Genomic DNA, 54378 nt, shown 5'->3' on the forward strand with positions numbered 1-54378 from the left:
GTCCCGGGAGATGCAGGTCGGCCTCGGCCCGTGCAAGGGCAAGGACACGGCCACCACCCTCGGCCCCTGGCTGGTCACCGCCGACGAGCTCGAACCGTACCGGGACGCCGACGGTTTCCTGCGCCTGGCGCTCACCGTCACGGTCAACGGCAAGGAGGTCGGCCGCGACCTGCTGTCCAACATGGGCTGGCCGTTCGAGGAGCTGGTCGCCTACGCCTCGCGTGGCACCCGGGTCCGTCCCGGTGACGTGCTCGGCTCCGGCACCTGCGGCAACGGCGGCTGCCTCGCCGAACTCTGGGGTCTGCGCGGCAGGCAGGACCCGCCCCCGCTGAAACCCGGCGACGTGGTCGAGATCACCGTCGAAGGCATCGGCTCCACCCGGAACACCGTCGTCGCGGGCGCGCAGCCGGTGCCGCTGCCCAAGGCCCGCCCCAGGTCCCGGCATCGTCCTTAGGAGACACACGGACCGCGTGCGCGGCAAGATCGTCGTGGTCACCGGCGCGGCGGGCGGCCAGGGCGCGGCAGCGGCCGCTGCCCTGGCCCGTGAAGGCGCCCACGCCATCGCCACCGACCTCACCGAACCCGCCCGCGACGGCGGCATCACCGGTCACCGCCTCGACGTCACCGACGCCGCCTCGTGGGCCGGCCTCGCCGCCCGGCCGCGCGAGACGTCGTCGCGGCGAACGGCTTGCCGGCGCGGTGGCTGCCGGACCCGCCACCCGGCATGGCGACGCAGTCCCAGCAGGATGCGCAGCTCCCGCTCACCGTGGATGCCGATGCCTGGCGGTCATCGGGGCCGGGTGCGCGTGATCAGGGCTGGTCGGTGCCCAGGCAGGTTCCGTTGGTCGTGGCCACCCGTCCCAGATAGCGCAGGCTCGGCTTCGGGGCGCGTTCGAAGGTTTCGCGGTCCACGGCGACCAGGCCGAACGTCATGGCGTGGCCCGCGTGCCATTCCCAGTTGTCCAGCAGCGTCCAGTGCAGGTAGCCCAGCACGTCGGTGCCGTCGGCGATGGCGTCGCGCAGGCTGGTGAGCGCCTCACGGATGTAGGTGACGCGGAGTTCGTCGTCGGCGGTGGCGATGCCGTTCTCGGTGACCAGGACGGGCACGCCGGTGAAGCCGGCCGCCAGGCGGACGGCCGCTCCCAGGGCCTGCGGGTAGTACTCCCAGCCGGTCTGGAAGGTGCGCTCGGTGCGGGCGGCCCTGAGGGGACCGTTCGGGCCGAAGACGATCCGGGTGTACGTTTGCACGCCGACGAAGTCGTCGTCTTTGGACAGCTCCAGGAACGGCTCCTGCAGCACGCGCAGCATCCCGGCGGTTTTCTGCTCGCCGCCCTCGCCTGCCTGGAAGTCCTGGATGGTGAGGGACCAGCCCACGCGGGCCCTCGGCTGGAGCTCCTTGACGGCGGTGCGGGCGCGGCGGTGCGCCTCGCAGAGGTTCGCGATGCCGTCCGGGGTGACGACCGGCAGGGCGACGGTGGCGGTGCCGGGCTCGCCGCCGACGCGGCGGGCGAACGCCTCGGCCGGGTCTTCCCGCACGTCTCCGACGGCCTCCTGCGGTCCGCCGTAGGCGAGGATGCCACTCGCGGCCAGCAGCGCGCCCACGTTGGGCTCGTTGAGGGTGACCCACCAGGTGACTTCGCCGGCGAAGTGGGCGACGACCCGGCGGCAGTAGCGTTCGAACAGCTCGGGCGCCTCGGGCTGGTTCCAGGCTCCGTCGCGGGCGAACCAGGCGGGCACGGTGAAGTGGTTGAGGGTGACGACCGGAGTGAGGCCGCGTTCGTGGCACGCGGCGGCCATGCGCAGGTAGTGGTCCAGCTCGGCGCGGGAGAAGCAGCCTTTCTCGGGCTCGACGCGCGACCATTCCACGCTGAAGCGGTAGGCGGTGAGCCCCGCGTCGGCCAGCAGGTCGATGTCCTCGTGATAACGGTGGTAGCTGTCGCAGGCGTCGCCGGACGGTTCGGCGAAGGTGCCGTTCGGTACGTGTTCCATCGCCCAGATGTCGCTGCCGGTGTTGTTGCCTTCGACCTGGTGTCCCGAGGTCGCGGCTCCCCACAGGAAGGAGTCGGGGAAGGCGGGCATGCGGTTCTCCATTCACTTGACCTTCTTGGCCGGGACGATCGCCACGGTCGCCACCAGCGCGACCAGGACCGCCATCACCCAGACCATGCTGTAACCGCCGGTCAGGCCGACGACCTGGCCGGCGAGGACGGGACCGATGGCCCCGCCGAGGCTGAAGCCCATGCCGCCCAGGCCGAGGTCACGCCCGGCGGCGCCGTGCCGGTCGGGCAGCACGTCGATCAGCAGGGCCCGGTCCACCGCCAGGTGGCAGCCGATAACCGGTCCAGGCCCAGCGGGTCGAGGACCCGGGCGCGCAGCGCCTGCCGGTAGTCCTGGCCGGTCACCCGGTGGGCCACCTCCGTCAGCACCCAGTGGGCCGAGGCGGCGTGGTATTCGCAGCGACTTCCGGGCGGCCATTCCAGCCGCCACCCCGCCATCTCGGCGGCCCGCTTGCCGCGGGAGGCGATGGCGGCGCCTCACCGCTGTGCGGCGGAGAACGACTGACGAAGCAGGCTTCAGATCAGACGTCGGGACGGATGCCGCACCAGAGATCACGGAACGTTACTTATACGTCTCAGTTGCCATGGAAGAGCAACCTAGCCGCTGGTGGGCCGGAGGGCAAGAGGTTGTTGAAACGTTTTTAAGCACATTGCGGAAACAGCCTCGATACATGCGTCCCGCGGGCATGACGCTCCGCCGATCTGATTCCGGCGGTCGCGCCGGCCGCGGCCGGCATGGCGGGGCCCGGTGCCGGCCTACCGGGCGCCAGGCGTGGAGTTCGTCATGCCGTGGAGGCGCAGCAGCGGATCATCGACGGTCGGGGCGCCCTCGCCGCGGGTGCCGTCGTGCCCGAACGAGGCTGGGCTGAGCCGGGTCAGCGCCTCGGAGGCGAGCCGCACGTCGGCGCCCCACCGGTGGAACGGGCCGTCGGCCTCCGTGCCGGCAGCGCCGGAGCCCTCGCTGCGCGGCGCGGTGGGCCGGCACGTCCGTGACGGGGATGCGGTCCTCGCCGTGAGCGGCGAACTTCGGCCGGACGGAGGCGACGGGGACGTCCAGGTCCAGCAGCAGCTCGCCGTCTCCTCGCCGTCTCCTCGTCGTCTCCTCGCCGTCGCGCCGCACCGAGAGCGCGGCGCCTCCGGCGACGGGATCCGCGATGTTCGCCGCGAACGCCCCGACGACCGGTGCCATGTCCTTCGTGAACCGGTCCCCGGCGAAGTCGAGGCGGTGCTCGGCGGACCGCGTCATCCCGGCTCTCCCTGAGCGTCGGAACCGCGGCGCGGCGAGGCCCGGCTCCGTCCCGGCCCCGCCGCGCGGATGACGGATCAGCCGGTGACCGAGTTGAGCGCGGCCAGGTAACCGAGCCGGTAGCCGTTGGCGTTGGGGTGGAGCGGAGTGGGGTTGAGAACGGGGTGGATCCACGACTGGCTGGAGCAGACGGCGTGCCCGGCGAAGAACGACTGGGCGTCGACGAACTGGAAGCCGGACTTCGCCGCGCTCTGAGCGAGACTCTGGTTGAGCGCTTGGCCGAACCGGTTGAGCTGCTTGCGCTGGTACTGGTTGGGGACGACCCAGGCGCTGCAGCCGGCGGTCTCCTCGAACAGGAGCGGGTAGCCGAGCACGTAGACCGTCGCGTTCGGGGCCGCCCGGCGGATCGCGGCATAGGTCGTGTCGACCTTGGCCGCGATGGCGGGCAGACCGGCCACGGCCTCGTTGACCGCGTTGGTGCAGGCCGTGTCGCCGGACTGCATGCAGGCCAACACCTGGCCTCCCCAGCCGGCGTCGTTCCCGCCGATGGTGATGGTGACCACGTCGGTCTCCGCGTTCAGCCCCGAGATCTGCTCGGCCAGCACGTCATCGGTCACCGCGCCGCCACAGGTGACGTCGGTGAACGCGGTGATGCCGTGGGCCTGGGCCCACAGCGTGGGGTACCCCTGCGGGCTGCGGCCGCAGTCGAGGCCGGCGCCCGGCGCGCCGAGACCGGAGGAGAAGGAGTCCCCCATCGCCACGTACTGGGTGGTCGAGTCGTAGGCGGGGGCCGCGGCGTGGGCGGGCGCGGCGAGCAGGCCGATGGCGGCCGGCAGGGGAAGTGCGGTGGTGAGTAAGCGGACGAATCTCCGCATGGTGCCTCCAAGGGGGGGACGAGGGCGTGCGCGTTCGCGTCATGCGACCGCGACGACGGAGGTTGACGCGGAGTAAAACTAGACCGACCTTTACTTGAGGTCAAGGTCCGGTTCGCCGTCCACCGCTGATCCTCGGTGGTGGTCCTCGATCCGCCACTCGTCATGCCAGTCGAGGACCGGCATGTCGCCCTCGAACCGGATCGGCGGCCGGCGCCGGGGGAAGTGGGGGAGTAGTACCCCGTCACGTCGGTGTGGTCCTCGGTGAGGTCCGCGCAGACGAGCTCACTGTGGACCCGCTCGAAGTAGGAGTAGCCCTTGCCGTCGCCGGGCGCGACGACGAGGTCGAAGTCGCCGGCGCTCATCCCGGGCGGGCGCCAGCCCGGTTGACGTTCCGTGAATTCGCTATGCCTTTATCCTGGGTAAAGCTCCGTTCTTCGTAGACTTGCACGGTGTCCGCACGCACACACACCAGTCTCAGCGGCCGCCGCTTCGAGGAGGACGACCTCCTCGACGCGGCGCGAGCCGTCTTCCATGTCGAGGGATACGCCGCCGCGCAGATCGCGGACATCGCCAAGCGAGCCGGAACGACCAAGCCGACCCTCTACGCCCGGCTCGGCAACAAGGAGCAGATCTACCTGCACGTCGTACGACGCGAGGCAGAGGTCTTCCGGGGATGGGTCGCCGATGCCTACGAGAGAGGCAGCCGCCTGCCCCTCGCGGAACTGGCCGAGGTCGGCATGGAGCCGCTCTTCCGCTTCGCGGCCGAGCGCACCGAAGGCTTCAACCTGCTTTTCCGGGGCGAGAAGACCGGCGACCGGCCGGCGGCCCTGAGGCAGGAGGTCGTCAACAGCGTGATCGAGCAGCTCACCAGCCTCATCAAGCGCCGCCAGGAGGCGTTCGGGCCCGACCTCGGATCCGTCGCCGACGCCCTCGCCGCCGCGTGCGTCGGCGTCGCCCTCCAGGTCTGCGAGCACACCATCGACCGCGGCGGCGACCTGAACGCCGCCCAACACCTCGCGGCCCGTTTCGTCGAGAACGCCTTCCACAACCTCGACCTCGAGACCCTGACGCCGTGACGGGTCTGTACGGTCAATAATGGTGGATCTTGAAGTTGGAGTGACACCTGCTGGCAGGTGTGACCGTGTCGGCTGAGACCGTGGACGTATCCGGGCGCGGGGGGATGAGTTTCCTCCCGTTGCATGGACATTCCGGGTGAGGTCACTCGGCGGGTGTCCGAGGGCCGGTAGAGGCTCTCGAACGTGACGGTTCGTGGGGTGTGATCGGCAGCGAGCGCACGTACTGCCGGCTGAGGGAGATGCCGATCGGGCAGGTGCCGGTGTCCAGTTCTTCTGCCTCGTGCTGCCCCTGAGGAGCACTGTTCACCCAGCTCTCCCGCGCGCCGTGGCTGGCCGCGATGCCGCAGATCTTCGAAGGCATCGGCGGCCAGCTCCAGACGCTCGGCGTCCCGGAACGAGCGTGGTTCGTCTCCGCGTCCGCGCTCGTGAACTACATCCTCGGCGTCGCCGGGCAGAACGCCGCGAACGTCCGCATGCACCCGCAGGGGACTGATCGGGTAGCCTTCCTGGACGCGGCCGCCGCGCAGTGGGCGCGGCTCGATCCTGTGCGGTATCCGTTCGTGCACCGGACGGCGGCGCAGCTGCCCGAACACGACGACCGGGAGCAGTTTCTCGCCGGCATCGACCTCGTCCTGGCCGGCATCGAAGCCGCCTTGCCGGGCCGGTACCCACACTGCGACTGCCGGGAGTCGGGCGAGCCGTTCGTGAGCGAGGCCGATCCGGCGCCCACCGCGCGTAGCGAGCCGGCTGGGACATCCAGCCGTGCCTGCGCTCCCGGTGGGGCAGCGCCTTCACCCTGTGGCCTCGGCACGTCGTCCGCACCGGACACGGCAGCCGCGCAGGAGCGGACAAGAACCGGGAACGTCTCATAACGCGGTGACGGACGTGATCGCGGCGTGGTGCGGGGTCGTGGGTGCTGGTGGCCGGCCCGATGTATCCGGGGCGCTGCCGAGTCGGCCGAGGTGAAGGCGGGCCGGTCGGCGTGGGAGGAGCACAAGTTCGCCGGCACCACTGCGGACGTCGACGCTGCCTGCGCGAAAGCCGAACCGCCCGCTTCCTGAACCCTCACCGTCTGTCATGAAGCGGTCAGGCCTCGAGCCCACCGCTGCCACATCACCGCGTGTCTCCTCGACGACTTCTTCCTCGGCCGTGTACCTACCGCCGATGAGCGTTGAGGCGACGCGCACGAACCAAGGACGAAGGCAAGATACAGCCGTGCCGACTAATGTCGCGTCGCTACGCGGAATCAGGCTCACAGGCGATTCGCACCGGACGACCCGTACTCACCAGGTCCGCCGGCCAAGCTCCGCCGGGTTCGGCCCGGGGAGTCCGTCCGTGTCGCGCAGCGCGTACAGGTTGCCGTTCGAGCTGCCGACGTAGACGAGGCCGCCGGCCACGACCGGCAGGGTCTGGAACCTGCCACCGGTCTGGAAGCGCCAGCGGGGCGCGCCGGTGGCCGTGTCCAGCGCGTGCAGCGTGCCGCCCTCGTCTTGGGCGAAGACGGTGTCCTCGTGGACCGACACCCTGGCGGTGAGCGGCCTGCTCCACCGTTCTGCCCCGGAGACGGGGTCGAGGGCGTGCAGGTGCCGGCCGCCGACGTAGACCACCCCTCGTGACTCGGTGACGTGCCAGAGGCCGCTGTCGCCCGCGGTGGTGAGTCTCCAGCGCTCCTCGCCGGAGGCGATGTTCAACGCGTACGTGCGCCCGGCGAGGTCGCCGAGGTATACGGTGCCGCCGATCACGATGGGGGCGTACCGGACGCCGTCGCCGAAGCGGGTGCGCCACCGCGTCTTCCCGGTGGCGGGGTCGAGCGCGGACACCTTCGTGCCGGCCGCCACGAAGAGGGCCTCGTCGGTCGCGGTGAGGTAACCGGCCGGGGTGAGGTGACCGGTGCCCAGACGGGAGCGCCAGCGAAGGGCGCCTGTCTTGGCGTCGAGGGTGGACAGCAGGCCTTCCTGGCTGCTCACGTAAACGGTGCCGGCGGCCACGGCTACGCGGCCCAGGCTGCCGGGGACGCGGAAGCGCCACCGCTGCTCGCCGGTGGCGGCGTCCAGCGCGACGACGTGGGTGAAGCCGATGCCCGCGTACACGCTGCCGGCCTCGATGACGATGTCACTGGTGTCGAACCGGCGGTTCCACCGCATCCGGCCGGTGGCGGCGTCGACGGCTGCCACCCCGTCGCTTCTCGCGGCGTAGAGTACGCCGTCCACCAGCATGGGCGCGGCGGGCCAGGATCTCCATCGCACACGACCGGTGGCGGCGTCCAGCGCATACAGCCCGTCGTCGGCGCCGGCGTACACGACACCGCCGTCCACCACCGGGTCGGCACGGACACCCCCGTCGGCGAGATGGGTCCAGCCGCCCGTCCGCTCCGGAGGACGGACGCGCTCCCCCGGCCGGTAGCGGGCCATCAGGTTGTCGCGCACCCGGACCGCGGCCAGGCACTGGAGCAGCCGGGACGACGACGTCAGCCGGACGATGACCGGCCCCACGTTGACGAGCGTCGCGCCGAAGGTCCCGCCGGGGCCGTGGGCCGTGTAGGAGAAGATGCCGTCGCCCTCGATCGTAGGGTCGTAGTCGAAGCTCTCGTGACGCCTGATCTGCCCGGCCGCGGCGGCGAAGAGGGCGCCGGCGTCCGACGAGGACACCCAGCTCACAGAGAGCGAGATGACTTCGCCGTCGTCCTCGGGCGGTACCCAGTCGCAGGTCACGGGCCTGGGCAGCGTGAGGTCGCCCAGTGACTTGCTGCCGGGGACCGGGCGGACGCCTTGGCCGAGGTCGCGCGGGGTGAGCAGGGAGCATGCGTCCGGCCAGGCGTGCGGCGGGACGCCGCCGAGCGCGACGGGGCCGGTGGGACGTCCGTAGACCGGACGGAAGGCGGTGACCTGGGCGTCACTGTGGATGAAGGCCAGGTGCGATGTCACTCCCACGAGATTGGTGACGTGGGGGAGCGGCCTGTCGAGGGGGAACGCGCCGAGACGGCCGGTATCCCGGTCACGCGAGATGAGGTACCCGGGCAGCGGCCACGCGTTGTTCCAGTCGAACCCGGCGTGGTCCTCAGCGTCGGGATGATGGCCGACCTCCAGCGGCGGGCTCCAGCGGCCGTCGCCGCCGGCCGGCCCCCAAGCGGCGGCCCTGTCATGGCGGGAGACGGGCAGCGGCGTGCCGTCCTGGGTGAAGAGGAACTCGTCGTCGTCCACCCCCGCGATGACGAAGCCCTCCGACGCCCTGCCGAACCAGAGCCGTATGCCGTCGTCCGCGGTGGTGTGCCGGGTGGTCACCGGACGTGTCCAGTTCCTCCGTAGCGTGCGCGGATCAAAGGAGTCGAGCCGCACGCGGCCTTGCCCGCAGTGGCTCAGGAGCAGCACGGCCCGGGATGTGGAGCCGAGCTGTCCCTCGCAGCCCACCGCGTCGGCGGCCCGCGCGTGGACGCCGCCGGTTCGCACGTCGAGCGAGAGCAGCCCGGACTCCCGCTGGAAGACGACGACGCCGTACTCGGACACCAGGATCCGCGGGAGGTTGTCCGCCCGTGGCCCCGACGGGGGCAGCACGTGCCGCCACAGCAGGCCGCCGGAGGCCAGGTCGTAGCCGTACAAGGTCCGATCCAACGATCCTTTCGGACTCCCGGCCACGACGAGAGTGCCGGTCGTGGCCCACGCGTCGTCGAGGGAAGGGGCGGAGGTGCGAATGGTGCGCCGGATCGCGCCGGTACCGGGATCGCGCACGGTCACGGTCCCCTCCGGCGTCGCCGTGATCAGATTCTCGCCGGACAGGAAGGAGAGCCTGGCTGTCTCCCCGGCGGGGACCGACCACGCCGCCTCCCACCCCATGAGTTCCAGCGAAGGTCGCGGGTCGTCGGCGACCGCGATCGCGGCGGCCGCCGAGAGCACCGTCAGGGCCCGGAGGCAACGGGTGATCAGCACGTCCGGCGTCCCCCGCAGGAGACCGGCCGCCAGCCTCCCTGCGGCGCCTCCCGGTAGTAGGCCCGGTAGCGGGCGGCCTCGCCGCTCAACCGGAACGGCCCCCCATCCGGCCCTTTGATCACGACCTTTTCCGTACGGTCGTCCGCGAGCACCGTGACCAGGAGGTCGAACTCGTAGTATGCCTTCTTGCCGGTGAAGCTCAGGCTGAGCGTGATCCGCTCGTCCCGTTTCAGGTCGATCTGCTTCTTCCGGAAGTACGAAGTCTCGGTATCCTCGCCGGTGGTGAACCGGGGCGCGGGACGGTCGAGATCGGCGGCCATCTCGACGGTGCCCGCCTCGCCGCCGGTGATGGCGATCAGGCGGGCGCCCTCCGACACCGGCATGCGGGCGAGGACCCGCGGCTCGATGTCCACGATGCGCAGGCTGGTGCGGTTCCCGGTCAGCACGACGGTGACGTCCATGCTGCCGATCAGGGCCATCCGGTGGCGCGCCAGCACCGCGTCACGCCGCGTCCCCGAATTGGCGGCCAGCATGACCGCCCGATCCTCGGGGTCGGTCACCGGTTCGCGCAGGACGGTGTCGCGCTCGGAGTAATCGACGGCCACGTGGCCGACGGTGATCGGGGCGGCGCCGCTGACACGGCCGATCGTGTCGGAGCCGTGCGCATTGTACCACTCGGTGAACACGACGCCGAACGCGGCCAGGAGCACGGCGCCGGCGATCCCCGCCAGCCACGCCAGCAGCCCTTTCGGCTGGGCGGGATCGGACGCCTCGGCTCCCTCCTGCTGCTGGGCCGCGACGTCGCGGCCAGCCGATGTGCGCTTCTTCCGGCGCGCTCTGCCCATGGGAACGTATCCCTCCGCGACCGATCGTCGAGACCAGGGTAAGCACGATCTTGAGCGCGTACGAGCGGTTTCCGGTTATTCACGACCGGTGAGCGTGTCCTGCAGATCCGCTGCCCACTCGTGCGGGAGGCGGACCTCATGGTGGGAACCCAGGCGCATGCTCAGCCGGCACCCCCGCCGGGATGATCAATCGCTGGTGCGGGCAAAGTAGTCCGGTGCGTGCCGCCGAACCCGGCCGTTCTCGACCCGGCTCAGCCAGAACGGCTGAGGGGATGCGTTCCCGCCGGTGGTCATCCGCTGGTGATGAACAGGAGCAGGCCGAGGCGTTTCGCCGCGCCCTACCCCCATGGGATCGACCGGACAGCGGACCCGGCCATACCGGTGGTGCCGTCCGACCCGAGAGTGGGTGACCCGCCAGGGGCGACGCCCGGACTCTGGCGGCTCACCCGCTCTCGGTGACGGCAGCGGGCTGATCACCCGGCGGCGCGCGCCACCGGCTGCCTGAGCATCGTCCTGGGCTCAGGATCGGTGAAATCGGTCAGGTAGATCTCGTGGTGCAGCCCGTTGCGTACCAGACCGTGCTCGGCCATGAATGCCTCCATCACGTCGAGCGACGCCTTCTCCTCGCTGTAGGGCCCCTCGTGGAGCAACTCCACGCACTCGCCCTCGGTGAAGGTGACCACCTGGACGCGGTCGACGGCCGCGCCAGACGCGCGTGCCTGCTCACGCGCCGCCTCGACCACCCCCGGCTCGGGTACGTCAGGCAGCGGCAGCAGCAGATGCCACCGCCACTGATCGCGCGGCACTTCCAGCGGCGGCCGAGAGGTGTCCTCCACCCACCAACGGCCCTCCAGCGGGCTGGCCGGGCCGCCCATGACGGCGGCCACGGCGTAAAGGGCACCGATGGCCGAGACGTGCTCGGCGCCGCCGGGCTCGCCCATGCCGGTGACGTTGAGGCAGGTGACGGGGTCGCAGTGGACCAATTGCGGTGTCATGGCTCCTCCAAAGGAATCATCAGGTGGGTGCTCAGCCGATCGGGCGGGGTGGTTGCCGGGTCGGACACGTACACCTCGCGGATCGGACCGCGGACGGGACGGCGACGCTCAGCGCACCAGGACAGCAGCGCATGCGCGGTCAGCCCGATCTGGCCGTACGGGCCGACGTGAGTGGCGCCGGCGAACCGGCCGCCTGGCAGCACGTCGAGCGGGCGCAGCAGCCCGATCGACAGCGCATCGCGCCTGTTCGTGCCGGTAGTAGCGGTACCCGGTGTGCTCGTCCACGTACGCGGGCACCAGCAGTCGGAGCTCGGCGTAGTGCCGCAGCTGTTTGATGCTCAGCCGACCGAGCCTGGCGAACTGCCCGATCGGCAACAGCTCCTCGTCCATGCCCCCAGCATGGAGTCTCCCAGTGTGGGAGAGTCCAGCCGTGTGTCCTTGATCGGTAGGAACAAGGTCTTCGATGGCCTCTGACAGCCATCCAGCCCGATCGGTTCTTTCCGGCCTACTGCCTCTGCCTCCGCCCCAAGAGGATCGGCGCCTCGCTGGAGATCTTCCGCACCCTGCGGAGGGCTGATCAACCTCCAGCCGCAAAGTAGCTGTGAGTGATCGGAGTTACGGCCAGTACAGGGGTGTCGGTAAGACCGACGCCACCAGGCACCCGCGCTTCAGGTCAATGCGGCCTGCTTCTACCGCATTCCGGTCGTACCCCTCGTAGGCGGCCTCTTCAGGCTCGGTGAGCACGACGTCGGCGGCGGGGTCGATGTCGACCAGGCGCAGCGGCACGTGCTCATAGTGTTGGCTGACAGCTTGCACCGGTCGAGATGACGGTGGACGGTGGCCAGCGCGTCGGCGGCGGCCGTGGCGAGGTCGGCGGCAGACCGGATCGGGGTGACGGACGCGCCCATGATCACTTTTTCTCGCTGATGGTCAGCGCGTGGCCGGTCGGCAGGATGCCGCTGCCCCGGTAGGGGTGGGGAACTCCCCAGGCCCTGCGCGAATACACCATGCGGCTGTTCTCCGACGAGCACGCACAGATCGACGACGGCGAGGTCACCGAGCTGATCGAAGCCGGGGTGGCGGTCATCTTCCGGTAGGTCCCGGATCCGGGAATCGGAACCCCTGATCGGCCCGCGGGCATCGCCGGCATTCTCTACGGGCCCCGCCCGAGGTCTACGTCGGCCCTGCCGGACGGCGAAGCGGTGCCGGCGAAGCTCTGTTCAAGCAGCCTCCGACGGGGACTCCGGCTCCAGGATGATCGCCAGGAGCAAGGGCCGGGTTCGTAAGTGGCCGGGGTCGGCTTTTCCTGTCGCCGTCGTTCCAGGGCAAGCCGAGAAGACCGGGGCCGGGGCGCTCCCCGGAGGGTGGGGCGATGGCGACGGGAAGAGCCGACGGGGAGGTGCGTGCGTCCGCACGGGGTTCTCCGGTCGTGCCCGTCAGGATGGTGAGCAAGGAGGAATCACGGGGACTCACGGGCAGGGCGACACTGCCTCTGACCTGGAACGCAGCAGGTCACGAGGTTGCGAACTGAGATCTCGTTCCCTGTGTCGCTGAGGAGTGCCGGGTGGAGCCGTCGATGCGACCGGGAAGTCTTGGTACACCGCTCGACTCGCGTCCTGGATTCCCGCAGGTGATCTTCAGGTCGTATGAAGCGCCGGGGCGGCCAGAGGTTCGGGAGGTTGCCGATCGCGGACCCTGCACGAAACGACTCTTCACCATGAGTTACGGTCGGTTGCACATAGTGATGTTCGTGTCATGCGGAAAGGGCGGCGCACATGTCCAACGGTTTCCCCGACGGGGAGTTCTGCATCGTCAACGAGGAGACCGGCCTGTACCTGGCCTGCCTGCCCGGCGGCACCATCTACGGGGAACAGCAGGGGGTCGACAGGCTGACCGGTGAGACGGAAGGCATCGGCTACTCGCACACCAACGACCAGGTACTGGGGCTGCTCGAAGAGCCGTCGGGCAAGAAGTTCGAACGCTGGTTCCTCGACGACCGCAAGAACAGTCGGGGCCTGGAGTTCTACCACCTGGTCAACTGCGCTAAGGACATCCGCAGCTGGTACACGCTCTGGGCCGTCCTGCCGGCCCATAAGTCCTCGCCCTATGCCGACATCCCCGGAACGATCGCCAAGGTGTCGGTGCAGGGACGCGGACAGAGTGGGCAGACCCAATGGAGGGCCGAGGACGGCATGTTCTTCCCCGGCGACCCCGCCAAGGTCGTGACCTTGGCCAAGACCGGCTTGAGCGGCTACGAGGTCATCGTGGCCGATCGGGGCGCGCCCCGGCAGAAGTGGCGTTTCGTAACCGACAGCTGAGCAGCAGCGCGCCGAAGACGCGCCTCTTGGCACCTGACCCAACGGACGAGACGCACCGTAACGAGATAAACACTCGCACAGCGACGAAACAGATCAGAACGCCAACAATCCGCCGGATCACCCCTTCAAGATCAACTCAATGCGGGTTTTGAGCTTATGTGGGCCGCCTCCCCGACCGCCCGGTGCAGTGGGAGGTCGAAGCGCCGGAACCGGCCGAGCTGCGGCGCCTGGTCCTGGCCGCGGTCGAGTCGTACATGGACCGTCGCGTGCTGGCGGCGGTGGTCGCCGAGGAAGAACGCCAGCGCCACGCGTTGCAGACGTTCATCGGCCGGTGGGGCGGCCGGTAACCGGCGTTAGCGCAGGTCAGCGGAAAGGATCTTCGCCCAGGCGTCGGACCGCCTGGGCGAACTGGCGGACTGCCTCAAAGACGGCCTCGGTCAGGGAACGATGACGTGGAAGCCGGTGTCGCGGGCGCCGGAGGCGGTACCGGTGCCGACGAACACGTCGCGGGAATCCCCGCAGGAGGTGGCGCCGTCGGGGCGGACGAAGATGCTGGAGTTCCAGGGCGCGTCCACCCACCGGACGGTGGCGACCGGGACGGTGGTGGCGGCGTTGACATCGGAGTCGAGCCGGATGCAGTACTGGCCGGTGGCGATCTTGCGGACGATGGTGACGCCCTTGGAGCGGACGACGGAGCCGTCGGCGTTGACGACAGCGGCGGCGCGAACACCCGGGCCGGAGGCACCGCCGAGATCGGCCAGTGCCGGGACGGCGAAGGCGCCGAGCGCGCCAGTACAGGCGGTCAGGGCCACGGCGATGGCCATGGTGGTCTTCTTGATGCGCGGCATACTGACTCTCTTTCGAGCATGGGACAGTACAGGGCCAGGCTTCTCGTCGGGCCGGACGATGATCTCCCCACCCCTCGAAGCCAGCACTTACTGTAGTTATTTAGTGACTGAGAGTGGCTTTGGCGCGCGGTAAAGATGATCTCCTCATGCTGGAAGGCGAGACCCAACGAGAGGGCGGCCCGGGTACGGCGGGAACCCCTCTTCCCGCAAGATCGCGGACCTGCACCTGACCAGGGCCCCGATGTGACGGATACCGGCACGCCTGCACGCGGCTGACCTGCACGGAAGCACCCGTCAAAGTACGCCTGCGCCCGAGCGCCTTGGCGACTGCCGTCTCGCCGACCAGGCCACCCGCGCGTCAATCGGGGTTGAGGAACCCAGGAACAGCGGTTGGCGCTAAGAATGATCATGGTCGAGGTCGACTGCGATGCCGACGATGTGATGCGCGTCGTCACCCTGCCCGAGGAGATCCGGCCCGACCGCGACGACCGTCGTCGTGGTCCTGGTGCTCACGCTCGGCAGGGAATAGCTCCAGCTGCTCGATGGCGGCTGGCTGGGTCGTCAGCTTCAGGCAGCGCCGGCAGGTGACCGTCCCGCAGTCGGGGTGCGCCGCGTCCGGGTCCCAGCCGCTGACGCCGACCATGCACGCCGGGCCGGGCATCCGCTCTCCGCCCAGCCAGCTCGTCATCGCGACCTCGTGGACGATGCCGGAGGAGCGCACCCGCAGATTGGAGCCGTCGGCGTAGGCGGCCCGCACCGCCGCGGCGATCGTCGCCAGCGCCTCGCGCACGCCCGGCATGGCGTGCTCGTCACGGTGGTTCATGCTCCCCCTTCGGCCCCCGTCGACTCGATCGTGATCCTGCCTGTGCCTGTGCCTGTGGCTGCGGTGCGGCTGCTCGGGTCTGTCGTCGATTTTCAGCCTCGGCTCCGGCCGGGGTCCGGACGATGCGGCGGGGTCCGGTGCGGGCGCCGCTCGGGGGAGCGGCCGACGGCGGGGGCCGGTGACGGAGTAGTTCTGCGGGTCGTTTCCGCCGCGGCGACATCGGCGGGCAGGAGTCCGCGCAGGGCGAGCTCCCTGCGCACGGTCACGATTTCCTGCGGGCGGCGGCAAGGCTGCCCGCCGGGTGCCGCACGGGGGTGCGGGCTCCCATCGCCGCGATCTCGGCCCGGGTCGGCGGCGGCGGGTCGATCCGGGCCCGGTCCGCGGCGCTGGCCAGGTCGGCGCGTACAGCCTGTGCGCTCCGGCGCGCCCACCCATCGATCATCGTCCGGTGGTCGGCCGTGGCGCTTGCCGCCGCCGAACCAGATCGCCGTACGGCCCTGCTCCGGGGGCAGGGCCACGCAGTAGCCGACGACCTCCTCGCGGCCGCCGGCGGCGTAGCGGGGCCGCGCCCACACCCCGGCGGCCTTCGCCCGGCGGACGAACTCCGCCTCCGTGCTCGCGGCCATCGCCGCGGCCCGCACATGCCGGGCCAGGACGATCCGGTCCGGCTCCGCCGTACGGCCCGGCCCCGGCCCGGCCGCCCGCGCCCGCCGGGTCCGCTCGATCTCCGCCCGGCTGAGGCCGGGCAGGCCCCGCCGGGCCCGCCCTTCGATGACCCGCAGGCCGAACCGGTTCTCCAGCTCCCCGCACAGCCGCGACATCGCGATGCGGTCGCGGCCCGGCCGGGCCAGGCGGCAATCGGCGCTCACGAGGTTCACGGCCAGGTGGATGTGCTCACAGCCGCCGGTCGACGGGCCGTGGTGCACGGCGATCCACCGGCACGGCGCCCGCCCGTCCGTCCCGTCGAAGCCCAGCCGGGTCACGGCTGCGCGGGCCACCTCGGCCCACGCCGCATCCGTCAGATGCTCACCCGGCGCCAGGGAGAGCGCGCAGTGCCACACCCACCCACCGGCCGGTTCGATGCCCACAGCCACGCGGTGGTCATCCAGCGCGTACCCCTGGGCTTCCCCTCGTAACGTGGAGACCGAACCAGGAGAGGTTTGGCCGTGGCGGGAACCACGAGGCGTCGCTTTGATCCGGAGTTCCGGGCCGGAGCGGTGAGGATCGTCAAGGAGACCGGCAAGCCCGTCTCGCACGTCGCGCGAGATCTTGGTATCAACGAGTACACCGCGGCCCGCTGTCAGGCCGAATGCCGTAAGCACGGGGTGGTGCAGTGGATGGGCCGGGTCGGGTGCGCGCTCGACAACGGAGCCGCCGAGTCGCTCAACAGCACCTTGAAGGTCGAGTTCGTGCACCGGCACCACTTCCGTACCCGGGCGGAGGCTCGGCTGAAGATCGCGACCTGGATTGCGGACTTCTACAACGTCCAGCGCAGGCACAGCGCCAACGACGGGCTGCCGCCTGTCACATTCGAGCGTCAGGTCATCGAAAAGGGGCGAGCATCGACGGCCCTGTTCAGGGCCGCTGTGGCATAGGGCCGTCTCCACGGTTTGAGGGGATTGACACCCGCGCGCAGCTCCGCGGTGGGCATCAGCTCAGCGACGCCGACGCCGCGATGCTGGGCGGCTCGCCGCAGGGCGCCGGAGAGCGGAGCGGCGAGGATTTTCGCGCGCGGGTCGATGCGCAGCACCGCCTCCAGCAGTTGTTCGCCGGTGCCCGGATGGCGTCCGGCCATGAGCGCCTTGCCGTCTCGTGCTGCTGCGGGGTGAGCGCCTGGCCCGGGATCAGGCCGAGGCGCGCACGCCGTCACCGGCCCATTGCAGACCGCCGGTGACCGGATGCTGTTGCGCGCCCAGTTGCTGACAGTGGTCTGCGCCCGGTTGTTGTCAGTGGCCGCCGGACAGTTGGCCGGCCAGGCTGTCGTGCAGGCGGGCGCTGGGCTCGTTGAGGCCGGTCACGGTGACCGTCTTGCCGCGGGCGGCGTACTTGGTCTGCACCGCATCCAGCGCGGCTACCGAGGAGGCGTCCCAGATGTGCGCCTGTGCCAGGTCGATGACCACGTGATCGGGGTCGTCGGCGTAGTCGAACTGGTAGACCAGGTCGTTGCTGGAGGCGAAGAACAGCTCGCCGGTGACGGTGTAGACGACCTGCTTGCCGTCCGGGCCGACCGCGGGAGTGACGTTGGCCAGGTGGGCGACGCGGCGGGCGAAGATGACCATGGCGGTGATGGAGCCGATGACCACGCCGATGGCCAGGTTGTGGGTGGCCACCACGACCGCGACGGTGACGGTCATGACGATGGTCTCGCCCCAGGGCATGCGCCTGAGGGTGGCCGGGGCGACCGAATGCCAGTCGAAGGTGGCGAAGGAGACCAGGATCATGACGGCGACCAAGGCGGCCATCGGGATCTGCGACACCCAGGGGCCGAAGGCGATGCACAGCACCATGAGGAAGATGCCTGCGGTGAAGGTCGACAGCCGGGTGCGGGCACCGTTCTTCACGTTGATCATCGTCTGGCCGATCATGGCGCAGCCGCCCATGCCGCCGAACAGGCCAGTGATGATGTTGGCGACGCCCTGGCCGATGGACTCACGCGTCTTGTTCGAATGGGTGTCGGTCAGATCGTCGACCAGCTTGGCGGTCATCAGCGACTCCATCAGTCCGACCAGGGCCAGCGCCAGCGCGTACGGCGCGATCAAGGACAAGGTGTCCAGGGTGAAGGGCACCTCCGGCAGGCCGAAGGCGGGCAGCGCCGAGGGCAGGGCGCCACGGTCGCCCACTGTCGGCACGGCCAGGCCGGCGCCGAGGGTGATGGCGGTCAGGATGGCGATGGAGACCAGCGGGGCGGGCACCGCCGTGGTGATGCGGGGGAAGAACACCATCAGGGCCAGGCCGCCGGCCACCAGCGGGTAGACCGCCCAGGGCACGTCGAGCAGTTCGGGCACCTGCGCCATGAAGATCAGGATCGCCAGGGCGTTGACAAAACCGACCATCACGCTGCGCGGCACGAACCGCATCAGTTTCGCCACGCCGAGCGCGCCGAGCACGATCTGGATGAGGCCGCCGAGGATGACCGCGGCGACGAGGTAGGCCAGGCCGTGCTCGCGGGTCAGCGGGGCGACCACCAGGGCGATCGCGCCGGTGGCCGCGGAGATCATCGCGGGGCGGCCGCCCGCGACGGCGATGACCACGGCCATGGTGAAGGAGGCGAACAATCCGACGCTGGGGTCGACCCCGGCGATGACGGAGAACGAGATCGCTTCGGGAATGAGGGCGAGCGCGATCACCAGGCCGGACAGGATCTCGGTGCGGGCGACCTTCGGCGACAGCCAGGCCGGCCGGGAGGCGGGCAGCAGACGGGCAGGAGACAACGAGCGCGGCAAAAGAACGTCCTTGGACATGAGGGAGCCGCCGGGCGGCATGCGGCCGCAGGCAGGCCCCGCGGGGGCGGCAACAGGTGAAACACAAGGGAAGCAGCACCCACGTCAGGTGGGCGGCGAGATATCGACGGCCCCGGGGGCAAGCGCTGCACGGGCCACCGAAGGGAGGCCGGGCGCGGTTACCGGGACGGGAGTGTCACGGCGGGCAGCAGGCGGCGGGCATGCGCGGGCCGGTGTCCTTTGCGTCGGGATCGTCACACGGTGCGCCGGTGCGCCGTGTTCGGGCGGGCTGCGGAACAGCGTCCGCGACGATCGGGGCAAACCGGTAGGAATCTCCCCGTCGTCAATAACTCTACCCTAACGTTAGAGTAGAGATCGATGAGGGGTGGCCCTGTGCGGCCGCACCTCAGCCGCCCCTTGAGCAGTGAGGCCATCCCGATCGTGGACACCATGGGTGATGCCGCAGCCCCATCCGCCACCCTGCCTGCCTCGCGCAGTGGCGAAGGCCACATGCACATCGGTCAGGTGGCCGAGCGCACCGGGCTGTCGCTGCGCACCATCCGGCACTACGAGGAGGTCGGCCTGGTACCGGCCTCGGCCCGCAGCCAGGGCGGTTTCCGCCTCTACACCGAGGCCGACGTGGCACGGCTGATGGTGATCCGCCGGATGAAGCCGCTCGGTTTCACCCTGGAGCAGATGGGCGAGCTGCTGGCGGTAACCGACCGGCTGGAGGGCCGCACCGCATCCGGGCCGCTACCCGAAGCCGAGCGCCGGGCGCTCCTGCGCCAGCTGGAGGACTTCGAGCGCGCCGCCCGCGAGCGGTGCGAGGTGTTGCGCACCCAGTTGCAGTGGGCCGAGGAGTTCGCCGCCGATCTGCAGCGGCGCGGCCGGCAGGCCGCGCCCGCCTCCCCCTCTGGCTCGTCCGATTCCACCGATTCCGGCTGACGGCCGCGGGGTCCCTGGCGGGCGGTCAGCCGGTGCAGCGGTGGCCGGTCAGGCCGGGGACATCACCTCATAGAGGTTGCGGGCGGCATCGACGAAGAACAGCCCGCGCGGGCACAGCGGGTGGTCGATGCGGCCGTTGTCGGGCTCGGCGGGGCGGCTGCCATACGGCACGCCGGCCTGGCGCAGGCGGGTCAGGATCTGATCGAAGGTGGCCGGGTCCACATCGAAGGCCAGGTGCATACCGACGGGATCGTCCACGGTCATGAAGTCCAGGGTCAGCGTGTCGTTGATCCGCACGGGGGCGAAGTGGCCGCTTCGACCGGCGGGCGGCAGTTCTTCCAGCCCCATGACGGAGGCGAAGAAACGGGCCGCCTGGCGGTTGTCGACCGCCGGGACGATGGTGTGGTTCAGCGTGATGGTCATGCCGTGCTCCCGGGGGCGGCCAGGGCGCCGCGCAGGAGGATGTCGACGAGTTCTTCCGGGGACGCTTCCGCCTCGCGGGAGGCCGGGCCGGAGCGGGTGAAGAGCATCCCCAGGAAGACCGAGGCGATCTTTTCCGGCTCCAGGCGCAGGGCGGCGCGGTCGGGTTCGATCAGCTCGGCGACGGCCTCGCAGGTTGCCTTCATCGCGGCCTCGCGGCCGCCCGGAGCCGGTTGATCACTGGAGGTGCGCTCGCGGCGGTGGCCGGAGGCGTGCAGGGCGCCGATCACCGTGCCCATGCGCTCCAGGTGGGCGCGCAGGGCTTCGGCCGCCCGGGTCAGCCGGGTGGCGAGCGGATCGTCCAGGGGGATCGAGGCCAGTTCGCGCATGACGTGGTCGGGGTTCATCGCCTCGGCGGTGCAGGCGTCCAGGAGCTCGTCCTTGTCGGCGAAGACGCGGAAGATGGTGCCCTCGCCGATGCCGGCGGCGCGGGCGACCTGGCTGGTGGTGACGGCGGCACCGTGTTCGGCGACCAGCGGCAGCGCCGCGGCCACGATCATCGCTCGGCGCTGCTCGGTGCTCATGGCCGGCGCGCGCCGGCGGGGGGATGTCTGCGTCATGTGCCCTACCTTAATGAGTGAGTGCTCACTCCATTAGAGGGTCGGGGCCGCCCGCACCCGCGCGCCCTTTCCTCGATCACCGATCCCCGACGAACGGAGATCCGATTCTTGCCGTGACGGGTTGTTGCGATCCTCTTGGCAGGTCACCAGTGGGGGCGGACCGCACGGCGTTATGGGGTTGTCCGGCTCCGGCGGGCGTAGGCGCGGGCGGCGCGGGCGCGGTCGCCGCAGCGGACCGAGCACCAGTGGCGGCCGTGCCGCAGCAGGTAGCGGTTGCAGGGCGGCGAGCCGCAGGCGGTCAGGCGCTCGCGGTCGGGGCGGGGTGGCCGTCGACATGAGAGGCGAGCAGCGCGCGGATCTGTTCGCGCAGGGTGCGCAGTTGTGCCGCGCGCATCTCCTGCGGGCCGGCGTCGGTGCCGGCTACCGCCGCATCAGGTCGATCCGCAGATCGAGCGCCCTACGATGACTTTTGAAGCGGCACACGGTTCAGCGGGGACGGTGGCCCTTCCTGCCCCGGCCGGTTTGCGCGCCCCGGCGACCCGACCCGCCCGGAGCCGGGCTCCGCGGCTGCTTCCGCGCCTTCCCCTGGGCAGGCGCGGGGGTACGGCCCCGCGAGCTGTTCACCGTACGCCCACGGACGATGCCGATGAAGTCCTCCACCAGATCAGTCGTCGCCTCCGTGGGCCAGGCCAGCGCGATCTGCGACTGCGGCGTCTCCACGACTGGCCGGTAGGTCAGATCCTTGCGGTGATACAGGCGCGCCAGCGACTGCGGGACCAGTAGCAACCCGGACCCCGCCGCCACCAGCTCGATCGCCGCCGCCGTCGTGTCCGGGCGCGTGAAAGCCGGCAGCCCCGGCAAGGCCGTCCACTCAAGGGTGTCGTCCATCGGATGGAACACCTCATCGTCGGCGAGATCGGCAACGGTCACCTCGTCGGCGGCGGTCACCATGTGATCCTTCGGCACCACGACCACGGTGGTCTCGACATAGAGAGGAATCACGCTGAGCCCTTCGCGGTCCACGGGCAGCCGCACGAACCCGGCGTCGGCGCCGCCGTCGTGCAGGAATCTCACCACCTCGGCGGCGGCGACGGGGACCAGGGTGAGTGGCACGTCGGGCACACGCTCGGCCCAGACGTTGACCCATCTGGCGGGCGTCACCCCGGGCACGTAAGCCAGCCGGAACTCCCTGTCGGTCACCTCCTCAGGGTACCGATGTCAGGGGAAGCGGCTTCACGCCATACCCTTGACACCATGACCAAGCTCAAGACCACTCAGACGATGAAGCCCGCGACCGCGGCCAAGAAGCTGGGTGTGCTCCTCTCGGCCACTCCCGCCGAGTTCCAGGAGGGAGTCGTCTCCAGGGATGAGCTGAACGCGCTGCAGGCCAATCCGCCGGCGTGGCTGGCCGATCTGCGGCGCAACGGGCCGCACCCCAGGCAGGTCGTCGCCGTGAAGCTGGGCATTTCCAACTCGGGCCTGGCCAGGGGCGGCATCATCGGGCCGCTCACCACCGCCGAGATCGACGCCATCAAGGAGGAAAACCCCGAGTGGCTGAAGCGCGAGCGGTCGATTCAGGCCGAGGTGCGCAAGGAAGCGCAGCGTCTCAAGCAGCGCTAGTCAGCCGATGGGAGCGGCGATCGGTCCGGTTCGGTCCGCCGCCATCTGGGTCGGCCGCTGAGCCTTTCCAGCGCGGCCCGGCGCATGAGCAGCTCTACCGCGCCGTGGCTGACCGGGACGTGCCGGCCCAGGCGTAGCCCGGCATGCAGCGGAGTGACCGCGACCGGGACCGAGCCGAGCGGATCACCGACCGGCGGACGGCGATCCGGCGGGTGCCGAGCGCGGCCGACGTCGGCGACGTCGTGCTCAGCGCCGGCAAGGGCGCTGCTCGTTGAGGATCGTCCCGGTCGAACCTCAACGCCGTTCGCATGGCGCGACCTCTCGCCAAAGTGGAAGAGCGGGCCCTTGACGCCGAAGGGGACGCCGCTGGGCGCCGCCCGTTGCGACGTCACCCAGGACCTGCCTACTTGATCGCGCCCGCGCCGATGCCCTTCACGATGTGACGCTGCGCCATGAGGTAGAAGATCACAACCGGCACGATCGAGATGGTTGTGGCGGCCAGGAGGATCTGCTGCTGTGGCGTCTCGGCAGAGGTGAAGGCGGTCAGACCGCGCTGGATCGGCATGAGGGAGTTGTCCTCGAACAGGACGAGCGCCATGAGGTACTCGTTCCAGGCGCCCAGTCCCTGGATGACCGCCACGGCAGCGAGGCCGGGCCGTGCCAGCGGGAGGATCACGTTCCAGAAGATGCGCAGCGGGCCGGCGCCGTCCAGCGCGGCCGCCTCCTCCAGAGCGCGGGGCTGGCTGACGAAGAAGCTGCGCATGATGAGCGTCGACATCGGGATGCCCGATGTGATCAGGATCAGCACGTAGCCCACGGGATTGTTCGTCAGGTTCAGTGAGATGAGCAGCTTGTACTGCGCGAGGAACATGGCAGGCGCAGGGATGATCATCACGGCGAGGATGACGAACGTGAAAGCACCCTTACCCGCGAAGTCGAGCCGCGCGAGCGCGTACCCGGCGAGGCTGGACACCAGCAGGATGCCGATGACCGCGGATCCCGTGTAGAGAACGCTGTTGCGCAGGTAGACGCCGAGTTCTCCCTGCACCCACGCGGTCACGTAGTTGCCCCACTGCGGGTCGGCGGGCAGGAGGCTCTTGTTCGAAAGCAGTTCCGTGAGGCTCTGCAGGGATCCGGACAACATCCACAGCAGCGGGAACAGCGCGATCAGCGCGGCGACGCCCAGCAGTCCGTACAGGCCGACCTTGTCTAGCCGTACCGCCCGTCGAGGGCCTTCGGCCGTGCCGGCCGGTCCTGGAGTGACGGACATCGCGTCGGCCCTTTCTGTCATCCGGCTGCTCATGCGCGCGACCTCCGCCTGGTGATCGCCAGTTGGATCACCGACAGCAGCACGAGAGCGCCGCCGAAGATGACCGACATGGCCGCGGCACTGCCGTAACGCCAGTTGACGAACGCCTCGTTGTAGATCGCGAGGGTCGGCACCATCGTGTGATGGCCAGGCCCGCCGTTGGTCAGCACCTGCACGGTCCCGAAGATCTGGAGCGCGGCGAGCAGCGTGAGAAGACTGACGATCGACGTGACCGGGGCCAGTTGCGGCCAGGTGATGTACCGGAACTTCGACCGGCGGTTCGCGCCGTCGAGCTCGGCGGCCTCGTACAGTTCCTTCGGCACGTCCTGCAGCCCCGCGAGGAAGAGCAGGAAGCCGAACCCCCAGTGGAACCACACGAACACCGCCGCCACGACAGGCAGCGCGACGGCCGGGTCGCCCAGCCAGTTCTGCTGGAGCGTGCCCAGCCCCACCAGGCCGAGCAGCCGGTTGAGAACGCCGGATCCAGGGGCCAGGATGAACGAGAACAGCAGACCGACGACGACCACCGACAACACGCCCGGCAGGTAGAAGACGGTGCGGAAGAACGTCTTGCCGCGGGTGATGCTGTTGACGGCCAGCGCCATGCCCAAGGCGACTCCGTTGCCGACGACGAAACCGACGACACCGAAGAAGAGGACGTTGCGCATGGACGCCCAGAAAACCGGGTCCGACGCGACGAAGTCGTAGTTGTCCAGCCCCACCCACGGGGTGTCGGGGCTGACGCCGTCCCAGGACTGGAAGCTCAACAGGATGGCCTGCACGAACGGCGTGATCGTGAAGATCCCGATGAGTGCGACGGCCGGCGCCAGGAACAACCAGCCGATCAGGTTGCGCCGGAGGGCGCGCTTCCCGCGCGGCGCCCGAGATGGACGCCGCGCGGGAAGCGCAAGGTGCTGCGTCGTCATGACGTGCGATCCTGCGCTGCCTGGATGTTGGCGAGCACTTCGTCCACTGTCGCCTCGCCCAGCACCAGGCGCTGGGACTCCGCCCTGATCGCGGTGTTCACGTCAGGCGTGAAGGTTGTTGACATGACTTGCATGTCCTTCACGCCGGCGGCGAAGCCCACGAGCTGGTCGGGGATGTCCGTGCCGGCGAGGAGTTCCGGGTTGCTGGGGAGGATGCGGGCGTCCTTCGCGAACACCGCCTGCTGCTCGGGTTCGGTCAGCCACTTCACGAACGCGAGCGCCTCCTTGGGATGCTTGCCCCTCGGGTTGATCACCGCGCCCTTTCCGGGGATGCCCGGCGAGCGTGGTTCGTGGACGCTTCCGGGAGCCTTGGGCAGCCCGGTGGAGAAGTAGTCCTCGAACTCCGGGTTCGTGCGCAGGCCGACCGAGACGCCGGGGGCGGCATCGAAGATCGCGCCCATCGACTTGGTGAAGAAGGACGACTCCACGTTCGGGTGGTCGTCCTGGCCGCCGGGAATAGAGTTGTTCGCGAGGACGCCGGCCTTTTTCAGGTCGACCAGGAATTGGAAGGCGTTGCGCCAGCCGTCCTGTTTCCAACTCGATTTCCCGTTGAGGGTGGCTGCGATCTCGGCGTCCGTCAGCCAGTTCGAGGCGAGGGCCTGGATGATGTTCGGTGTCTGCGAGGCCGCGATGGAGAATTTCGCTCCCTTCGCGGCGAGCGCATCGATGAACGCGGCCGTCGTCGCGGGCGGTTTTTTCGCCGACATTCCGGTCAACGCCGGGTTGATGAGGAAGCCGTACGTCTGCGTCTCCCAATGCACCGAGTAGACGCCGGGCTTGACCCCGAGGTTGTTGCCTTCCTCGAACGTCGACATCTTGAGCACGGCGGGGCTGAAATTCTTGTTCCAACCGGCGTTCAACTCGGAAGAGAGGTCCATCGCCCAACCGGCCTTGTAGAACGGCGCCATCTGAGTCGCCTCGAATGACGAATAGATGTCGGGCATGGATCTGGACTGCGCCTTCGCCTGGAGCTTGGGCAGGTAGTCGGCCGGCCCGGGTGAGTCAATGGTGATCTTGACGCCGGTCTTCTTGGTGTACTGCTCCGCGAGTCCGGTGAGCGCGGCCTCTTGCCCGCGGGACTGATTCATGAAAGTCAGCCCGACGTCCCCGGTGGCAGATTCCTCGGACGACGAACAGCCCGCCAGGGCAAACGCCCCGACGATCGCCAGTGATCCTGCCGCGATGATGGTGCGGCGACGAGCGCCGCGTGCTGAAAGATTTGTACCCATGGTCCTCACCTTTGGAAGCCTTGGATGGGGAAGCGGTCACTTCTCTGTGCCCGCCCGGCATTTTTCGGTGGACGCCGTACGATGCCATTGATGTGGTTCCTGTTACTTGTCGCCGGCCATGTCGGTGCTGTCGGTCGGTTGCCGGCTAACTATGTCCTTCCGTAGCTACTCGGGTGCGGAAAGGGCGCGAGGGCGGGGAAGCGCACCCAGTCCTTCTGACGTGATCACCCAACCGTCGGGGAGCTCTGCCCCCCGGTCCACCGCCGTGGCGATGTGCGCCATCGCGGCCAGCAGTCCTCCGTTCGCCGGCAGATAAATGGTGAGGAATCCCGGCATTTGTGGATTGTGTCCGTTGGGGAGGAAGACGTTTTTGGGCGACGGGAGCAGGAGGGCGTCGATCGCCCGGCCGACGTCGCCGAGGCGGGCCGCGGTCATCGCCATGACGGGGTAGTCCCAACCCCAACTGGACTGCAGGTCCCAGTGCTTCCACACGGAGTCGAGCGTCGCGGCCATCGTGGCGGGGTTCACGAGATGGGTGTCCGGGAGCCACCCCAGCGCCATGAGCATCGACGGGTGATCCTTCCGGATGAGCAGCGGAGGCGTCGCAATCGCGGCGTACGTGCCGTCGGCCAGCAACGCGGGCCGGCTCATGTTCCGCGCCACCCGGTCCCACTCCTCGCTCGGCTCGAGACCGAGCTCGGTTCTCCACTCGTTCGCCACGCTGAGCGCCCATGACCAGTACGCCAGCTCGAAGGTCGGATTGGCGTTCGTCGCCCGGTCGACGAGGTAGCTCTCCTGCGCGGGGATGAGCGGAGGCGGCAGCTCGAACGCTCCGTCGTGCTCCTCGGTGAAGTCGGCCATGAAGTCGGCGGTCGCCTCGATGAGCGGGTAGTGCTCACGCAGGAACGACTTGCCGCGCCCCTCGCGGCGCAGCAACTCCAGCAGGTAGATCACGTGCGGCTGCTGCCACAGGAGGAAGACGCCGATGTTGCTCGGCGACTCGCGCGCGGACGGATCGGTCTGCTTCGGCCAGCGGGCCCCTCGGTACCCCTGCCGGCGGGCGGTCGCCTCCGCCGCCTCCAAAGCGCCTCGATACCAACGTATGCTGCGCTCGAGCAGCTGACCTCGACCCCACATCGGGAAGTGCGCCGCATGCCACCAGTGCATCTCGAGGTGGAACTTGCCCGACCAGGTGTTGTACGTCAGACCGGACTCCGCAGGAGGCGTGACTCCGGCGCTGTTGACGGCCATGAGGTACTGCGAGAGAACGATGCGGCGTTCCAGCTCCGGAGCGCGCGCGTCCGTACTCCCGGCGAGACTGACCGCGGCACCGGCGCTCCAGTGCTCCACCCACCAGGTCCGCGCGGATGCGCTGACGGCGGAGAAGTCGTCCTTGTCCGGCTGCCGACCCTGATCCGGCGTCAGCGTCACCACGACCTCAAGACCGCTGGTGTCGGTGCGCGCGACGACGGACCGGGCTCCCGCACGCAGGCTACCGGTGGTGCGGACGCTGACGCCGTAGGTCAGCGTCTCCACCGTGCGCCGCGCGTACCAGTGGCGCTCCGTCCGCTGGTCCCAGACCGTCTCCTCCGCGAGCGGGAGCTCGAAGGCGGCCAGGTCGTCCGGCTGGTCGTCAAACACCCAGGCAACGCCCCACCCCCGACGCAAGAGGCCGGACTCGACGCGCACGGCGAAGCGGTGATCCCGTGGGTCGGCGACGGTGGTGACGCGGACACGCTCGCCGTCGAGCACGTACTCGGCCTGGATCGTTCCCGTCCACAGATCGAGCTCGGTGCGGACGTCGGTCAACGCGGACGGATCGTCGAGCCCCGTCCCGTCGGGGCGGACCAGGGAAAGGCGGCCGAGGTGAGCGCGGCGGGGGTTGAAGTGGTACCACGCGCCCGCGACGAACCCGTCGTCAATCGGGTCGCCGGCACGTTGCAAACCCATGCGGTCGAGGTAGGGCACCGGGCCGCGGGACGTCTCGTACACAGTGGTCGCGTCCTCGAGCCGGAGCTCCCGCTCTGTGCGCGTCTCATACCAGCCCCAGGTCGACTGCGTGCGCAAGGGAATCTGAAAGTCGCCGGCGTCGAACGCGCGCGGGCGTTGTTCGGGCAGGCCGGACAGCCCGTCGCGAACGACGCGGTGCGGGTCGGGCACAAGCTCGTGGAAGGACGGGAACGTCTGCAGTCCGGAGATGTCGACCGTGAGCGCGATATCACCGTTGCCCACCGTCAGGACGTCGGCGGGGTGCGCGGACGTCAGCACGGGGTTGTGCCGCCGCACGAGCCGGCACCGGTCGATTGCTTCGGGCATCCTCGTCTTTCCTCTAATTCTCAGTCTCGACTGCAGTGGATGGAGGGACCGCGGTTCGACACGAGCGTGCGGATCGAATGGCCCGTCCCGGGTGCTGCTAGGCCGCCGAGGGCCCGCCGTCCCGGAGCGCGTTGGCCTTGGCGACACCGCCCAGCCACGCGAGGCTCGGCTTGGGCCGGCGCTCGAACGTCTCCCGGTCGACGGCGACGAGGCCGAACGTCGGGTCCCAGTGCCCCCACTCGTAGTTGTCGAGCAGGCTCCAATGGATGTAGCCCCGTACATCCACGCCGTCTCTCATCGCCCCGGACAGCGCGGCGAGCGCGCCGGTGGTGTACGCGACGCGCCGGGAGTCGTCGCCGGTCGCGATGCCGTTCTCGGTGACGACGATCGGGACGTCGGGCAGCACCTCGGCGGTGTGCCGGACGGCGATGCCGAGGGCGTCGGGACGGTACGCCGTACGCACGAGGGTGTTGTCCGGGTGGACGGGGTGCGGCTCGATCCCCTCCAGCCCCACCCACTGTGCCGAGTAGGCCTGCACCCCGATGAAGTCGTCGCCCCGCGCCGCCTCCAGGTAGAGGTCCTCCCAGATGTACTCGAGCCGCCGGCGCACCTCCTCCGCGCCGGGACGGGTCTCGAACGCGCGGCTCGCGACCGACCATCCCACCCGGGCGTCCGTGCGCTCCCGCAGCACGTCCCGGGCCGCGTGGTGCGCCTCGACGAGACGGCGTCCGGTGCCCACCGGCGGAGCCGGCTTCACCGGTCGGGGCGTGTCCGCCTCCAGCGTGGGGCTGAGCCACTCCAGGCCCGAGTCGGGGTCGAGCGTCGCCTCCGCCTCGCGCACCATGATCGCGAGCATGTTGGGCTCGTTGATCGTGCAGACCCACTCGACGCCGTCGAGGATCGAGGTGGCCGTCTCGACGTAGGCGCGGAAGCGGTCCACGGCCCGTTCCCCGTGCCAGCCGCCCTCCTCGGCGAACCATCTCGGCGAGGTGAAGTGGTGGATGGTGACGAACGGGATGACGCCCGCGGCGAGACATTCGTCGATCATGCGCCGGTAGTGCGCGAGCGCCGCGCGCGACACCCTCCCGGGGACCGGCTCGATGCGCGCCCACTCGATGCCGAAGCGGTAGGTGTTCAGGCCCGACTCTGCGACGAGCCGGATGTCCTCGGTGTATCGGTGGTAACTATCGAGTGCGTCGCCGCTGCGATCCGCTCCCGGCATGCGCTCCTCCTGCGCCCAGAAGTCGCTGTTGACGTTGTTGCCCTCGACCTGGTGCGGTGCGGTCGCCGCACCCCAGAGGAAGCCGTCGGGAAAGGTGTGCATTCGTCTCTCGATCATGTGTCGGTGCCGCAGAAATGGCTGGCAGAGGTCGGGACGGGCCTCGGAATGCGAGTTAACGTAGCCGTTACGCCACGCGGAGGTCAAGGAAAAGTGTGTACCGGTCTACGGCATTGCTAGTAGCCAGCACGTGCATCCTGCCGATCATTCGTTACCATTCATAGACCGGTCTACACGTGTGGTGATCTCGGCACCGTAGGATCGGCAGAACTCGGCTGGAGAAGGGGAAGCCCATGGTCGCGCCTGAGCGACGACGAAGAGTAACCATTTCTGACGTGGCGAAACACGCCGGGGTCTCCAAGGCGGCGGTCTCCAAGGTGATCCGGAACGACTACGGCGTCAGCGACGCCATGCGCGACCGCGTCCAGCGGGCCATCGACGAGCTGGGCTATCGCCCGCAGTCCGCCGCGCGGGCGTTGCGCGGGCGGGCGTTCACCATCGGCGTCCTCCTGCAGCACATCGGGATCCCGTTCTACGCCGAAATCGTGACCGGCCTGGTGGACGAGCTCGCCGAGTCCGAGTATCAGGCGATCATGATCCAGGGCGGCACGCGCGACAAGACCGAGAAACGGGCCATCGACGCCCTCATCGACCGGCAGGTGGACGGCATCCTCATGATCGCCCCGCTCGCCGCTCGCACGCATCTGGAGCAGGTGGCCCGCGAGATCCCCACGCTGGTGCTCGGCAGGCACGACCGGTCCCCGGCCTACGACTCGATCGTCGACGACGACCGGACCGGCTCCGAACTCGTCATGGAACACCTGATCGGGCTCGGTCACCGGCGCATCGGGCACATTACCTTCGACAAGGAGCACGGGCAGGCCGCCGACCGCACGCCCCACATCAGGGCCGAGACCTACGAGCGCGTGATGCGCGACCACGGGCTGGCCGGAGAGATCGCCGTTGCCGCGACCTCGTACACCGAGGAGGGCGGCTACCGCGGCGCCCAAGAGCTGCTGAGCCGGTCGCCGCGCCCCACCGCGATCTTCGCCGGTTCCGACGAGGCGGCCCTCGGCGTCCTGGCCGCGCTGCACGAAGCCGGCCTGTCCGTCCCGGGCGACGTCTCCGTGGCCGGCTACGACAACACCAAGCTGGCCGCTCATCCCAACATCGCGCTGACCACCGTCAACCAGGACGGCGTCGTCATGGGCCGCACGGCCGGGCGGCTGCTGCTCGAACGCATCGAAGGCCGCACCTCCGCCGCGCACTTCTCGGTCATTCCGAGCCTGGTCGTGCGGGGCTCCACCGCCTCTCCCCGCCCATGCCCTGCCGATACCGGAACATAACCGGCGCGGACCGTCCGCGACGTGACCGGAGCCGACGCTGCAGGCGACGCGGGTGACCGTGACGATCCGCTTCGATCGACAACCTAGGGCCTGTACGGAGCTGAGATCAGCGGGATTCACCTGCGCAATGGCCCATATTCCTGGTAGGCCATCGCCATGGCGCGTGGAGACCTCACCGATGAGGAATGGTCTTTGATCGAGCTTCACCTGCCCCTGGGTGAGCGAGGCCCGATCCCGGACCTGCGGCAGCAGCTCAACGCCGTGATGTGGTGGTTTCGCACCGGCAGCCCCGCGCTCTTGGGCACCGCGACCGTATGGGCGATCCCGGCGCTCTCCAGCCACAGCCGAAACTTGCTGTCCTGGCCATAGATCTCATCAGATCTCATCGGCGCTCACCCAGCCGAACGGCGCACCCGCCGCCACGGACCGTTCGATCATCGCGCGGGCGAGTGCCGGTCCGGTGGCAAAAGCGACCTCGTCGCCGATGCCGGCGGCCCGGCATCGGGACCGGTCATCGCTTCGCTCCCGGGGCAGGTACAACTCCCGGTCGATCAACGCCCGTCCACGGTCGGAGGCATGGGCGAGGAGCACGCCGATCTGGCAGTTGTCGATCCTTCCGGCGGTGCCGGAGTACTGGCGGGCCACTCCGGCCGAGCGCACGCCCTTCTTGAGGAAGCCGGTCTCATCGACCACCAGGACGCCATGCCGGGCGTCACCCGGGACCTCGACCACGCTCTGGCGCACGTCATCGCGCAGCCCGTCGCTGTCTCGGGCGTAGAAGTTCAGCAGTCGCCGCATCCGCTCCGGGCCGGACTGTCCAGCGGCCTCGGCCAAGGTCCAGCCGTTCTTGCGCTCGCTCTCGCCCGGCAGGCCCCGGACGTAGGCACGCATCCGGCGACGTGTCTGCACCCTTGGGAACCGGCCCGCGAACCGGCCGGCGAACGCCGTGAACCCCGCAGACCATCCAGCCACCGTCTCCGCCGGCATGACCAGATCGTCTACCACGCGACCCTGGATCACAACCTGTTGTTGTCGTAGTAAGCAAGCCGACACGCCGCAACAGCCGTCGCTCGCCGCCTGCTGGGCACTTCCACTACTTCGTGATACTTTATAGCGGTACTCGGTGTCACGGAGTACTAGGGCAAAGGCGAAGAGGACCGGGATGGACGACCTGACGGAGATGCTGAAGGGCACGCTCGAGGGCTGCGTGCTTGAGATCATCGGCAGCGAGGAGACCTACGGGTACGCCATCACGCGTCGGCTGAACGAACTCGGCTTCGTCGACGTCGTCGAGGGGACGGTGTACACCATCCTGCTGCGGCTGGAGAAGAACGGGCTCGTCAAGGTGACGAAACGACCGTCCGGGCTGGGCCCGCCGCGCAAGTTCTATGCGCTCAATGACGCGGGGCGCGAAGAGCTTGCGACGTTCTGGGCGAAATGGGAGTACGTCTCATCACGGATCGACAAGCTCAAGGAGGGCGGGGAATGAACGTCTGGGAGACCATCACGGGCAGCGATCTCACCAGGGAATGGAAGGCGTTCGAAGCCCGGGCCGCGGCATTGCCGGCCGACTACCGGGCGGCGTGGGAGAAGATCAAGGGTCATCTTTTTCCCTACTCGGACTTCACCGGCCGCAACCTGATGCCGATTCTCGACGGTGCTCTGGGGCTGCTCGAAGAGACGGCGTCCGATGGGCAGAGCATTCACGAGGTGCTGGGTGACGACATCGAGGGCTTCTGCGCGGCGCTGGCCGGCGGAGAAGGAGCCCGGAGCCATCGCGACCGGTGGCGCGAGCAGTTGAACAGGAACGTCGCAAGGAAATTGGGCCGGCTGGGAGGCTGACGTGGGCATCCAGGACATCATCGAGGGCAAGAAGCAGTGGCGGGCGCACATGGCGCGGGTCAAGGCGCTCCCGCCGGACTATCGGATCGTCTACAAGGAGATTCAGAGGTACTTCTTCAAGGTCGGGCCGGTCGGGCTGGCTGACGGGTCCCTGCTCTCGGGGATTCTCGATTTCTTCGAGGAGGGCGTGGCGGCCGGCAAGGGAGTCCTGGAGCTCATCGGCAACGACGTCGCGGCCTTCTGCGACGACCTGATCAAGGACTCGCGCACCTACGCGGACATCTATCAGGAGTCCATCGGCGGGAAACCCGGCACGGCCGAGAAGTAGCAGCTGTCGACCCAAGGCGCTGGCGGGTGTTCCTCGACCACCGGGTTTCCTCCTGATGCGTAGCTGCGCGCACCTCGGGCAGGCGTGCTCATGCGGGCAGTCTGCCCCATATGGGCGCCCGCAGGAGCCGAGCTCGACCTTGCGCTTGTCGAACAGGAAGAACGTCTTGATCGCCTGGGCCCGGGCCAGCCGGGTGCCCTTCGCGGTGGCGCGCAGCGCCTTGCCGAAGGTATACATCGGTGTCGGAGGGTTCCATCTCCCACAGCGGCCGGCCGAACCACGCCCGTACCTGCTCCAGGTGCACCACGTCGGAGGAGGTCGTCCCGTCCGACAGCCCCGCCGCCGCCCGGGCCGGCACGAACCCGGACAGCATGTCGGTCTCCAATGCCTCCAAGTCCTCTGCAACGGCCGGGGCACGCGCCACCCGCGGATCCTTCACCACCGCCAGCGCCAACTCCGGCCACCTCGCCTTCACCATCGCCCCGACGAACGGGGGCAGTTCCTCGGAGTAGAAGGAGTTGAGCCGGACGTCGAAGGCGCACAGGGCGATCGTGTCCAGGGTCAGGCGGGTCATGTCGTCGGGGACGTCGATGCGTGCGTCCGGGCCGAAGCGCTCCCAGCGGGTGAACATCTGCTTGGCGATGTCGAGCATCGCGGGGAAGTAGTCCTTCATTGCGACCGGGCCGAAGGCGGAGGTGCTGGCGGAGGCGGCGACGCCGGACGGTGCGTCGGAGTCGCTCGCGACGTCCCATGTGGTGCTCCGGCAGAGCTGGACCTCTGAAATCCGACCCGCTCGGCGTCCGGACGGGCCTGGACGTGGCGGCCCTGATGAATGCGGCGGAGGAGGTGGTGCGGCCGTACCTGACGCGCTGGCCGAAGATGGACCGCAACGCCGCCGTGCAGGACTGGGCGGGGGTGTACTCGTCGTTCCTGCTGCACGCGGAGTGGGCGGCCGAACGGTACGGCGTGCCCGTCCACGCGATCCTGCGCCGCTGCGGCGAACTGGGCCATGTCGGCGGCCGGGAAGACATGATCATCGATGTGGCTCTGCAGTCGAGCAATACTTGATCTACATTGTAAAGGGTAGGGCTTAGTACAAAAATCCGCCCCTGAGCTTCACAAACCCCAACGAGAGCCGACAGCGTGCCGCATGGCGATGTCGGCCCCAGGACTCCCGAAGCTACACCCAGGGGCGAAGTAGCGGTGAGCACTCTTCCGAGTTCGTCGCGTAGGCTCGATCCGGCGGAAGCCGCACCAGATCGCCTGTCGAAGGACACCGCTCTCGGCGCGATTCTCGACGACGACCGGGGCCGTGCCGTTCTCGAGGCACACCTTCCCGCCCTCGTCGGTGACCCGCTACTCGAAGCCGCGCGAGGAACGTCGCCGGCCATGATTGCCGGCTACGCCGGTGAGGCGCTACCGGCGGCCGTCCTCGCGATGATCGACCGTGAGCTATGAGCGCTGCCGTAACGTAGCGATGCCTCAACAAAGGGGAGAGGTTCCGTACGTCGTTCCTCGGCGTACGGGGCCTTCCGGCCGTCATGCCGCCGTAGTGAGTCGTACGGTGATGTACTCCCGCCCCGGCAGATCGACTCGTCCGCTCTCGAATGTCCCCGGCAATTCGTCGATCGTCATGTTCCAGGTGTCGATGATCTCGACGCGGTAGCGGCCGGGTGGTGGGGTCAGCGTGCAGAACAGCGGCTGGCTGAGTCCGAAGTAGATCAGGTAGTACTGGCTGGCGACGCCGGCGGTGGGAGCGTCGGTGTCCGCGGGTGCCCCTATGGGCTCGAGAATGCCACCGGGCGCCTCTGCGGTGATCCGGCGCAGGAAGTCGATGCGCGAGGGGGACTGGCCGGTCAGCTCATCGGGTCACACCTTGTCTTCAGGGGACAGTGTCGGCTCGGTGATCAGCGAGATGCTAGGCGCGTTGTGACGTCGTCATCTGCGCGTGCGCCTCCGCGACGAGCTGGTTGACGGTCTGGGGAGCGATCCGGCCGCCGCTGTACAGCCTACGGCCTCACCGATTCCCCCGTCGGGCAGCTCGCTTGGATCGTCGAGAGGTTCAAAGAGTGGACCGACTGCTCTCAGACGCCCGATGAAGCGGTCGGCCGGGACCGGCTCCTGACCAACGTGATGCTCTACTGGCTGACCGCCACAGCCGGATCCTCCGCCCGCTACTACTGGGAGGATCTCCACACCGCCTGTCCGCCGCGCACCGGGCCACTGACGACCCCCACGGGGGTGGCGGTCTTCGCTGCCGACCTGGCTCGTCCGTCCGGCGGCTGGCCGAACGGGATCACAACATCGTGTACTGGTCGGAGTTCGACGCCAAGTCCGTTGGGGGGGTCGGCCAAGATACGACGGAAACCGGCAACCAGTGATCTTGAGTTGAACTTGCCGCAGGTGAGGTGCTGGGGCGGATCGGCGTCGGCTGCCCGACCAGGGACAGCGATGCGCAAACGCAGCCGGAGGCCCGATCTTGTGTCACTGTTCGTAGTGGACTTCTTCGCGTACCCGCTCAGATCGGTCAACGGCGCACCCGATAGCGCAGGTGAAGCACCCGGTTGCCCTGAATCACCACGTCAGGATCCTCCAACAGGTGCTGCGCGTGGACCGACCCGAAGTAGCGCTTGCCGGACCCGAACACGACGGGTATGACGTCCATGCGCACCTCGTCGATCAGGCCCGCGGCAAGCACCTGGCCACCGACGTCGCCAGCGGCGACCTCGACCATGCGGTCACCCGCAAGCTCCTGTGCCTTGGCCACGGCTGCCTCGACGCCGTCGACGAAGTGAAACGGCGCCTCGGGGTCCCAGCCCTCGGGCATCGGCCGGTGCGACACGACGACCACGTGGTCGATGCCGCTCGGCGGCTTGCCGCCCCAGCCGTCCGTCAGGTCGAAGACGTGGCGGCCGACGATCGTGACTCCGATCTGGTCCCAGTACGCCCGGGTGTAGTCGGAGGACGTCTGCGACACCTTCAGCTCGCCGCTCTCGTCCAACGGGACGTCACCGCTGGACAACCAGTCGAACAGCGGTCCGGGCTGGTCATTCTCGTCCGCGACGAAGCCGTCCACCGACACCGAGCTGTACATGACCACCTTGCCCACGGGGCTCTCCTCTGCTTTGGGGTGCCCCCAAATTAGCGTGTCGTGAGCTGTCGCTCTTGTAAGAAATCAATCGACCGGCAGCGGCCAGCCGTCCAGCGCGTGGCCGGGATGTTCGCGCAGGAACCGCCGCCGGACTTCGACGTACCGGGTCGGCGTGAGCCCGGTGAACGCCCGGAACTCGTGGCCGAAGTGGGCCTGGTCGAAGTAGCCTGCGCCACCGGCGAGGTCGCCCCAGTCGATCGGTCCGGCGGGGTTGATCGCGAACACGGTGGCGGCGAAGCGGTAGGTGCGGGCCAGCCGCTTCGGCGTGACGCCGATGAGCTTCTTGAACCGCTGTGCCAGATGAGTGCTGCTGACACCGGCTGCCACGCTCAGGTCGCCGATCGCCACCGCCCCGCTGGTCGCCGCGATGACGCTGCTCGTATGGCGGACCAGCCCCAGGCCGGCGGTCTCGCACAGCCGTCGCATTAGCTCCTCCTCGAGCAGCGTCAGCATCTCGTGCGGTCCGTCCGCCGTGGCCAGCCGGTCTCGCAGCTCAGCAATGGCGGGCCGGCCCCAAACCTGCTCTACCGTCACCGGCCGGTCACACAGCTCGGCCGCGGGCATCGGCAGGAACGGCGCCAGCCCCCACGGCTTGAAGTGCACGCCGACGGACCGGGTCCGGAGTGGGTAGCCGAACTCCAACGCGCGGGTGGGCATGGTGACCACGCAGCCGTCGGCGTACTCGGCCGTCTCGATGTCGGTGCCGGCGCGGATGCGGAACGGCGCCCCGAGGTTGACGATGAGCAACGCCGCCGGCATCGGCGGCAGCGTCAGCCGGGCGTACGGCGGCGCACCCTCCAGGTAGTAAAGGTCGTCGATCAGCCTGTCCAGCGGCGGTCGCGGCACTCTGGACACGTACTCCACGCCCGCAGTATCGCCGACGCCCCGCCGGCATCGAGCGCCGGGATGGTCCAGCCGCGCTGCCGCCGGAACGGGCGAGCGTCCGGCGTTACGCAGTCGGCAGGTCGGTGAGGTCCAGGCGCCGGTCGGTGCGCAGCTGGATCTCACCGTAGGGGGTCATGTTGGTGTGGAACAGCGGCGTGAGCCCGCGCCGGTCGGCGTCGGTCAGGGCGTTCTCCCACTCGGGTAGGGCGAGGGTGTCCTGGATCATCAGCGTGTTGATCAGACCGAGGGCCGACTGGAGAATGTGCAGGCACGACATCCCCAGTTCCTGTTCTTCGCGCTGGTTGGAGGCGAGCTCTCCGCGCTTGCCGAACTTGATGTAGTCGCCTGCGCCGTTGTAGTTCTCCACCACGTTCAGCCCGGATTCGGTCTCCCGCTGAAGATCGTGGTCGCGAAGCCAGCGGGCCGGGAAGACGGTGCGCTGGGCGCGGCCGACCTCCAGCATCGCGGCGTAGGCGGGGTGGGTGGTCTCGCTGGTGAACCTGCGTAGCAGGGCCTCGGTGGAGGCGGTCCGCAGCCGGAGCGCGGTGGCGTACTTCATCATGATGTCGTAGTTCTGGGTGATGATGTCCCACCGGATCGGCCTGGTCAGCGCGGGTCCGAGCAGCGGGTAAAGGGCGGCAGCGTGTCAGTCGATGGAGGGAATGCAAGGTCCGAAGACGCGCCGGTGAATACCGGTGCCAGCGGTTGGCCCGACCCGTGGTCGGCCGAGCGTGCGGTACGGAGGATGCAGACCATGTTGCACCGTTGGGCGGCCGATGATCCCGGCCGCCGGTTCGGTGACCTGTTCAACCTCGTCCACGACCCGGCGTTCCTGAGACACGCGTGGGAGCGGGTCTCGCGGAATGTCGGGGCGAGGACTCCGGGGATCGACCGGGCCACGGTGGTCTGGATCGAGGCCGTGATCGGGGTCGAGGACTTTCTGGGCCAGCTCCGGGACGCGCTGAAGTCGGGCGGGTTCCGGCTGGTCGAGGTGCGGCAGGTGATGATCCCCAAGGCGAGCGGCAAGGTTCGCAAGCTCGGGATCCCCACCGTTGCCGACCGGGTGGTCCAGGCGGCCCTGAAGCAGGTGCTCGAGCCCATCTTCGAGGCGGACTTCAAGCCGTGCTCGTATGGGTTCCGCCCCAACCGGCGCTCGCTGGTCAAGGCGTTCTTGAAATCCGGGGTCATGACGGCCGACGGAAACCGGGAGGAGACCTGGACCGGAACCCCGCAAGGCGGGATCCTCTCCCCGCTGCTGGCGAACATCGCACTGTCGGCGCTGGACGATCATTTCGACCGGCAATGGCATGAGGAGATGGGCACCCGACGCGCGGCGGAGCGAACCGCGCCGCCCGCCGGCACGTCTACCGATCATGAGGATATTGCCCGCCGTCGTGCTCCTCGCGCTCGTGACGGCCTGCGGCTCCGGCCCAGCACCGGTCACTGCCGAGGAGTTCACCGACCGTGCCCGTGAGGTCGCCGGACGCTGGCAGGGTTCGACGGAGCGCGAGCCGTGGATCGCGGGGTTCGTCCCGCTGCGGAACCTGACCCTGGAGCCCGATCGGGAGCGCACGCCCCGCTGGGTCGGACGGAGTGTGATCAACAGCGCCTGGAAGCTGGAGACCGCGCTCCCGGCCGAGGCGCCGGCCCCGGCCAAGCTGCGCTGGACCGATGGGGGCACGCTGAGCGTGCCGGTCCTGGCGGCCACCGCCGCCTACGCCGGGCTCAGCAAGCCCAAGTCCTTCGCCGACGAGAAGTGCCCGGCCCAGGGTTGCCGGCCCCTGCGCGTGATCGCGGTGGCGCGGGGCGAGGCCACGATGCCCAGCAGCCGGGGGGAGGTGCGGGTACCGACGTGGGACTTCACTGTGAAGGGCGTGCCGGAGCCGTTCCGGCGGGTGGCGGTGGACCCGGCCGCGATGGGCGGGCCGCCCCGGCCGCTGGGCGACGGGATCCAGGAGGTGCACACCTACGAGGTGCGCGCGCCGGCCGAGCTCCGGCTGAGCTACCTGCACGGCATCTGCGACACGACGTACGGCTCGCGCGTCCATGAGACGCCCGAGGCGGTGGTCGTGGACGTCGACGTCCGGCGCGACGACGACGTGGAGGTCTGCCCTGCGGTGGGGAAGATCGACCGGATCGGCGTCATACTGCGCGAGCCCCTGGGCCGCCGGGTGGTGCTGGACTCCAGCAGCGGGGTGCCCCTGCTGCCGCACGGCGACATCCGCCTGGCCGAGTTCCAGAACTATGACCCGCGCCGCTCCTAGCCCGGCGACACGTATGTGCGGGCCGCAACGTGTGGCTCTGCGGCATCGCTAAGCCCGGCCATGGCCTGTCCGCCACCCGACTGGGAAACGATCACCGTTCACCGCTCCTAAGAAGTCCTAACAGAATGAGCTGAACGGTATCTTTGCAGGTCATCGGTTGTTGTACCTGGCATGGGGAAGGGTGAGCAGCTGCCCTGGATCGTTTCAGATGAGCTGTGGGAGCGGATCGAGCCGTTGTTGCCGAGAAGGTGCAGCGCCGCTACCGGCATCCCGGGCGCAGACGGCTCGATGACCGTAAGGCCCTGTGCGGCATCCTGTTCGTGCTCTACACCGCGATCCCCTGGGAGTTCCTGCCGCAGGAACTCGGCTTCGGCTCGGGGATGACCTGCTGGCGCCGGTTGCGCGACTGGCAGCAGGCCGGGGTCTGGGACCGGCTGCACCAGCTACTGCTGGCCGAGTTGCACGCCGGCGACCAGCTGGACTGGTCCAAGGCGGTGGTCGACAGCTCCCACGTGCGGGCGCTCAGGGCGGCCCAAAACCGGTCCGAGCCCGGTCGGCCGCGCCAAGGCGGGCTCGAAACACCACGTGATCACCGACGGTAACGGCATCCCGGTGGCCGTGCGCCTAACCGGCGGCAACCGCAATGACGTCCTGCAGCTGATGCCACTGATCGAGGCGATCCCGCCGGTGCGCGGCAAAGTGGGCAAGCCCCGCCAACGGCCCAGGACGCTGTACGCCGACCGGGCCTACGACCACGTTCGGTGCGCGAGAAACGGATCGCCCCGGTCATCGCCCGCCGCGGTACGACGCACGGCTCCGGCCTCGGCGTTCACCGCTGGGTGGTCGAGCAGACGATCGCACTGTTGCACTGGTTTCGTCGGCTACGCATCCGCTGGGAGATCCGCGACGACATCCATGAAGCCTTCCTGACCCTCGCTCTTGCGATCATCTGCTGGCGTCGTCTCACCCGCTGACCGTGTTTTGCTAGGAGTTCTAACAGTACTAGTCAGAGTCCCGGGATGGTTTACCGGGCGGGGATGCCGGTGCAGGTGGTGTCCCTGGCGGGCAGGACACCGTCGAGCAGGTAGCGGTGGACGGCTCTGTCGACGCAGGCGTTGGGGGTGGAGGTGAACACCCCGGACACCAGGTGGCGGAAGGCGCCGCGCACGGTGACCATGCGGGAGCCGCTCAGGGCCCGGCGCATCGCCCGCTGCCCCGGATAGGGGGTCTTGGGGTCGCCGGAGGCTCCGATGATCAGGGCCGGGACGGCGTTGCGAATCTGGGTGGGAGGCTCGGCAGGGGAGGCCGGCCAGAATGCGCAGGGCAGGTTCATGGCGCGGGTCAGCGGGCCGAACAGAGGCTCGTCAGCGCGGTGGGCCTGGATGTCGCGGTAGTGGGCACCGACATCACGGGAGGCGGGCCCGTCCGCGCAGGTGATCGCCATCCGCGCGCTGCCGGCTCCGTCCGCCTCCGGCGAGGACAGGAACGTCAGCCCCTCCTCCAGGGAGCGGGTCGGGGTGACCTCGGCCCCGCGGGCGGCGTCGTTGAGAACCTGAAGGTCGGCGGCCAGAGAGGCATAGTCCTGCTCGCCGTCCCTGCCCAGGCTGACCAGCAGGATCACCGGGAACATGTGGGTGTCGACCCGGTGGCGGCCGATCCGCAGCGGATCGCGGGCTGCGGCCCGATCGATCCGGTGCACGGTGTCCAGGACCCGGGCGGTCGTGGAGCCCAGGCGGTAGCGGTCGTGACGGTGGGCGGCCCAGCCGGCCCACTCCTTCAGGGCCGCGGCCAGGGCCGGACCCATCGGGCGGGCGTAGCCGGGTCCGGCGGTGTCGGGGTCCAGGGCGCTGTCGAGGACGAACCGGTCGGCGCGGCCGGGGAACAGTTGCATGTAGACCGCGCCCAGGTAGGTGCCGTACGACCCGCCCAGATAGGACAGCTTCGGCTCGCCGAGGGCGGCGCGGATCACGTCCATGTCGCGGGCGGTGGCGCGGGCCGAGGCGTGGGGCAGCAGCTCCCGCTGTCCCACGCAGCGGGCGGCCAGGTCCTCGGCCTGTGCGGCGATCCGGTCGAAGGCGCGCCGGTCCGGGCCGGTCGAGCGCAGGTAGTCACCGATGGGCCACTGGCAGTTCATCGGGGTGCTGCGTCCGGTGAACCGGGGGTCCATCCCGATCAGGTCGTAGCGGGCCGCCAGCGCGGGAGCGGCCGCCTTGAGCAGCGGTGCGTAGATCCTTCCGGGGTCGCCGGGGCCGCCGGGGTTGATCAGCAGCGCGCCGCGCCGGCGCCCAGGGTCGGTGGCCTGCAGCCGGGAAATCGCGACCTTGATGGTCCGCCCGTCCGGACGACTGTAGTCCAGCGGGACCGTGACCTCGGCGCAGCGCGCCCCGGCGGCGTCCAGCTGGGCGCCGAGCTCGTCGCCGGGACCGGTCCGGCAGTCGCGCCAGAGGTTCTTCTGCTGTTCGAGATGGGCGAGTTCGTGGTCCGGTCCGGACTGCCGGGCTCCGGAGGCGGCCAGGGCGCTCGCGCATCCGGACGGGGCGAGCAGAGCGATGATTACGGCGGTGGCCACGGAGGTCTTTCTCATGGGGCCAGCGTCGCGACCGGGCCGCACGGCTCGCATCGGCCATCAAGCCGATCAAGGAACCCTGCGTCTCGGCCGTTCGGCCAGGGTAAGTGCGTCGGGACGCCGCGCCCCCGGAGGGGATAGTTCTTACACACCACAGACGCACTGGGCAGGGGCACTGTCCCTTTCCGCCGTACTTGGTCCACCCTCACAGTAGTCCCGGAACCGTCCCGTATCGGTGCGCCGCTACCGTGGCGCCCGTCGTCGTCACGAAGGATTGGTTCGGCGTGAGCACCATCCACCAGTTGAAGGTCACCTTGGACGATCCGCTGGGCGTCGGTGGCCGAGGTGCCGGGCCGCTGCCCTTCGTCGATCTCGGCCTGGCGCACCCACCCCCGCAATGCCTCGCGGTGAACGCCGAGCTGGTCGGCCACCCGGGCGATCGCGCCTGGGGCGCCGCCGGTCTGCCGGCGGATCTCGAACACCATTCGGACCGCGCGCTCACGAAGCTCTTGGGGGTACTTCCTCGGGGCTGGCATCGTGTCGTGATTCTCCCTTCCGCCAGCAGGTGATGCTGGCTTCAGGGCCTCCACGAAAGTCGGAGTGGTTCACCGCCGTGGCCCGGCTGAGAGCGCAGGGCTTCGATGTGCGTGATGAAGACGTCGTCCGCCTGTCGCCCTTCATCCACGCGCACGTGAACATGCTGGGCCGCTACTCCTTCGCCCTGCCTGAGCTGCCCGGCGGGTTGCGGCCACTGGGAGATCCAGGTGACGTCCATGACGACGACCTCGGCGGCTGACAGCCCTTTCACGCCTCAAGAAGGATTGGTGCAGGAACGAGCGGCAGGAAGCCGATCTTCGCCTCGGCCCGGTGACGGCGCCGGGCCCTTGCCCGCAGGCCTCGCCGCGGCGTGCGGCGGGGCCCTGGCCGGCTCGCAGGTCAGCAGCAGCCCGCGCTCGCACTGGCGGTGACCGGAACGTCCTGGCCGCCGGCCTGCCCGCCGGTGGGGCCGCAGGCACACGGCGCGGCCGGGTCCTGGGCGGTGGCGGCGGACTTGCCGAGGGTGTCGGCATCGGCCTTGACCACGTAGACCTCCCACGGTTCGGCGCCGGGCCCGCGGACCCACACCTTGTCCTGCAGGGCATAGCAGCAGGAGGTGTCGTTCTCGGTGAAGGTCGCGAGCCCGGCGTCGGCGAGCCGCTGGGCGGCGGCGGTGACCTGGTCGGTGTCTTCGACCTCGACGCCGAGGTGGTCCATGCGGGTCTCCTGGCCCTTCTCGCCTTCCAGGAGCACCAGCTTGAGAGGGGGTTCGGCGATGGCGAAGTTGGCGTAACCGGGGCGGCGCTTGGCGGGTTCGACGCCGAAGAGCTTGGAGTAGAAGGCGATCGAGCCCTCCAGGTCCCCGACGCGCAGGGCGAGCTGAACACGGGACATGGTGATCTCCCATCAGAAACCTTGTATCGACGGATGTCGATACAAGGGAAGGTTGTCATTATGGATAGATGCCTGTCAACATAGACATATGTCAAAACAGATGCTGCCGGTGTTCCCGGCCGCCGACGGGTGCTGCACGCCGATGGCCCGCGAACCGCTGGGCGAGGCGGACGCGGCCGCGCTGGCGCGGACGTTCAAGGCGCTGGCCGATCCCGTCCGGCTGCGGCTGCTGTCGCTGATCGCCTCCTTTGAGGGCGGACAGGCGTGCGTGTGCGATCTGACTGGCCCGTTCGACGTCTCCCAGCCGACCATCTCCCACCATCTGAAGGTGCTGCGCGAGGCCGGTCTCGTCGGGTCGGAGCGGCGTGGGACATGGGTGTACTACTGGGTGGTCCCGGCCGCGATGAACCGTCTGGCGAGCCTGCTCCAGGTTCCCGGGCAGGTTTCCGCCCCGCCGGGCTCGGGCACATGAGCCTGCCTTTGGGGCGGCGCCTGGCCGCTGAGGCGACCGGTACCGGCGCCCTGGTGGCCGTCGTGGTCGGCTCGGGCATCCAAGCCGATCGGCTCAGCTCCGATGGCGGTGTGGCGCTGCTGACCAATTCCCTGGCCACGGTCTTCGCCCTGGGCGTGCTGATCGCTTTGCTGGGGCCGGTCTCGGGCGCGCATTTCAACCCGGTGGTCTCCCTGGCCGCCTGGTGGCACGGCCGCCGCGGCGGCGAGGGCCTGGCTCTGCGCGAGGTGGCCGCCTACACCGGCACTCAAAGCGCCGGGGCGATCACCGGCGCCCTGCTGGCCAACGCCATGTTCGACCTGCCCCCGGTGCAGCGGCCTGGCCGGCGTAGCCCTGGCCGCGGCCCTGTTCCCGTCAGCCGCCGGCATCAGGCCCGAGGTATCCGACGCCGCCACCCCTACCTTCGCCGAGCAGGAAAGTTCACACCCGTGAGTACTCACGTTCCGTCCGTGCGGACGGCATCGGGGTTATCGCAGATAATTGGTTACTATCTGCGGTCAATTGCGCTCGAAGAAGCTCGACATAGAACCACACTGCGATGACCTGCTCGGACACGGCTTAGCGCACGATTCGGTTCTGATGTTCCTCAGACCCCGCGTTCCTGCTCGGCTTTCCGGGTCCGGGCTTCCTGTTCCTTCAGCTGGCGACGGAGATCAGTGAGCTCGTGCTGCTGGTCGCTGGCCTGTTGTTCCAGTTCGGTGCTGTGGGCGGTCGTGGTGGCATGCAGCTCGGTGAGTTCGGTGGTTCGCTGGCGCGCGGCGTCACGATCGTGCTCGGCCTGACGCTGCCGGTCGGCGGCACGCTCACGGCGACGTGAGACGCCCGCGTCGCGCATGAGATGAGGACGAGGTGCGCCTCTCGTGGGCGGCGGCCAGGTGGAGGTAGGCGGCGGCCGTCCAGGTGTAGGCACGATCGCGCAGGCCCTGGCCGGTGCGGGCGTCGAAGTTCTCGGCGAACCCCGACCTCTCACACAGCGCGCGGAAGCGGGTGCTGATCTCGTCGGCCAGGTCCGGATATCCGGCGCGGCGCAGTCCGTCCTCGATCAGTACGGTCGAGGGTGCCCAGATGGGACCGCGCCAGTAGCCGTCGTCCAGGTAGTGCGGCGAGCCTGGCAGCTCGGTCGCGAGCCCGAACGCGGTCAGGTGCCGCTCGATCCCGGCGGCCAGCGCCGCGCGGACGGGACGCGGCAGTTCCTCCCCCAGTACGATCGGCATGAGGTCGAGCAGGCTGGAGCTGGACCAGGTACGTCCCGACAGCACGCCACGGGCGACGAACCGTTCGCCGTCCCACAGCTCGGCGAGCAGCGCGTCGCGCATCCGGTCGGCCTGCGCGCTCCACCGGGCGGAGGCGTCCGGGCCGGGGGCCAGGCGGGCCAGTTCGCGCAGCTGGAGGATGAGGAAGGCGGCCAGGTCGGCGCTCTGCACGACGCGTTCGGGGTCGAAGGTGGTGGCGTTGTCCCAGCCGCTGTCGTTGCCATGCTGGTAGTGCGGCAGCTCGTGGCCGGGGACGCGGCGGGCGGTGAGCCAGAAGGTGGTCCAGCGTTCCAGCAGCGGGTAGACGTCCGGCGTCGCAGGAAGGTGCCGCAGGGCCCAGCCGTGGATGGGCGGTTTGACGAAGTTGTAGAGGATTTCGGAGTGGGTGATGGAGTCGGGGAGCGCACCGGAGGCGTCCTGGTGGTCGAAGGGGAGGCGATACTGGTCCCAGGCCAGGCCGGGCAGGCCCCCGGCGACGGCGATGGCGTTGAAGCAGTGGTCCCAGCTCCATACCTTGTCCATCCAGTGCTTCGACATCAGCACCGCCGGGCGGGTGACGAACCCGGCCGGGCGCACGGTGGCCGACCACAACACGTAGGCGGCCAGTTCGGCGGCGGGCGTCCGGTCGCCGCGCCACGGCGCGACCGCCTCCGCGAACGCGTCGAACTCCGCCCGCGCCGCTTTGACCACCTGGTCGAAGGGGTCTTTGGCGGCGTAGGGGGCGCGGGCGGTCTCGTACTCCTCGATGGCGATCTCCCACTCGCCGCTCAGGCGGATTCCCCGCTCGGCGGCGCCGAGCACCTGCGCGCCCAGGTGCTCGGCCCGCCCGCCGAGAAGGGTGATCCGGTAGCGGCGGCCGGTCTGGTAGAGGGTGAAGATGTACGAGCCGTCCACGGGGTCCTGGTAGAAGTACGGGCCGCTGAACGGCGTCAGGACCGGGTCCGCGGCCAGCACGCGCAGCCCGAGGCCGCGGCCGCGCACCCGCACCGTGTCCGCGCTCTCGTAGGCGAGGTCGATCAGGCGCTCACCGTCGTGCCAGGTGAGCCGGTGCGGGGTGGCCGTGATCGCTGCGGCGGTCTCGGGGATCAGCTTCATGACCGCGTGCATGCCGGTCTGGTGCGAGACCAGATGCACCTCCTCCGCGTAGGTCCCTTCCGCCACCACGGGCGAGAAGCCGAACCACGATCCGTGGTAGCTGAACGGGATCTCCCACAGGGAGAACACCGGGCCTGAGGCGGCGACGCTCATGGAGCGGAGGTCCCTTCGAGTTCAGGTGAGGTGGATGTAGTCCAGTTCGGCGTATCCGGTGCCGCCCGCGAAGTACGGCGAGCCCTTGGCCAGGCGGATCACGTTGTAGCCCGCCCGCAGCGTCACCGTGGTGCTGATCGTGGCGCCGAACTGGCCCCACGCGGCGGTCGGCGGGTAGCTGACCGTGCTCCAGGCGCCGCCGTTGTAGGCCAGGCCCTGGGTGGCGGTGGCGCCGGTGCCGTTGGCGTAGCCGATCGTCATCGTGTACGCGCGGGCCGCGGGCACGTTGACGACGAAATCGACGTAGCTGTCGGTGCGCGGGGTGCCGGAGTTGTCGATGCGGCCGACGTAGCCGCCGCCGGACGCGCCGGCGCTGCTCAGCCGCTGGGCGCGGAAGACCGAGGCGTTCTCGGCCTCGTAGCGCTGCTGGTAGGCCGGCACGTCGGCGGCCGGCTCGACGACGAGCTGGTAGGCGCTGGCGGCCACCATGTTCGGCACGGAGACGCTGAGCTGGCCGCCCGAGACGGTGCGGGTGGTGGTGGAGATGGTGGTGGGGGCGGTCACGGCGGTGAAGCGCCCGCTGGAGGGGGTGGACAGGAGGGTGACGCGGACGCTGGAGCCCAGCGCGCCGAGGCCGGTCAGGTTGACCGTGTTGGTGCCCGCCTCGTCACCGAACACGACGTTGACGATCTTGCGGGTGGGGTCGTAGGCGGCGAAGCCGTCCAGGCCGGTCTGAGCACCTGGCGTCGTGGAGACCATGTTGCCGGCCATGTCGCCGTACCACTTGTAGAGCCACCATGTGCCGGTCGGCTGGTTGTTGTTCACGACCAGGCCGTTCATGGTGCCGTACTCGTACCAGAAGGCGCGGTGCGCGGACTCGACGCCGCCGCGCTCGAACTTCGCCACGTAGCTGGCCACCCGGCCGGGCACGTCCACCTCGGCGGGGGCGGCGTACTCGTTGATGGAGATGCGGCGCGGGCTGATGCCCAGCGAGGCCTCCAGGTTGCGGTAGTCGGCGAGGTCGGCGGCGATGCGGGCGGGGTTCTGCAGCTCGTGCCAGCAGATGATGTCGGGCAGGGTGCCGGTGTCGCGGGCGCGGGTCAGGAACGCCTGCATCCAGGCGCGGTTGTAGACGGCGGTGCTCGGGCCGACGATCGGGGTCTGCGGGTCGAGGGCGCGGACGGCCCGGTACGTACGCACCCAGCCGTCGTTGAAGTTGCCCGCGGCGGCGGTGTTCCAAGTGTAGTCGGGCTCGTTCCAGAGCTCCCAGCCGATGACGTTGGTGACGGTGGTGGCGTTCAGGCGGGCCCGCACCATGGTGTCGACCTTGGCCAGCCAGTCGTCCCAACTCACCCACCGGTAGGGGAAGTCGGGGTAGATGTCCGGCATGCGGATGAACTGGCCGGCTCCGACGCGGGTGGCCTGTGGGGCGATCAGCAGGGAGTCGCCGCCGGGCGGCTGGCCGTTGGGCCTCTGGCCGACGCCGGGTGCGGGCTGCGTCAGCGAGTTGACCTTGATCGGCAGCAGTGTGGAGTCGGCCGGGCGGGAGTTCTCCGCCAGGCCGTACAGGCCGCCGGAGGCGGCGTGCGTGACGGGGCGGAACGGCTGGGCGACGTTGACGGTGAGGGTGGCGCCGGCCGCCGCGGCCGGTGGTGCGCCGGCCACCACGGTAGCGGCCGTGGTGACCAGGGCTAAGGCGAGCACTCGGATGCGGGACATGAACGTCACTCTCCTTGTGGTGGGGGTTGATCAGAGGAGACGGGCAGGAAGAGGCGCATGCTCGACGGCCCGCGCCGCGCCCATCCGTGGTAGGGCGCCAGCCGCACGTCGAACCACTCGCCGGGGGCGGCGCCCACCGGACCTGCGGGATAGGGCCAGGCCCTGCCGGCGAGGTCGAGCACCCGGCCGCGGACCACCGCGCCACCGGGAACGGCCCGTGGAACGGCACGGGGATCGACGACCAGGGAGTCGAGCCCGCCGGGATCGGGCAGGTCGCGGGACTCCAGACACAGCACCTCGGGCCCGCGTTCCACCGCCACACACCCCCGTACGGCGTCGATGCGCGGGTCGGGCCAGGTGAAGCGGGGCTCCATGGGCAGGTCGAGGACGATCTCGTCGCCGGCGCGGAAGGCGCGCCGCACGCTCACCAGGCCGGGCTCGGCCGGGCGGGTCCGGTCGCCCTCGGTCAGCGTGGCCCCCGCGGCCCAGGCGGGGACGCGCAGGGTGAGCGTCCAGGGCGCGTCCGCGTCGGCCGCGATCCTGACGCGAACGGTCCCGCTCTCGGGATAGGCGGTCTCGACGTCCACGGACACCGGCCGCCCGCCCGGCAGCTCGGCGCGGATCTCGCAGGGCGCGTACTGGTGGATCCGCAGGCCGTCGTCGTCGCTGGTGGCCAGGTAACCGTGCAGGCTGGCCAGGGTGCGGGCGACGTTCGTCGGACAGCAGGAGACGTCGAACCAGGCGGCCCGCGCGCCCGCCTCGGCGCGCGGGCTCACCTCGTCAGGATCGGCCGGTTTGCCGGAAACCCGCTGGTGGAGGGGGTTGGCGTAGAAAAAGGCCCGGCCGTCGGCGCTCGGGGAGGTCGCGATGACGTTGTAGAGCGTGCGCTCGATGAGGTCGGTGTAGCGCACGTCGCCGGTGGCGAGGTGCAGCCGCCAGGAGACCATGATCGAGGCGACTCCGGCGCAGGTCTCGCAGTAGGCCCGGTCGGGAGGCAGCTCCCAGTCCTCGCCGAAACCTTCGTCCTGGTGGCGCGAGCCCATGCCGCCGGTGATGTAGGTGCGGCGGGCGACCGAGTGTTCCCACTGGCGTTCCACGGCGCGCAGCAGTTCGTCGTCGCCGCGCTCGACCGCGACGTCGACCGCCGCGGCGGCGAGGTAGAGCGCGCGGACGGCGTGGCCGCGCCACACGTCCGCCTGCCTGATCGGGACGTCGTCCTGGAAGTACGCCCGCCCCAGCGGGATGTCCCTCAGCCTTCCGTGACCGCGGCGGTCGAGGAACAGGCGGGCCTGCTCGACGTAGCGCTTGTCCTCCAGGGCGCGGCCGAACTCGGCCAGGCCGACCTCGATCTCCGGATGGCCGCAGATCCCGTCGAGCCCGCCGGGGCCGAAGGTGCGGCACACGTGGTCGGCGGCCCGCCGCGCGACCCGTACCAGGTCGTCCTCGCCGTGCGTGCGCAGCCGGGCCACGGCGGCCTGGAGCAGATGCCCGGTGTTGTACAGCTCGTGGCCCATCTCCAGGTCGCTATAGCGCGGCGGCTGATCACCGTGGCCGAAGCAGGTGTTGAGGTACCCGTCCGGGTCCTGGGCATGGGCGACGCGGGCGGTGAGCCGCTTGATCGCCGCCTCCGCCTCCGGGTCGCCGGTCCTGGCGCTCTCCCAGGCCAGGGCCTCCAGCAGCTTGTAGACCTCCGAGTCGGAGAACGACCAGCCGGGACGGTCGGGCCCGGTGGTCCCGTCGGCGACCCGGTCGAAGTTGGCCAGCCAGCCGAGGCGCTCCATCCACGCTTCGCAGTGGGCGAGCGTCGCCGTGGCGTTCACGGCCTGCCGGTCGCCCCAGAACCCGCCGGTGAGCGTGACCTGCGCGAGCCCGAGGGGGCGTGCCCGGCCGTGTGACGGCAGCACGGGGCTGGTCATATGGTGAAAACCCTTTCTTTCAGTCCTTTACGGCGCCCGCGGTGACCCCGGCGGCGATGTAGCGCTGCGCGAGGACGAGAAGGAAGGCCGCGGGAAGCGACGCGATCACGGCGGTCGCCATGATCGAGTTCCATTGCGTGGTGTTGTTGCCGATGTAGCGGAAGATGCCGAGCGTGATCGGGATGACGTCGCTGTTGCGGTTGAGCGTCGAGGCGAAGATGAAGTCCGACCACGCCCACAGGAAGGCGAAGAGCGACACGGTGATCACGGAGTTGCGGCTGAGCGGCAGCACGATCGACACGAACGTCCGCCAGGTGCTCGCCCCGTCGATCTGCGCCGCCGCCATGACCTCGGCGGGAATGCTCGCCATGAACGCCCTGAACAGCAGCACCCCGAACGGCACGGCCAGCGTCGAGTCGGCCACGATCAGGCCGGGAACGGTGTTGAGCAGCCCCAGCCTGATGTAGATCGCGTAGAAGCCCATGGCCATGACGACCGCCGGGATCATCTGCGCGACCAGCAGCAGGAAGTCGATCGTCCGCCCTCCGCGCGGGCGCAGCTTGGCCAGGGCGAACCCGGCGGGCAGGGACACCGTGAGCGTGAGCGCGACCGTGCCCAGGCCGATGAAGAGGCTGGTGGCCAGGGCTGGCAGTTGCTGGCCGAACGCGGCGGCGTACCCCTCGAACGTGGGGTCCCACGGGAACCAGTGGGGCGGGTCGGCCCGCATGTCACTGGTCTTGGTGAGCGAAACGTTGAACATCCAGTAGACAGGAAAGAGCATCACGCCCACCAGGACGACGCCCACGACGGTTCTCCACGCTCTCATGCCGTCTCCTTCTGCAGGCGCACGTGGGCGAGCCCGGCGGCGAAGGCGATGAGGATGAGCAGGTTGCCGACGGCCGCCGCGGGGGAGAAGTCGGGCTGGCCGGTACCGAACGCCTCGCGGTACGACCAGATGGCCAGCGTCGTGGAGGCGTCCGCGGGTCCGCCCCGGGTCATGATCCAGATGATGTCGACGACCTTGAGCGTGTAGATCAGCCCGAGCAGCAGCGTGATCATCGACACCGGCCGCAGCAGCGGGAACGTGATGTGACGGAACCGCTGCCATGCCCCGGCCCCGTCCAGCCCGGCCGCCTCGTACAGGTCTGCGGGGATGTTCTGCAGCCCGGCGTACAGGATCACCAGGTTGAACGGGACGCCGAGCCAGATGTTGGCGATGGTGACCGCCAGCAGCGAGGTGTCCGGGGAGGTCAGCCAGTTGATCTGCCCGATGCCGAAGGCCCGCAGCGCCGCGTTGACGATGCCGTTCTCGCTGTTGAGCATCCACGACCAGGTGGACGCGGACACGATCAGCGGCAGCAGCCACGGCACGAGGAACATCGCGCGCAGCGCCGCCGAGAGGCGGAAGCGGCGGTGGAAGAAGACCGCGAGTGCCAGCCCGATGGCGTACTGGGCGGCGATGGAGCCCAGCGTGAACAGCGCCGTGTTGCCCAGCGCGCTCAGGAACGCGTCGTCGGTGAGGATCTTGAGGTAGTTCTCCAGGCCGGTGAACTCCGGGTCGCCCTGGATGAAGGCGCGCGGCGTGTAGTCGTGCACGCTCAGTTCGATGTTGCGGTAGAGCGGATAGGCGTAGAAGAGGAGCAGGTAGACGATGAGCGGGGCGAGGAAGGCGGCGGCCGTCCACCGCTGTGCCCGCCCCCGTGGGGGAGCCGTGTGCGCCACTGCCCCCACCGCGACCGTCCCGGTGCGAAGCGAGGTCATGGGATCAGTTGCCGGTGGCCTGCTTCGCCTGCCCCTGCGCCTGCTTCAGCGCGTCGGCGGGGCTCGCCGAGCCGCTCAGCGCCTTCTGCACGCCGGTCCACAGCGCCTCGGAGATCTTCGGGTAGTCGGTGCCGAGGTTGTCACTGGTACGGCCCTTGGCGCTGCGTACGGCCTCCACCCACGGCTTGAGCGTGGCCTCCTTGGCGAGGATGGCCTCCTGGCCGGCGGCCGTCGAGGGGATGTAGTACGCGAACGTGGTGCCGGTCTCCACCAGGCCCTCGGGCGTCGTCATGCATTCGAGGATCCTCTTGGTGACGGCGTACCTGGCGGTGTCCTTCTGCACGGGGACGGTGATGAACTCACCGCCCGTGGGCGTGGGGGCGACGCCGCCGTCCTTGCCGGGGATCTGCACGATGCCGGTCGGGAAGTCCGCCTTCGCGGCGCTGTTGATCTGCCAGGTGCCGTTCTCGGCGAAGGCGAACTCGCCGGTCAGGAACTCTTCCCAGGTGGTGTTCTGTGAGTTGCTGATGACCGAGTTGGGGGCGATGCCGTCCTTGACCCACGAGGTCCACAACGTCAGCGCCTCGACGGCCTGGGGCGAGTCGAGCTGGGTGAGCTGTGCGCCGGCGCCCCAGAACCACGGCAGGAACTGGAAGGAGCCCTCCTCCGTGCCGATGGCCGCGAAGGTGATCGGCTTCTTGCCCGCCGCCTTGACCTTCTTCAGCGCCGCGTCGAACGAGGCCCAGTCCTTGATCGAGACCGGGTCGACGCCCGCCTCGTCCAGGATCTTCTTGTTGTAGTAGAGGGCGAGGGTGTTCGAGCCGATGGGGATGCCGTACGTCTTGCCATCCAGTTCGCCGGCGGCGATGAGGTTCTTGTCGAACCTGGAGGTGTCGAGGCCGAAGTCGGCCATCGTGGTGAGCATCCCGGCGTCGGCCAGCGTCGAGACGGCCGGGTTGTCCAGGAGGATGACGTCGGGCGCGTTGCCTTCCTGACCGGCCAGGAGTGCCTGGTTGGTGAGGGCGGTCGTGTCGTAGGCGGTGCGCTGGATGGTGACGCCTGCCTGCCCGCCGCAGGTGTCGACCCGCTTGGCCCAGGCGGAGTTCGCGTCGTGCTGCGGGTACGGGTCCCACCAGGTGTACGCGCCGCTCGTGGTGGTGGTGGTGGTGGCGGTGGCGGAGGAGGCGCCGCTCTGTGGCGGCGTGGAGGCACAGGCGGCCAGGGCCAGGACGGCGGTTCCGAAGACCGCCGCCCTCGTGGACACCGACGGACGGTTCATCGATTCCTCCAATGTTAACGCTCCCATTTCGAGCGCGCTGTAAGTGTGGGGAGTCAGGGGCCTGGTGCTAGCGGGAGTGCGGCCTCGGGGGCGCGGTGCTGCCCCGATCGGCCAGTTCGGGCGAGATGAAGCGCACCACGAACGGCTCTTTCCTGGCCGCCGTGGACTCCACGCGGCGCACGAGCTGGCGCACGGCCATGGAGCCGAGGCGGTCGGGCGCGCTCTCGATGAACGAATAGGGCAGGGAGAAGGTCGCGGCGAAGTCGGCGGAGTAGCGGCCGATGACCGACAGGTCCCCGGGCACCCGCTGCCCTCGCTGGTAGGTGACCGAGGGCAGCGCCGCCGCGACCGCCTCGTTGTTGATCAGCAGGCCCGTCGCCGCCGGGTAGGCGTCGAGGAGGCCGTTGAGCAGGCGTCCCACGGCTGGTTGCCGGGACTCCCCGTAGACGGCGTGCAGGGTGAGGCCGAGCTGACGGGCACGTTCGAGTGCCGCGTCGCGCAGCCGCCACACGTACGCGCCGCCCCGCTCGACCACGTGCTCCGGATGGGAGATCAGGATGAGCTCGCGGTGGCCGAGCCGGTGGAGGTGGTCCACCATCACCCGCCCGGCCTCCTCGAAGTCCAGGTCGAACACGTCGAGCCCGGAGCAGTCGCCGGGCAGCCCGACCAGCGCGCCCGGCTGCGGCGCGGCGCGCAGGATGGGCAGCCTGGCGTCCTCCTGGGCGATGTTCATGAGGATGACGCCGTCGACCATCCGGGAGTCGGTGATGCGGCGCAGCGCCCGCTCCCCGTCGGCCTCGGTGACCAGCAGCGTGTCATAGCCCAGGTCGCGGGCGGTGTTCGTGACGCCCAGGATGTACTGCAACATCGCGGGCGCGAACTCGTCTTCGTGGAACTGGGCGAGCAGACCGAGGACCTTGGTCTGGGCTGTGGCGAGCGCGCGGGCGCCTGCGTTCGGCGTGTACGCGAGCGCCTCGGCGGCCGCCAGCACGCGCCGGCGCACCTCCTCCGAGATGGGCCGCTTGCCCGACAGCGCGTACGACGCCGTGCTGCGGCTCACCCCGGCCTCCCGGGCCACGTCTCCGATCGTCGCCACCCTCACCTCCTGATCGTTGAACCGGTTCGATGATTGCGTTGCACTGCTCCCTCGTATCATTGCCCCGGAGCCGTCTTCTTCCTGGAGATGGGCAGGCTTACGTCACACCGACGGCATCCTGCGATCACCGGAGCGAGCGAACCGGTTCAACGATGTGGGCTCGACTGTCGCGCCCCGTACGCGGGACGTCAAGACCGCCCACAACCGGCGATACCGAATCGTGATATGTCGGAAACGCCGGAGGATCACCCCATTGACGGGCGGGGCGGAGCTACGTAACCTACGCGAAACCCTCGGTTGCGTTGCTGATCTGCTCCCCCAGCCTTGTTAGCGCTCACATCCCAGGGACATCGCAATGGCATTCCCGAGCATCACCAGGGCCTTGTGCGCAGGACTCCTTCCGGCGGCACTCACCCTTTCGCTGACCACGGGGATCGCGGCCGCCGCCGCTGCTCCGGCCCCCGTGCTCGTCTACGAGTTCGACACCGACGACGTCACCACCGCCTCCATCACCGACTCCTCCGGCAACGGCCTGCACGGCGAGCTGGTCAACGCGGCCACCGCGGCGCTGGTGGACGGCGCGGCGGGCGGGCACGCACTGAGCCTGCCCGG

61 protein-coding genes and 3 pseudogenes (2 of these 64 running past the window's edge) are annotated in these 54378 nt (G+C 69.5%); 24 read left to right on the top strand and 40 right to left on the bottom strand.

Annotation, left to right across the window (positions count from 1 at the left end; translation table 11 throughout):
- Positions 1-454: the final stretch of a fumarylacetoacetate hydrolase family protein gene (locus tag ABD841_RS07745; RefSeq protein ID WP_344969278.1), read on the top strand. The gene continues 482 nt to the left of window position 1, outside the view; 454 of the gene's 936 nt are visible here — the last part of the coding sequence; its start codon lies off the left edge, out of view; its stop codon occupies positions 452-454.
- Positions 455-810: 356 nt separating this feature from the next.
- On the opposite strand, the gene ABD841_RS07750 is transcribed toward ABD841_RS07745, so the two are convergent.
- From ABD841_RS07750 to ABD841_RS07765, 4 genes are all read right to left on the bottom strand, one after another.
- Positions 811-2091 (bottom strand): glycoside hydrolase family 1 protein, encoded by a 1281-nt coding sequence (locus ABD841_RS07750; protein WP_344969280.1) that lies wholly within the window; start codon positions 2089-2091, stop codon positions 811-813.
- Complete coding sequence (locus tag ABD841_RS07755) at positions 2092-2316, bottom strand: hypothetical protein (RefSeq protein ID WP_344969282.1); 225 nt, start codon at positions 2314-2316, stop codon at positions 2092-2094.
- The gene (locus tag ABD841_RS07760; RefSeq protein ID WP_344969284.1) at positions 2298-2495 is read right to left on the bottom strand and encodes a serine hydrolase domain-containing protein; all 198 of its coding nucleotides are present in this window, start codon (positions 2493-2495) and stop codon (positions 2298-2300) included. Before ABD841_RS07760 ends, ABD841_RS07755 begins: the two co-directional genes overlap by 19 nt.
- Positions 2496-2813: 318 nt before the next feature.
- On the bottom strand, positions 2814-2957 hold the full coding sequence (locus tag ABD841_RS07765) for a hypothetical protein (RefSeq protein ID WP_344969286.1): 144 nt from the start codon (positions 2955-2957) through the stop codon (positions 2814-2816).
- 112 nt (positions 2958-3069) lie between these two features.
- On the opposite strand from ABD841_RS07765, the gene ABD841_RS07770 reads away from it, so the two are divergent.
- Positions 3070-3318, top strand: a complete 249-nt coding sequence (locus tag ABD841_RS07770) for a hypothetical protein (protein WP_344969288.1) — start codon at positions 3070-3072, stop codon at positions 3316-3318.
- A gap of 62 nt (positions 3319-3380) precedes the next feature.
- On the opposite strand, the gene ABD841_RS07775 is transcribed toward ABD841_RS07770, so the two are convergent.
- Positions 3381-4178 (bottom strand): SGNH/GDSL hydrolase family protein, encoded by a 798-nt coding sequence (locus ABD841_RS07775; RefSeq protein WP_344969290.1) that lies wholly within the window; start codon positions 4176-4178, stop codon positions 3381-3383.
- Between the two features lie 449 nt (positions 4179-4627).
- Here ABD841_RS07775 and ABD841_RS07780 point away from each other — a divergent pair, with 449 nt between their 5' ends.
- Positions 4628-5254, top strand: a complete 627-nt coding sequence (locus tag ABD841_RS07780) for a TetR/AcrR family transcriptional regulator (protein WP_344969292.1) — start codon at positions 4628-4630, stop codon at positions 5252-5254.
- 338 nt (positions 5255-5592) lie between these two features.
- Positions 5593-6126 (top strand): TetR/AcrR family transcriptional regulator C-terminal domain-containing protein, encoded by a 534-nt coding sequence (locus ABD841_RS07785; protein WP_344969294.1) that lies wholly within the window; start codon positions 5593-5595, stop codon positions 6124-6126.
- Between the two features lie 411 nt (positions 6127-6537).
- On the opposite strand, the gene ABD841_RS07790 is transcribed toward ABD841_RS07785, so the two are convergent.
- The 6 genes from ABD841_RS07790 to ABD841_RS07815 all read right to left on the bottom strand — a co-directional run bounded on the left by ABD841_RS07790 (position 6538) and on the right by ABD841_RS07815 (position 11803).
- Complete coding sequence (locus ABD841_RS07790; RefSeq protein ID WP_344969296.1) at positions 6538-9177, bottom strand: outer membrane protein assembly factor BamB family protein; 2640 nt, start codon at positions 9175-9177, stop codon at positions 6538-6540.
- Positions 9171-10022: a hypothetical protein gene (locus tag ABD841_RS07795; RefSeq protein WP_344969298.1), complete on the bottom strand. Its 852-nt coding sequence runs from the start codon at positions 10020-10022 to the stop codon at positions 9171-9173. The genes ABD841_RS07790 and ABD841_RS07795 overlap by 7 nt, the downstream gene beginning before the upstream one ends.
- A gap of 473 nt (positions 10023-10495) precedes the next feature.
- Entirely contained in the window at positions 10496-11017 is a 522-nt protein-coding gene (locus ABD841_RS07800) for a GyrI-like domain-containing protein (RefSeq protein WP_344969300.1), read from the bottom strand.
- Entirely contained in the window at positions 11014-11220 is a 207-nt protein-coding gene (locus ABD841_RS07805; protein ID WP_344969302.1) for a GyrI-like domain-containing protein, read from the bottom strand. The genes ABD841_RS07800 and ABD841_RS07805 overlap by 4 nt, the downstream gene beginning before the upstream one ends.
- On the bottom strand, positions 11126-11407 hold the full coding sequence (locus tag ABD841_RS07810; RefSeq protein ID WP_344969304.1) for a MerR family DNA-binding transcriptional regulator: 282 nt from the start codon (positions 11405-11407) through the stop codon (positions 11126-11128). The genes ABD841_RS07805 and ABD841_RS07810 overlap by 95 nt, the downstream gene beginning before the upstream one ends.
- Positions 11408-11632: 225 nt before the next feature.
- Entirely contained in the window at positions 11633-11803 is a 171-nt protein-coding gene (locus ABD841_RS07815; RefSeq protein ID WP_344969306.1) for a hypothetical protein, read from the bottom strand.
- 989 nt (positions 11804-12792) lie between these two features.
- Here ABD841_RS07815 and ABD841_RS07820 point away from each other — a divergent pair.
- Positions 12793-13335 (top strand): hypothetical protein, encoded by a 543-nt coding sequence (locus ABD841_RS07820; RefSeq protein WP_344969308.1) that lies wholly within the window; start codon positions 12793-12795, stop codon positions 13333-13335.
- A gap of 158 nt (positions 13336-13493) precedes the next feature.
- Positions 13494-13682 carry a hypothetical protein gene (locus ABD841_RS07825; protein WP_344969310.1) on the top strand — a complete coding sequence of 63 codons (189 nt, stop codon included), beginning with the start codon at positions 13494-13496 and terminating at the stop codon, positions 13680-13682.
- A 90-nt stretch (positions 13683-13772) separates the two neighbouring features.
- Here the strand turns inward: ABD841_RS07825 and ABD841_RS07830 are convergent, their stop codons facing one another.
- The 3 genes from ABD841_RS07830 to ABD841_RS07840 form a co-directional block, all read right to left on the bottom strand.
- Complete coding sequence (locus ABD841_RS07830) at positions 13773-14183, bottom strand: hypothetical protein (RefSeq protein WP_344969312.1); 411 nt, start codon at positions 14181-14183, stop codon at positions 13773-13775.
- Between the two features lie 451 nt (positions 14184-14634).
- A complete protein-coding gene (locus ABD841_RS07835; protein WP_344969313.1) occupies positions 14635-15006 on the bottom strand; it encodes a hypothetical protein in 372 nt (123 codons plus the stop codon).
- 92 nt (positions 15007-15098) lie between these two features.
- A complete protein-coding gene (locus ABD841_RS07840; RefSeq protein ID WP_344969315.1) occupies positions 15099-16100 on the bottom strand; it encodes a relaxase/mobilization nuclease domain-containing protein in 1002 nt (333 codons plus the stop codon).
- Between the two features lie 72 nt (positions 16101-16172).
- Between ABD841_RS07840 and ABD841_RS07845 the strand changes: the two genes are divergently transcribed.
- A complete protein-coding gene (locus ABD841_RS07845; RefSeq protein WP_344969317.1) occupies positions 16173-16601 on the top strand; it encodes an integrase core domain-containing protein in 429 nt (142 codons plus the stop codon).
- Between the two features lie 351 nt (positions 16602-16952).
- On the opposite strand, the gene ABD841_RS07850 is transcribed toward ABD841_RS07845, so the two are convergent.
- Positions 16953-18467, bottom strand: coding sequence for a SulP family inorganic anion transporter (locus ABD841_RS07850; RefSeq protein WP_344969318.1), 1515 nt, complete (start codon positions 18465-18467; stop codon positions 16953-16955).
- A 489-nt stretch (positions 18468-18956) separates the two neighbouring features.
- Between ABD841_RS07850 and ABD841_RS07855 the strand changes: the two genes are divergently transcribed.
- Positions 18957-19391: a MerR family transcriptional regulator gene (locus ABD841_RS07855; protein ID WP_344969320.1), complete on the top strand. Its 435-nt coding sequence runs from the start codon at positions 18957-18959 to the stop codon at positions 19389-19391.
- Positions 19392-19439: 48 nt separating this feature from the next.
- Here the strand turns inward: ABD841_RS07855 and ABD841_RS07860 are convergent, their stop codons facing one another.
- The 4 genes from ABD841_RS07860 to ABD841_RS07875 all read right to left on the bottom strand — a co-directional run bounded on the left by ABD841_RS07860 (position 19440) and on the right by ABD841_RS07875 (position 21631).
- Entirely contained in the window at positions 19440-19814 is a 375-nt protein-coding gene (locus ABD841_RS07860) for a VOC family protein (protein WP_344969321.1), read from the bottom strand.
- Entirely contained in the window at positions 19811-20431 is a 621-nt protein-coding gene (locus tag ABD841_RS07865; RefSeq protein ID WP_344969322.1) for a TetR/AcrR family transcriptional regulator, read from the bottom strand. The genes ABD841_RS07860 and ABD841_RS07865 overlap by 4 nt, the downstream gene beginning before the upstream one ends.
- 170 nt (positions 20432-20601) lie before the next feature.
- Entirely contained in the window at positions 20602-20733 is a 132-nt protein-coding gene (locus ABD841_RS07870) for a CGNR zinc finger domain-containing protein (RefSeq protein ID WP_344969397.1), read from the bottom strand.
- A gap of 184 nt (positions 20734-20917) precedes the next feature.
- Positions 20918-21631: a LysR family transcriptional regulator substrate-binding protein gene (locus ABD841_RS07875; protein ID WP_344969324.1), complete on the bottom strand. Its 714-nt coding sequence runs from the start codon at positions 21629-21631 to the stop codon at positions 20918-20920.
- Between the two features lie 54 nt (positions 21632-21685).
- Between ABD841_RS07875 and ABD841_RS07880 the strand changes: the two genes are divergently transcribed.
- Together ABD841_RS07880 and ABD841_RS07885 are read left to right on the top strand one after the other, a co-directional pair.
- On the top strand, positions 21686-22051 hold the full coding sequence (locus ABD841_RS07880; RefSeq protein WP_344969325.1) for a DUF5997 family protein: 366 nt from the start codon (positions 21686-21688) through the stop codon (positions 22049-22051).
- Positions 22052-22194: 143 nt separating this feature from the next.
- Positions 22195-22326, top strand: a complete 132-nt coding sequence (locus ABD841_RS07885) for a hypothetical protein (RefSeq protein ID WP_344969326.1) — start codon at positions 22195-22197, stop codon at positions 22324-22326.
- 128 nt (positions 22327-22454) lie between these two features.
- On the opposite strand, the gene ABD841_RS07890 is transcribed toward ABD841_RS07885, so the two are convergent.
- The 5 genes from ABD841_RS07890 to ABD841_RS07910 form a co-directional block, all read right to left on the bottom strand.
- A complete protein-coding gene (locus ABD841_RS07890; RefSeq protein WP_344969328.1) occupies positions 22455-23342 on the bottom strand; it encodes a carbohydrate ABC transporter permease in 888 nt (295 codons plus the stop codon).
- An 8-nt stretch (positions 23343-23350) separates the two neighbouring features.
- Positions 23351-24286, bottom strand: a complete 936-nt coding sequence (locus ABD841_RS07895) for a carbohydrate ABC transporter permease (RefSeq protein WP_344969330.1) — start codon at positions 24284-24286, stop codon at positions 23351-23353.
- Positions 24283-25575: an ABC transporter substrate-binding protein gene (locus tag ABD841_RS07900; protein ID WP_344969331.1), complete on the bottom strand. Its 1293-nt coding sequence runs from the start codon at positions 25573-25575 to the stop codon at positions 24283-24285. The genes ABD841_RS07895 and ABD841_RS07900 overlap by 4 nt, the downstream gene beginning before the upstream one ends.
- A 165-nt stretch (positions 25576-25740) precedes the next feature.
- Positions 25741-27891 (bottom strand): hypothetical protein, encoded by a 2151-nt coding sequence (locus ABD841_RS07905; protein WP_344969332.1) that lies wholly within the window; start codon positions 27889-27891, stop codon positions 25741-25743.
- 97 nt (positions 27892-27988) lie between these two features.
- Positions 27989-29215, bottom strand: a complete 1227-nt coding sequence (locus ABD841_RS07910) for a family 1 glycosylhydrolase (RefSeq protein ID WP_344969333.1) — start codon at positions 29213-29215, stop codon at positions 27989-27991.
- 290 nt (positions 29216-29505) lie between these two features.
- On the opposite strand from ABD841_RS07910, the gene ABD841_RS07915 reads away from it, so the two are divergent.
- Positions 29506-30516, top strand: a complete 1011-nt coding sequence (locus ABD841_RS07915; protein ID WP_344969335.1) for a LacI family DNA-binding transcriptional regulator — start codon at positions 29506-29508, stop codon at positions 30514-30516.
- Between the two features lie 293 nt (positions 30517-30809).
- On the opposite strand, the pseudogene ABD841_RS07920 reads toward ABD841_RS07915, so the two are convergent.
- Positions 30810-31503 (bottom strand): annotated as a pseudogene (locus ABD841_RS07920) (IS701 family transposase); the annotation flags it as partial.
- 175 nt (positions 31504-31678) lie between these two features.
- On the opposite strand from ABD841_RS07920, the gene ABD841_RS07925 reads away from it, so the two are divergent.
- From ABD841_RS07925 to ABD841_RS07935, 3 genes are read left to right on the top strand one after another with little or no spacing between them, the layout of a single operon-like run.
- Positions 31679-32005, top strand: a complete 327-nt coding sequence (locus ABD841_RS07925; RefSeq protein ID WP_344969337.1) for a PadR family transcriptional regulator — start codon at positions 31679-31681, stop codon at positions 32003-32005.
- The gene (locus ABD841_RS07930) at positions 32002-32358 is read left to right on the top strand and encodes a DUF1048 domain-containing protein (protein ID WP_344969339.1); all 357 of its coding nucleotides are present in this window, start codon (positions 32002-32004) and stop codon (positions 32356-32358) included. The genes ABD841_RS07925 and ABD841_RS07930 overlap by 4 nt, the downstream gene beginning before the upstream one ends.
- Before the next feature lies 1 nt (position 32359).
- Complete coding sequence (locus tag ABD841_RS07935) at positions 32360-32686, top strand: DUF1048 domain-containing protein (RefSeq protein ID WP_344969341.1); 327 nt, start codon at positions 32360-32362, stop codon at positions 32684-32686.
- Between the two features lie 88 nt (positions 32687-32774).
- On the opposite strand, the gene ABD841_RS07940 is transcribed toward ABD841_RS07935, so the two are convergent.
- Positions 32775-33359: a hypothetical protein gene (locus ABD841_RS07940; RefSeq protein WP_344969343.1), complete on the bottom strand. Its 585-nt coding sequence runs from the start codon at positions 33357-33359 to the stop codon at positions 32775-32777.
- A 143-nt stretch (positions 33360-33502) separates the two neighbouring features.
- Here ABD841_RS07940 and ABD841_RS07945 point away from each other — a divergent pair, with 143 nt between their 5' ends.
- Complete coding sequence (locus ABD841_RS07945; RefSeq protein ID WP_344969344.1) at positions 33503-33754, top strand: hypothetical protein; 252 nt, start codon at positions 33503-33505, stop codon at positions 33752-33754.
- Positions 33755-33889: 135 nt separating this feature from the next.
- Positions 33890-34144 (top strand): hypothetical protein, encoded by a 255-nt coding sequence (locus ABD841_RS07950; protein WP_344969346.1) that lies wholly within the window; start codon positions 33890-33892, stop codon positions 34142-34144.
- Between the two features lie 81 nt (positions 34145-34225).
- Here the strand turns inward: ABD841_RS07950 and ABD841_RS40770 are convergent, their stop codons facing one another.
- The 4 genes and pseudogenes from ABD841_RS40770 to ABD841_RS07965 form a co-directional block, all read right to left on the bottom strand.
- Complete coding sequence (locus tag ABD841_RS40770; protein ID WP_425581957.1) at positions 34226-34546, bottom strand: DUF5605 domain-containing protein; 321 nt, start codon at positions 34544-34546, stop codon at positions 34226-34228.
- A gap of 667 nt (positions 34547-35213) precedes the next feature.
- Positions 35214-35795: a dihydrofolate reductase family protein gene (locus ABD841_RS07955; RefSeq protein ID WP_344969348.1), complete on the bottom strand. Its 582-nt coding sequence runs from the start codon at positions 35793-35795 to the stop codon at positions 35214-35216.
- A gap of 66 nt (positions 35796-35861) precedes the next feature.
- Complete coding sequence (locus tag ABD841_RS07960; protein WP_344969349.1) at positions 35862-36701, bottom strand: helix-turn-helix domain-containing protein; 840 nt, start codon at positions 36699-36701, stop codon at positions 35862-35864.
- 85 nt (positions 36702-36786) lie between these two features.
- A pseudogene (locus ABD841_RS07965) lies at positions 36787-37353 on the bottom strand (Tn3 family transposase); the annotation flags it as partial.
- Between the two features lie 12 nt (positions 37354-37365).
- On the opposite strand from ABD841_RS07965, the gene ABD841_RS07970 reads away from it, so the two are divergent.
- The 3 genes and pseudogenes from ABD841_RS07970 to ABD841_RS07980 all read left to right on the top strand — a co-directional run bounded on the left by ABD841_RS07970 (position 37366) and on the right by ABD841_RS07980 (position 39960).
- Entirely contained in the window at positions 37366-38196 is an 831-nt protein-coding gene (locus tag ABD841_RS07970; protein ID WP_344969351.1) for a hypothetical protein, read from the top strand.
- On the top strand, positions 38096-38986 hold the full coding sequence (locus ABD841_RS07975) for a hypothetical protein (RefSeq protein ID WP_344969353.1): 891 nt from the start codon (positions 38096-38098) through the stop codon (positions 38984-38986). Before ABD841_RS07970 ends, ABD841_RS07975 begins: the two co-directional genes overlap by 101 nt.
- A 171-nt stretch (positions 38987-39157) precedes the next feature.
- Positions 39158-39960: pseudogene (locus ABD841_RS07980) on the top strand (IS5 family transposase).
- Positions 39961-40010: 50 nt separating this feature from the next.
- On the opposite strand, the gene ABD841_RS07985 reads toward ABD841_RS07980, so the two are convergent.
- Both ABD841_RS07985 and ABD841_RS40775 read right to left on the bottom strand, forming a co-directional pair.
- Positions 40011-41570: an alpha/beta hydrolase gene (locus ABD841_RS07985; protein ID WP_344969355.1), complete on the bottom strand. Its 1560-nt coding sequence runs from the start codon at positions 41568-41570 to the stop codon at positions 40011-40013.
- Entirely contained in the window at positions 41567-42088 is a 522-nt protein-coding gene (locus ABD841_RS40775; RefSeq protein ID WP_425581958.1) for a transposase, read from the bottom strand. Before ABD841_RS40775 ends, ABD841_RS07985 begins: the two co-directional genes overlap by 4 nt.
- 107 nt (positions 42089-42195) lie before the next feature.
- On the opposite strand from ABD841_RS40775, the gene ABD841_RS07995 reads away from it, so the two are divergent.
- A complete protein-coding gene (locus ABD841_RS07995) occupies positions 42196-42348 on the top strand; it encodes a hypothetical protein (protein ID WP_425581955.1) in 153 nt (50 codons plus the stop codon).
- A gap of 140 nt (positions 42349-42488) precedes the next feature.
- Here ABD841_RS07995 and ABD841_RS08000 read toward each other — a convergent pair whose 3' ends face one another.
- Positions 42489-42983 carry an ArsI/CadI family heavy metal resistance metalloenzyme gene (locus ABD841_RS08000; protein WP_344969359.1) on the bottom strand — a complete coding sequence of 165 codons (495 nt, stop codon included), beginning with the start codon at positions 42981-42983 and terminating at the stop codon, positions 42489-42491.
- A gap of 88 nt (positions 42984-43071) precedes the next feature.
- Here ABD841_RS08000 and ABD841_RS08005 point away from each other — a divergent pair, with 88 nt between their 5' ends.
- The 3 genes from ABD841_RS08005 (at position 43072) to ABD841_RS08015 (ending at position 44311) form a co-directional block, all read left to right on the top strand.
- On the top strand, positions 43072-43455 hold the full coding sequence (locus ABD841_RS08005) for an ArsR/SmtB family transcription factor (RefSeq protein WP_344969361.1): 384 nt from the start codon (positions 43072-43074) through the stop codon (positions 43453-43455).
- Positions 43452-44036 carry an aquaporin gene (locus ABD841_RS08010; protein WP_344969363.1) on the top strand — a complete coding sequence of 195 codons (585 nt, stop codon included), beginning with the start codon at positions 43452-43454 and terminating at the stop codon, positions 44034-44036. Before ABD841_RS08005 ends, ABD841_RS08010 begins: the two co-directional genes overlap by 4 nt.
- Positions 44037-44158: 122 nt before the next feature.
- Positions 44159-44311, top strand: coding sequence for a hypothetical protein (locus tag ABD841_RS08015; RefSeq protein WP_344969365.1), 153 nt, complete (start codon positions 44159-44161; stop codon positions 44309-44311).
- Here ABD841_RS08015 and ABD841_RS08020 read toward each other — a convergent pair.
- From ABD841_RS08020 to ABD841_RS08050, 7 genes are all read right to left on the bottom strand, one after another.
- Positions 44298-45995 carry an amylo-alpha-1,6-glucosidase gene (locus tag ABD841_RS08020; protein ID WP_344969367.1) on the bottom strand — a complete coding sequence of 566 codons (1698 nt, stop codon included), beginning with the start codon at positions 45993-45995 and terminating at the stop codon, positions 44298-44300. The two genes, ABD841_RS08015 and ABD841_RS08020, sit on opposite strands and share 14 nt — an antisense overlap.
- A gap of 21 nt (positions 45996-46016) precedes the next feature.
- On the bottom strand, positions 46017-47714 hold the full coding sequence (locus ABD841_RS08025) for a CBM35 domain-containing protein (protein ID WP_344969369.1): 1698 nt from the start codon (positions 47712-47714) through the stop codon (positions 46017-46019).
- A gap of 5 nt (positions 47715-47719) precedes the next feature.
- Positions 47720-49630 (bottom strand): glycoside hydrolase family 127 protein, encoded by a 1911-nt coding sequence (locus ABD841_RS08030; RefSeq protein ID WP_344969371.1) that lies wholly within the window; start codon positions 49628-49630, stop codon positions 47720-47722.
- A 19-nt stretch (positions 49631-49649) separates the two neighbouring features.
- On the bottom strand, positions 49650-50456 hold the full coding sequence (locus ABD841_RS08035; RefSeq protein WP_344969373.1) for a carbohydrate ABC transporter permease: 807 nt from the start codon (positions 50454-50456) through the stop codon (positions 49650-49652).
- On the bottom strand, positions 50453-51391 hold the full coding sequence (locus ABD841_RS08040) for a carbohydrate ABC transporter permease (RefSeq protein WP_344969375.1): 939 nt from the start codon (positions 51389-51391) through the stop codon (positions 50453-50455). The genes ABD841_RS08035 and ABD841_RS08040 overlap by 4 nt, the downstream gene beginning before the upstream one ends.
- Before the next feature lie 4 nt (positions 51392-51395).
- Entirely contained in the window at positions 51396-52670 is a 1275-nt protein-coding gene (locus ABD841_RS08045) for a sugar ABC transporter substrate-binding protein (RefSeq protein ID WP_344969377.1), read from the bottom strand.
- 67 nt (positions 52671-52737) lie between these two features.
- A complete protein-coding gene (locus ABD841_RS08050; protein ID WP_344969379.1) occupies positions 52738-53766 on the bottom strand; it encodes a LacI family DNA-binding transcriptional regulator in 1029 nt (342 codons plus the stop codon).
- A gap of 355 nt (positions 53767-54121) precedes the next feature.
- Between ABD841_RS08050 and ABD841_RS08055 the strand changes: the two genes are divergently transcribed.
- A protein-coding gene (locus ABD841_RS08055) for a LamG-like jellyroll fold domain-containing protein (RefSeq protein WP_344969381.1) crosses the window boundary here: on the top strand, positions 54122-54378 show its start. 3355 nt of this gene lie beyond the right edge of the window; 257 of the gene's 3612 nt are visible here — the first part of the coding sequence; the start codon lies at positions 54122-54124; its stop codon lies off the right edge, out of view.

This window comes from Streptosporangium fragile, from assembly GCF_039534445.1.
GTDB classification, from domain to species: domain Bacteria; phylum Actinomycetota; class Actinomycetes; order Streptosporangiales; family Streptosporangiaceae; genus Streptosporangium; species Streptosporangium fragile.

What these genes read in the sequence shown, in the direction of transcription:
- ABD841_RS07810 (WP_344969304.1), bottom strand. Translation starts at nt 11,407, where the DNA reads ATGGACGAGGAGCTGTTGCCGATCGGGCAGTTCGCCAGGCTCGGTCGG.
- ABD841_RS07895 (WP_344969330.1), bottom strand. Translation starts at nt 24,286, where the DNA reads ATGACGACGCAGCACCTTGCGCTTCCCGCGCGGCGTCCATCTCGGGCG.
- ABD841_RS40775 (WP_425581958.1), bottom strand. Translation starts at nt 42,088, where the DNA reads ATGCCAGCCCCGAGGAAGTACCCCCAAGAGCTTCGTGAGCGCGCGGTC.
- ABD841_RS08035 (WP_344969373.1), bottom strand. Translation starts at nt 50,456, where the DNA reads ATGAGAGCGTGGAGAACCGTCGTGGGCGTCGTCCTGGTGGGCGTGATG.
- ABD841_RS08010 (WP_344969363.1), top strand. Translation starts at nt 43,452, where the DNA reads ATGAGCCTGCCTTTGGGGCGGCGCCTGGCCGCTGAGGCGACCGGTACC.
- ABD841_RS08020 (WP_344969367.1), bottom strand. Translation starts at nt 45,995, where the DNA reads ATGAGCGTCGCCGCCTCAGGCCCGGTGTTCTCCCTGTGGGAGATCCCG.
- ABD841_RS08000 (WP_344969359.1), bottom strand. Translation starts at nt 42,983, where the DNA reads ATGTCCCGTGTTCAGCTCGCCCTGCGCGTCGGGGACCTGGAGGGCTCG.
- ABD841_RS07890 (WP_344969328.1), bottom strand. Translation starts at nt 23,342, where the DNA reads ATGACAGAAAGGGCCGACGCGATGTCCGTCACTCCAGGACCGGCCGGC.
- ABD841_RS07855 (WP_344969320.1), top strand. Translation starts at nt 18,957, where the DNA reads ATGCACATCGGTCAGGTGGCCGAGCGCACCGGGCTGTCGCTGCGCACC.
- ABD841_RS07930 (WP_344969339.1), top strand. Translation starts at nt 32,002, where the DNA reads ATGAACGTCTGGGAGACCATCACGGGCAGCGATCTCACCAGGGAATGG.
- ABD841_RS07860 (WP_344969321.1), bottom strand. Translation starts at nt 19,814, where the DNA reads ATGACCATCACGCTGAACCACACCATCGTCCCGGCGGTCGACAACCGC.
- ABD841_RS08045 (WP_344969377.1), bottom strand. Translation starts at nt 52,670, where the DNA reads ATGAACCGTCCGTCGGTGTCCACGAGGGCGGCGGTCTTCGGAACCGCC.
- ABD841_RS07750 (WP_344969280.1), bottom strand. Translation starts at nt 2,091, where the DNA reads ATGGAGAACCGCATGCCCGCCTTCCCCGACTCCTTCCTGTGGGGAGCC.
- ABD841_RS07880 (WP_344969325.1), top strand. Translation starts at nt 21,686, where the DNA reads ATGACCAAGCTCAAGACCACTCAGACGATGAAGCCCGCGACCGCGGCC.
- ABD841_RS07940 (WP_344969343.1), bottom strand. Translation starts at nt 33,359, where the DNA reads ATGAAGGACTACTTCCCCGCGATGCTCGACATCGCCAAGCAGATGTTC.
- ABD841_RS08005 (WP_344969361.1), top strand. Translation starts at nt 43,072, where the DNA reads ATGTCAAAACAGATGCTGCCGGTGTTCCCGGCCGCCGACGGGTGCTGC.
- ABD841_RS07850 (WP_344969318.1), bottom strand. Translation starts at nt 18,467, where the DNA reads ATGTCCAAGGACGTTCTTTTGCCGCGCTCGTTGTCTCCTGCCCGTCTG.
- ABD841_RS07795 (WP_344969298.1), bottom strand. Translation starts at nt 10,022, where the DNA reads ATGGGCAGAGCGCGCCGGAAGAAGCGCACATCGGCTGGCCGCGACGTC.
- ABD841_RS07910 (WP_344969333.1), bottom strand. Translation starts at nt 29,215, where the DNA reads ATGCACACCTTTCCCGACGGCTTCCTCTGGGGTGCGGCGACCGCACCG.
- ABD841_RS08030 (WP_344969371.1), bottom strand. Translation starts at nt 49,630, where the DNA reads ATGACCAGCCCCGTGCTGCCGTCACACGGCCGGGCACGCCCCCTCGGG.
- ABD841_RS07925 (WP_344969337.1), top strand. Translation starts at nt 31,679, where the DNA reads ATGGACGACCTGACGGAGATGCTGAAGGGCACGCTCGAGGGCTGCGTG.
- ABD841_RS07820 (WP_344969308.1), top strand. Translation starts at nt 12,793, where the DNA reads ATGTCCAACGGTTTCCCCGACGGGGAGTTCTGCATCGTCAACGAGGAG.
- ABD841_RS07905 (WP_344969332.1), bottom strand. Translation starts at nt 27,891, where the DNA reads ATGCCCGAAGCAATCGACCGGTGCCGGCTCGTGCGGCGGCACAACCCC.
- ABD841_RS07865 (WP_344969322.1), bottom strand. Translation starts at nt 20,431, where the DNA reads ATGACGCAGACATCCCCCCGCCGGCGCGCGCCGGCCATGAGCACCGAG.
- ABD841_RS07785 (WP_344969294.1), top strand. Translation starts at nt 5,593, where the DNA reads ATGCCGCAGATCTTCGAAGGCATCGGCGGCCAGCTCCAGACGCTCGGC.
- ABD841_RS07900 (WP_344969331.1), bottom strand. Translation starts at nt 25,575, where the DNA reads ATGGGTACAAATCTTTCAGCACGCGGCGCTCGTCGCCGCACCATCATC.
- ABD841_RS07830 (WP_344969312.1), bottom strand. Translation starts at nt 14,183, where the DNA reads ATGCCGCGCATCAAGAAGACCACCATGGCCATCGCCGTGGCCCTGACC.
- ABD841_RS08025 (WP_344969369.1), bottom strand. Translation starts at nt 47,714, where the DNA reads ATGTCCCGCATCCGAGTGCTCGCCTTAGCCCTGGTCACCACGGCCGCT.
- ABD841_RS07760 (WP_344969284.1), bottom strand. Translation starts at nt 2,495, where the DNA reads ATGGCGGGGTGGCGGCTGGAATGGCCGCCCGGAAGTCGCTGCGAATAC.
- ABD841_RS07800 (WP_344969300.1), bottom strand. Translation starts at nt 11,017, where the DNA reads ATGACACCGCAATTGGTCCACTGCGACCCCGTCACCTGCCTCAACGTC.
- ABD841_RS07835 (WP_344969313.1), bottom strand. Translation starts at nt 15,006, where the DNA reads ATGAACCACCGTGACGAGCACGCCATGCCGGGCGTGCGCGAGGCGCTG.
- ABD841_RS07985 (WP_344969355.1), bottom strand. Translation starts at nt 41,570, where the DNA reads ATGAGAAAGACCTCCGTGGCCACCGCCGTAATCATCGCTCTGCTCGCC.
- ABD841_RS08040 (WP_344969375.1), bottom strand. Translation starts at nt 51,391, where the DNA reads ATGACCTCGCTTCGCACCGGGACGGTCGCGGTGGGGGCAGTGGCGCAC.
- ABD841_RS07975 (WP_344969353.1), top strand. Translation starts at nt 38,096, where the DNA reads ATGAGGATATTGCCCGCCGTCGTGCTCCTCGCGCTCGTGACGGCCTGC.
- ABD841_RS07775 (WP_344969290.1), bottom strand. Translation starts at nt 4,178, where the DNA reads ATGCGGAGATTCGTCCGCTTACTCACCACCGCACTTCCCCTGCCGGCC.
- ABD841_RS07885 (WP_344969326.1), top strand. Translation starts at nt 22,195, where the DNA reads ATGCAGCGGAGTGACCGCGACCGGGACCGAGCCGAGCGGATCACCGAC.